Origin of the sequence: Catellatospora chokoriensis, assembly GCF_011297315.1 — a bacterium.
Lineage (GTDB): Bacteria > Actinomycetota > Actinomycetes > Mycobacteriales > Micromonosporaceae > Catellatospora > Catellatospora citrea.
In genome coordinates this window covers 57,091-112,778 of the sequence record NZ_JAAOTI010000027.1, presented here as the reverse complement: position 1 = coordinate 112,778, position 55,688 = coordinate 57,091, and the positions used below count along the sequence as shown (strand labels likewise).

Annotated in this window: 54 protein-coding genes (1 of these 54 running past the window's edge); 25 read left to right on the top strand and 29 right to left on the bottom strand. The window is 71.9% G+C overall.

The window, feature by feature from the left end:
* Window positions 1-44 precede the first annotated feature (44 nt).
* Window positions 45-731: an FKBP-type peptidyl-prolyl cis-trans isomerase gene (locus tag HAV39_RS32480; protein WP_239121077.1), complete on the top strand. Its 687-nt coding sequence runs from the start codon at window positions 45-47 to the stop codon at window positions 729-731.
* Window positions 732-958: 227 nt separating this feature from the next.
* Window positions 959-1,204: a hypothetical protein gene (locus HAV39_RS32475; protein WP_191842990.1), complete on the top strand. Its 246-nt coding sequence runs from the start codon at window positions 959-961 to the stop codon at window positions 1,202-1,204.
* A gap of 3 nt (window positions 1,205-1,207) precedes the next feature.
* On the opposite strand, the gene HAV39_RS32470 is transcribed toward HAV39_RS32475, so the two are convergent.
* The 3 genes from HAV39_RS32470 to HAV39_RS32460 form a co-directional block, all read right to left on the bottom strand.
* The gene (locus tag HAV39_RS32470; RefSeq protein WP_191842989.1) at window positions 1,208-1,999 is read right to left on the bottom strand and encodes a DUF1684 domain-containing protein; all 792 of its coding nucleotides are present in this window, start codon (window positions 1,997-1,999) and stop codon (window positions 1,208-1,210) included.
* 255 nt (window positions 2,000-2,254) lie between these two features.
* Window positions 2,255-2,668, bottom strand: coding sequence for a rhodanese-like domain-containing protein (locus HAV39_RS32465; protein ID WP_373311945.1), 414 nt, complete (start codon window positions 2,666-2,668; stop codon window positions 2,255-2,257).
* Window positions 2,665-3,138, bottom strand: a complete 474-nt coding sequence (locus tag HAV39_RS32460; RefSeq protein ID WP_191842987.1) for a cysteine dioxygenase — start codon at window positions 3,136-3,138, stop codon at window positions 2,665-2,667. The genes HAV39_RS32465 and HAV39_RS32460 overlap by 4 nt, the downstream gene beginning before the upstream one ends.
* 296 nt (window positions 3,139-3,434) lie before the next feature.
* Here HAV39_RS32460 and HAV39_RS32455 point away from each other — a divergent pair, with 296 nt between their 5' ends.
* Window positions 3,435-4,124 carry a hypothetical protein gene (locus HAV39_RS32455; protein WP_223124438.1) on the top strand — a complete coding sequence of 230 codons (690 nt, stop codon included), beginning with the start codon at window positions 3,435-3,437 and terminating at the stop codon, window positions 4,122-4,124.
* A 6-nt stretch (window positions 4,125-4,130) separates the two neighbouring features.
* Here HAV39_RS32455 and HAV39_RS32450 read toward each other — a convergent pair whose 3' ends face one another.
* Together HAV39_RS32450 and HAV39_RS32445 are read right to left on the bottom strand one after the other, a co-directional pair.
* Window positions 4,131-5,279, bottom strand: a complete 1,149-nt coding sequence (locus HAV39_RS32450; protein ID WP_191842986.1) for an acyl-CoA dehydrogenase family protein — start codon at window positions 5,277-5,279, stop codon at window positions 4,131-4,133.
* 79 nt (window positions 5,280-5,358) lie between these two features.
* Window positions 5,359-5,526 (bottom strand): hypothetical protein, encoded by a 168-nt coding sequence (locus tag HAV39_RS32445; protein ID WP_191842985.1) that lies wholly within the window; start codon window positions 5,524-5,526, stop codon window positions 5,359-5,361.
* 138 nt (window positions 5,527-5,664) lie between these two features.
* On the opposite strand from HAV39_RS32445, the gene HAV39_RS32440 reads away from it, so the two are divergent.
* A complete protein-coding gene (locus HAV39_RS32440; RefSeq protein ID WP_191842984.1) occupies window positions 5,665-6,561 on the top strand; it encodes a universal stress protein in 897 nt (298 codons plus the stop codon).
* A gap of 113 nt (window positions 6,562-6,674) precedes the next feature.
* Here HAV39_RS32440 and HAV39_RS32435 read toward each other — a convergent pair whose 3' ends face one another.
* The 4 genes from HAV39_RS32435 to HAV39_RS32420 all read right to left on the bottom strand — a co-directional run bounded on the left by HAV39_RS32435 (window position 6,675) and on the right by HAV39_RS32420 (window position 12,004).
* A complete protein-coding gene (locus tag HAV39_RS32435) occupies window positions 6,675-7,166 on the bottom strand; it encodes a DUF6328 family protein (protein ID WP_239120999.1) in 492 nt (163 codons plus the stop codon).
* Window positions 7,167-7,234: 68 nt separating this feature from the next.
* Window positions 7,235-8,152 carry a 5'-3' exonuclease gene (locus tag HAV39_RS32430; RefSeq protein ID WP_191842982.1) on the bottom strand — a complete coding sequence of 306 codons (918 nt, stop codon included), beginning with the start codon at window positions 8,150-8,152 and terminating at the stop codon, window positions 7,235-7,237.
* A 138-nt stretch (window positions 8,153-8,290) separates the two neighbouring features.
* Window positions 8,291-9,139 carry an MHYT domain-containing protein gene (locus HAV39_RS32425; RefSeq protein WP_191842981.1) on the bottom strand — a complete coding sequence of 283 codons (849 nt, stop codon included), beginning with the start codon at window positions 9,137-9,139 and terminating at the stop codon, window positions 8,291-8,293.
* 87 nt (window positions 9,140-9,226) lie between these two features.
* Window positions 9,227-12,004: a DEAD/DEAH box helicase gene (locus tag HAV39_RS32420; protein ID WP_191842980.1), complete on the bottom strand. Its 2,778-nt coding sequence runs from the start codon at window positions 12,002-12,004 to the stop codon at window positions 9,227-9,229.
* A 54-nt stretch (window positions 12,005-12,058) separates the two neighbouring features.
* Between HAV39_RS32420 and HAV39_RS32415 the strand changes: the two genes are divergently transcribed.
* The 3 genes from HAV39_RS32415 (at window position 12,059) to HAV39_RS32405 (ending at window position 15,772) form a co-directional block, all read left to right on the top strand.
* Window positions 12,059-12,805 (top strand): HAD family hydrolase, encoded by a 747-nt coding sequence (locus tag HAV39_RS32415; RefSeq protein WP_239121000.1) that lies wholly within the window; start codon window positions 12,059-12,061, stop codon window positions 12,803-12,805.
* A 115-nt stretch (window positions 12,806-12,920) separates the two neighbouring features.
* Window positions 12,921-14,531 (top strand): FAD-dependent oxidoreductase, encoded by a 1,611-nt coding sequence (locus HAV39_RS32410; protein ID WP_191842979.1) that lies wholly within the window; start codon window positions 12,921-12,923, stop codon window positions 14,529-14,531.
* A gap of 11 nt (window positions 14,532-14,542) precedes the next feature.
* On the top strand, window positions 14,543-15,772 hold the full coding sequence (locus HAV39_RS32405) for a cytochrome P450 (RefSeq protein ID WP_191842978.1): 1,230 nt from the start codon (window positions 14,543-14,545) through the stop codon (window positions 15,770-15,772).
* Window positions 15,773-15,846: 74 nt separating this feature from the next.
* Here the strand turns inward: HAV39_RS32405 and HAV39_RS32400 are convergent, their stop codons facing one another.
* The 6 genes from HAV39_RS32400 to HAV39_RS32375 form a co-directional block, all read right to left on the bottom strand.
* Window positions 15,847-16,746 carry a YegS/Rv2252/BmrU family lipid kinase gene (locus tag HAV39_RS32400; RefSeq protein ID WP_191842977.1) on the bottom strand — a complete coding sequence of 300 codons (900 nt, stop codon included), beginning with the start codon at window positions 16,744-16,746 and terminating at the stop codon, window positions 15,847-15,849.
* 36 nt (window positions 16,747-16,782) lie between these two features.
* Window positions 16,783-17,643, bottom strand: a complete 861-nt coding sequence (gene tatC / locus HAV39_RS32395) for a twin-arginine translocase subunit TatC (protein WP_373311907.1) — start codon at window positions 17,641-17,643, stop codon at window positions 16,783-16,785.
* Window positions 17,644-17,725: 82 nt separating this feature from the next.
* Window positions 17,726-17,995, bottom strand: a complete 270-nt coding sequence (gene tatA, locus HAV39_RS32390) for a Sec-independent protein translocase subunit TatA (RefSeq protein ID WP_120315579.1) — start codon at window positions 17,993-17,995, stop codon at window positions 17,726-17,728.
* Window positions 17,996-18,185: 190 nt separating this feature from the next.
* The gene (locus HAV39_RS32385; protein ID WP_191842975.1) at window positions 18,186-18,452 is read right to left on the bottom strand and encodes a hypothetical protein; all 267 of its coding nucleotides are present in this window, start codon (window positions 18,450-18,452) and stop codon (window positions 18,186-18,188) included.
* 53 nt (window positions 18,453-18,505) lie between these two features.
* Window positions 18,506-19,453 carry a helix-turn-helix transcriptional regulator gene (locus HAV39_RS32380; RefSeq protein ID WP_191842974.1) on the bottom strand — a complete coding sequence of 316 codons (948 nt, stop codon included), beginning with the start codon at window positions 19,451-19,453 and terminating at the stop codon, window positions 18,506-18,508.
* Window positions 19,454-19,564: 111 nt separating this feature from the next.
* A complete protein-coding gene (locus tag HAV39_RS32375; RefSeq protein ID WP_191842973.1) occupies window positions 19,565-20,563 on the bottom strand; it encodes a helix-turn-helix transcriptional regulator in 999 nt (332 codons plus the stop codon).
* Between the two features lie 415 nt (window positions 20,564-20,978).
* On the opposite strand from HAV39_RS32375, the gene HAV39_RS32370 reads away from it, so the two are divergent.
* Window positions 20,979-22,064 carry a DUF3866 family protein gene (locus tag HAV39_RS32370; RefSeq protein WP_191842972.1) on the top strand — a complete coding sequence of 362 codons (1,086 nt, stop codon included), beginning with the start codon at window positions 20,979-20,981 and terminating at the stop codon, window positions 22,062-22,064.
* Between the two features lie 96 nt (window positions 22,065-22,160).
* Here the strand turns inward: HAV39_RS32370 and HAV39_RS32365 are convergent, their stop codons facing one another.
* The 6 genes from HAV39_RS32365 to dop form a co-directional block, all read right to left on the bottom strand.
* The gene (locus HAV39_RS32365) at window positions 22,161-22,367 is read right to left on the bottom strand and encodes a hypothetical protein (protein ID WP_191842971.1); all 207 of its coding nucleotides are present in this window, start codon (window positions 22,365-22,367) and stop codon (window positions 22,161-22,163) included.
* Between the two features lie 324 nt (window positions 22,368-22,691).
* Window positions 22,692-24,050 (bottom strand): Pup--protein ligase, encoded by a 1,359-nt coding sequence (gene pafA, locus HAV39_RS32360; protein WP_120315584.1) that lies wholly within the window; start codon window positions 24,048-24,050, stop codon window positions 22,692-22,694.
* Window positions 24,051-24,357: 307 nt separating this feature from the next.
* Window positions 24,358-25,143 (bottom strand): proteasome subunit alpha, encoded by a 786-nt coding sequence (gene prcA / locus HAV39_RS32355; protein WP_191842970.1) that lies wholly within the window; start codon window positions 25,141-25,143, stop codon window positions 24,358-24,360.
* Window positions 25,144-25,186: 43 nt separating this feature from the next.
* Complete coding sequence (gene prcB, locus HAV39_RS32350) at window positions 25,187-26,029, bottom strand: proteasome subunit beta (protein ID WP_191842969.1); 843 nt, start codon at window positions 26,027-26,029, stop codon at window positions 25,187-25,189.
* Window positions 26,030-26,235: 206 nt separating this feature from the next.
* Window positions 26,236-26,448 (bottom strand): ubiquitin-like protein Pup, encoded by a 213-nt coding sequence (locus HAV39_RS32345; protein WP_191842968.1) that lies wholly within the window; start codon window positions 26,446-26,448, stop codon window positions 26,236-26,238.
* 61 nt (window positions 26,449-26,509) lie between these two features.
* A complete protein-coding gene (dop, locus tag HAV39_RS32340) occupies window positions 26,510-28,027 on the bottom strand; it encodes a depupylase/deamidase Dop (RefSeq protein WP_342355593.1) in 1,518 nt (505 codons plus the stop codon).
* Between the two features lie 185 nt (window positions 28,028-28,212).
* On the opposite strand from dop, the gene HAV39_RS32335 reads away from it, so the two are divergent.
* Window positions 28,213-29,169, top strand: a complete 957-nt coding sequence (locus HAV39_RS32335) for a glycosyltransferase family 2 protein (protein WP_191842967.1) — start codon at window positions 28,213-28,215, stop codon at window positions 29,167-29,169.
* A 66-nt stretch (window positions 29,170-29,235) separates the two neighbouring features.
* Here the strand turns inward: HAV39_RS32335 and arc are convergent, their stop codons facing one another.
* The gene (arc, locus tag HAV39_RS32330; protein WP_120315591.1) at window positions 29,236-31,002 is read right to left on the bottom strand and encodes a proteasome ATPase; all 1,767 of its coding nucleotides are present in this window, start codon (window positions 31,000-31,002) and stop codon (window positions 29,236-29,238) included.
* A gap of 194 nt (window positions 31,003-31,196) precedes the next feature.
* Between arc and HAV39_RS32325 the strand changes: the two genes are divergently transcribed.
* Window positions 31,197-31,481: a ferredoxin gene (locus HAV39_RS32325; RefSeq protein WP_191842966.1), complete on the top strand. Its 285-nt coding sequence runs from the start codon at window positions 31,197-31,199 to the stop codon at window positions 31,479-31,481.
* A gap of 139 nt (window positions 31,482-31,620) precedes the next feature.
* On the opposite strand, the gene HAV39_RS32320 is transcribed toward HAV39_RS32325, so the two are convergent.
* Genes HAV39_RS32320 through HAV39_RS32310 form a run of 3 tightly spaced genes read right to left on the bottom strand, consistent with a single transcriptional unit; the run spans window position 31,621 to window position 34,400 of the window.
* Window positions 31,621-32,202: a hypothetical protein gene (locus tag HAV39_RS32320; RefSeq protein WP_120315593.1), complete on the bottom strand. Its 582-nt coding sequence runs from the start codon at window positions 32,200-32,202 to the stop codon at window positions 31,621-31,623.
* A complete protein-coding gene (locus tag HAV39_RS32315) occupies window positions 32,193-33,215 on the bottom strand; it encodes a tRNA (adenine-N1)-methyltransferase (protein WP_191842965.1) in 1,023 nt (340 codons plus the stop codon). The genes HAV39_RS32320 and HAV39_RS32315 overlap by 10 nt, the downstream gene beginning before the upstream one ends.
* 24 nt (window positions 33,216-33,239) lie before the next feature.
* Window positions 33,240-34,400 carry a M50 family metallopeptidase gene (locus HAV39_RS32310; RefSeq protein WP_239121001.1) on the bottom strand — a complete coding sequence of 387 codons (1,161 nt, stop codon included), beginning with the start codon at window positions 34,398-34,400 and terminating at the stop codon, window positions 33,240-33,242.
* 78 nt (window positions 34,401-34,478) lie between these two features.
* Between HAV39_RS32310 and HAV39_RS32305 the strand changes: the two genes are divergently transcribed.
* The 10 genes from HAV39_RS32305 (at window position 34,479) to HAV39_RS32260 (ending at window position 47,985) form a co-directional block, all read left to right on the top strand.
* Window positions 34,479-35,363: a RecB family exonuclease gene (locus tag HAV39_RS32305; RefSeq protein WP_191842964.1), complete on the top strand. Its 885-nt coding sequence runs from the start codon at window positions 34,479-34,481 to the stop codon at window positions 35,361-35,363.
* Between the two features lie 22 nt (window positions 35,364-35,385).
* Window positions 35,386-36,687 (top strand): sensor histidine kinase, encoded by a 1,302-nt coding sequence (locus HAV39_RS32300; RefSeq protein ID WP_244958910.1) that lies wholly within the window; start codon window positions 35,386-35,388, stop codon window positions 36,685-36,687.
* A 10-nt stretch (window positions 36,688-36,697) separates the two neighbouring features.
* Window positions 36,698-37,372 (top strand): response regulator, encoded by a 675-nt coding sequence (locus HAV39_RS32295; protein WP_239121056.1) that lies wholly within the window; start codon window positions 36,698-36,700, stop codon window positions 37,370-37,372.
* Between the two features lie 74 nt (window positions 37,373-37,446).
* Complete coding sequence (locus HAV39_RS32290) at window positions 37,447-38,229, top strand: ABC transporter ATP-binding protein (protein ID WP_191842963.1); 783 nt, start codon at window positions 37,447-37,449, stop codon at window positions 38,227-38,229.
* Window positions 38,226-40,778, top strand: a complete 2,553-nt coding sequence (locus HAV39_RS32285) for an ABC transporter permease (RefSeq protein ID WP_191842962.1) — start codon at window positions 38,226-38,228, stop codon at window positions 40,776-40,778. Before HAV39_RS32290 ends, HAV39_RS32285 begins: the two co-directional genes overlap by 4 nt.
* A gap of 198 nt (window positions 40,779-40,976) precedes the next feature.
* Entirely contained in the window at window positions 40,977-41,765 is a 789-nt protein-coding gene (locus HAV39_RS32280; protein ID WP_191842961.1) for an ABC transporter ATP-binding protein, read from the top strand.
* A complete protein-coding gene (locus tag HAV39_RS32275; protein ID WP_191842960.1) occupies window positions 41,765-44,308 on the top strand; it encodes an ABC transporter permease in 2,544 nt (847 codons plus the stop codon). Before HAV39_RS32280 ends, HAV39_RS32275 begins: the two co-directional genes overlap by 1 nt.
* A gap of 168 nt (window positions 44,309-44,476) precedes the next feature.
* A complete protein-coding gene (locus HAV39_RS32270; RefSeq protein WP_239121057.1) occupies window positions 44,477-45,043 on the top strand; it encodes a helix-turn-helix domain-containing protein in 567 nt (188 codons plus the stop codon).
* On the top strand, window positions 45,040-46,335 hold the full coding sequence (locus HAV39_RS32265) for an MFS transporter (protein WP_191842958.1): 1,296 nt from the start codon (window positions 45,040-45,042) through the stop codon (window positions 46,333-46,335). Before HAV39_RS32270 ends, HAV39_RS32265 begins: the two co-directional genes overlap by 4 nt.
* A gap of 54 nt (window positions 46,336-46,389) precedes the next feature.
* Entirely contained in the window at window positions 46,390-47,985 is a 1,596-nt protein-coding gene (locus HAV39_RS32260) for an FAD-dependent monooxygenase (RefSeq protein WP_191842957.1), read from the top strand.
* 99 nt (window positions 47,986-48,084) lie between these two features.
* Here the strand turns inward: HAV39_RS32260 and HAV39_RS32255 are convergent, their stop codons facing one another.
* A complete protein-coding gene (locus HAV39_RS32255) occupies window positions 48,085-49,050 on the bottom strand; it encodes an ABC transporter ATP-binding protein (protein ID WP_191842956.1) in 966 nt (321 codons plus the stop codon).
* Between the two features lie 2 nt (window positions 49,051-49,052).
* Between HAV39_RS32255 and HAV39_RS32250 the strand changes: the two genes are divergently transcribed.
* A complete protein-coding gene (locus tag HAV39_RS32250) occupies window positions 49,053-49,766 on the top strand; it encodes an ABC transporter permease (RefSeq protein WP_191842955.1) in 714 nt (237 codons plus the stop codon).
* 67 nt (window positions 49,767-49,833) lie between these two features.
* Window positions 49,834-50,559, top strand: coding sequence for an ABC transporter permease (locus HAV39_RS32245; RefSeq protein ID WP_191842954.1), 726 nt, complete (start codon window positions 49,834-49,836; stop codon window positions 50,557-50,559).
* Window positions 50,560-50,568: 9 nt separating this feature from the next.
* Here HAV39_RS32245 and HAV39_RS32240 read toward each other — a convergent pair whose 3' ends face one another.
* Window positions 50,569-50,973: an HAD family hydrolase gene (locus HAV39_RS32240; protein ID WP_191842953.1), complete on the bottom strand. Its 405-nt coding sequence runs from the start codon at window positions 50,971-50,973 to the stop codon at window positions 50,569-50,571.
* 217 nt (window positions 50,974-51,190) lie between these two features.
* On the opposite strand from HAV39_RS32240, the gene HAV39_RS32235 reads away from it, so the two are divergent.
* Window positions 51,191-52,195: a glycine betaine ABC transporter substrate-binding protein gene (locus tag HAV39_RS32235; RefSeq protein WP_373311935.1), complete on the top strand. Its 1,005-nt coding sequence runs from the start codon at window positions 51,191-51,193 to the stop codon at window positions 52,193-52,195.
* 170 nt (window positions 52,196-52,365) lie between these two features.
* On the opposite strand, the gene HAV39_RS32230 is transcribed toward HAV39_RS32235, so the two are convergent.
* Complete coding sequence (locus HAV39_RS32230) at window positions 52,366-52,998, bottom strand: class I SAM-dependent methyltransferase (protein ID WP_191842951.1); 633 nt, start codon at window positions 52,996-52,998, stop codon at window positions 52,366-52,368.
* A gap of 93 nt (window positions 52,999-53,091) precedes the next feature.
* Window positions 53,092-53,721: an HAD family hydrolase gene (locus tag HAV39_RS32225; protein ID WP_191843004.1), complete on the bottom strand. Its 630-nt coding sequence runs from the start codon at window positions 53,719-53,721 to the stop codon at window positions 53,092-53,094.
* A gap of 235 nt (window positions 53,722-53,956) precedes the next feature.
* On the opposite strand from HAV39_RS32225, the gene HAV39_RS32220 reads away from it, so the two are divergent.
* Together HAV39_RS32220 and HAV39_RS32215 are read left to right on the top strand one after the other, a co-directional pair.
* Complete coding sequence (locus HAV39_RS32220; RefSeq protein ID WP_191842950.1) at window positions 53,957-55,381, top strand: WGR domain-containing protein; 1,425 nt, start codon at window positions 53,957-53,959, stop codon at window positions 55,379-55,381.
* A 166-nt stretch (window positions 55,382-55,547) separates the two neighbouring features.
* Window positions 55,548-55,688, top strand: partial view of a ribosomal maturation YjgA family protein gene (locus HAV39_RS32215; RefSeq protein WP_191842949.1) — the 5' portion only. The gene runs 252 nt beyond the window's last position; only the first 141 of its 393 coding nucleotides appear in the window; the start codon lies at window positions 55,548-55,550; the stop codon falls past the right edge of the window.

The window sequence follows — 55,688 nt, the reverse complement described above, 5'->3', positions numbered from 1 at the left end:
GTGCCACACAACAGACATGACGGTCGGCGGAGATTCGAGGATTCGTGAGCGGACAGGTGAAGGACCAGACGGAAGCCCGGCGGGCGACCAAGGCGGAGCGGCGGGAGGCCCGGGTCGCCGCGGCGCGGGCGGCCAAGCGCAAGAAGATCGTGTACGGCATGCTCGGCACGTTCTTCGGCACGATCCTGCTGATCGGCTTCGCCTTCGTGGTGTTCAAGGACGGCGGCGACAGCTCCACGGCCGCGCAGCCGGGCGCCTCGACCAGCGCCGGGGCGAGCCCGGCGGCGGACCCCAACGCCGCCGACCCGAACGCTCCCGCGCCCGACGCGAAGTTCCCGCCGCTGCCCCCGGGCGCCGACCCCGCGCTGGGCACCAAGCCGGTGGTCACCAAGGGTGAGGGCACCCCGAAGGAGCTGAAGGTCACCACCCTGATCCAGGGCAAGGGCGCCACGGTCAAGGCCGGCGACAACATCACGGTGAACTACGTCGGCGTCAAGTACCCCACCGGTGAGCAGTTCGACGCGTCCTGGGACAGCAAGCAGGCGTTCCCGGTGACCATCGGCGTCGGCCAGGTCATCCCCGGCTGGGACCAGGGTCTGGTCGGCGTGAAGGTCGGCAGCCGGGTGCAGCTCGACATCCCGGCCAACCTGGCGTATGGCGACGGCCCGGACTCCCGGCTGCCCGGCCCGCTGCGTTTCGTCGTCGACGTGCTCGGGATCAACCCCGCCTGATCCGCGTCCCTCGCGGTGCTCCGCCCCCGGCTGCCCGGCAGCCGGGGGCGGAGTCGTCCGCGCCCCCGGATGACGGGCGATGGCCCCGCAGCCGAATGGGCAAAATGCCTCAAATCAGCGCCCTTCGGGCTATGGTCGAGCAGCGGAACATGGCTCGTCCGGTGCGCCGCCACGCTCGCGGCCCGGCGGCCCGTCCACGTTCCGCGGGCGGCACGAAGGAGAGGGCGATGGCAACGAGCAAGATCAGCTGGATCACCGCCGGGCTGGTGTCCGCGGCGGCCGCGGGCGTCGGCGCCGTGCTGGCGTACCGGCGCCGCCGCAACCAGGCGACCGAGGACAGCTACACGGCGCTGGCCGGACTGAGCTCACACCAGAACGGCAAGCACAAGAAGGAACGGATCCCGCGCAAGCTCAAGAAGAGCCGCGCGCACGCCGAGGCGCTGGCCTCCGGGCACGGCGGCCAGCACTGGTGAGGCTCAGCGGGGCGTACGCTCCCCCGCCTCCACCGCGATCGCCAGCACGTTCTCCGGCGGCGGCAGCGGGCACGTGCCGTACTCGGTGAACGCGCAGGGCATGTTGACGGCGCGGTTGAAGTCGACGACCACCGCGCCGTCGACGCCCGGCTCGGCCACCGACAGCGAGCGGGCCCCGCCGTGCGTCGACACGCCGCTGGTCGCGTCGCGGAACAGCACGGACAGGCTGCCGTCACCGGCGTCCATGGCGGTCAGCGCCAGCGGCGCACCGTCGAGCTCGAAGCGCAGCACACCACGGGCGATCTGGTCATGGGTGAGTCCCGGGATCACCGCGCCGACGGTCACCGGGCGGGGCGTCTCGTAGGCCTCGAAGACCGCGTCCAGCGCCCAGCGCGCGTCGAGGGCGAACATCGGCACGCCGGTGAAGCCGGTCCGGGTGGGCGCCTGCGGGTCGCGCACGCGCAGGGCGTACGCCCCGCCGCGCTGGATGATCTCGACGAGCCGGTCGCCGTGTTCGAGCGTGATGCCCGCGCCGCCCTCGACCGGGCTGAGCACCAGCTCGCCTTCGACGGGTTCACCGGCATGACTGAGCCCGTCGGCGAGTGCGGCCAGCAGCAGCGCGCCGTCGTCGTGCACGCTCCAGCGCCCCGGCACACCGGGCAGCACGACCTCCTCGGCGGGCAGCCAGTGCAGCGCGGTGAGGCTCAGCCAGCCGTGCGGTTCACGCAGCTCCTGCTCACGGGCGGCACGCCAGGCGTCCCACTCCTCGGTCAGCGTCTGGGGGTCGACAACCATGTCAGGCCCTCCTCCTCGGCGACGGCGCTCCCGGCAGCCTGCCACGACGGCAGCGCTCCCGCAAGATCAGCACATGCGCCCAACGGGTTCCCCCGAGTGACCGGACCCACCTCAACCGAACCGGCCGACCGGACACGGCTCGCACTCACCTGCCGCAACCCACCTGCCGCAACTCGTAAAGAGTCGCGGGGTCGTCCCGGCCTCGTGGCCGCGAGTGCTCAAGAGTTGCGGCGGGTGGGGGTCGGGGCGGGTTGGTCAGGGGGTGATGGGCAGGCCCGCGGTCTGCCAGGCGGCGAAGCCGCCCGCGAGGTCGGTGGCCCGGTGCAGGCCGAGGTCCTGCAGCGCCGCCGCCGCCAGCGAGGACGTGTAGCCCTCCTGGCAGAAGACCACGACCGGCAGGTCGTAGCGCCCGGCCACCGGCAGCCGGGCGTCGCTGCGCGGGTCGAACCGCCATTCGAGGACGTTGCGCTCGACGATCAGCGCGCCGGGGATGCCGCCGTGCGCGGCACGCTGCGCGGCGGGCCGGATGTCCACCAGCAGCGCCCCGTCCCCCTGGGCAGCCGCGGCCTGCGCCGCGTCGAGGCGGGTCAGCCGCGAGCGGGCCTCGGCGAGGATCTCGTCGATGCCGCGCGAGCCGGCGGGCGCGATCGAATCGGTCTGCACGCTCACCACTGTGCCCCCGCCCGGTCGACGGCCGCCACCAGCAACCGTCCATGCTGGAACCGGTAGCGGGTCATGGTCGTCAGCTCGGGCCCGTACACGTGCACGCTGACGGCGGGCTCCGGACCGGCGTTGACGATCTGGTGCACATGGTGCTCGCCGAACTGGCGGGCCGCCCCCGCGCTCAGCACGCGGCCGGTGAGCGCGGCGGAGCCGTCGGGCCCGGTCACGGTGCGCTCGGTCAGCCTGCCTGCGACCACCACGAACGCGCCCGCGCTGCCGCCGTGGTCGTGCAGGTCGGTCTCCTGGCCGGGCAGCCAGGTCAGCAGCCACGCCTCGACACCGGAGCCGGCGAGCAGCCGGTGGTACCAGCGCTGCACCGGGTCGAACCGCGGCGCGACGGGCCAGTCGGCGGGGTTGTCGGCCAGGCGGCGGGCCGTGCTCAGATGGTCGGCCCGGACCCCGGTGGCGACGATCATTTCAGATCACCTGCTTTTCCTAGCGGCTTTGTAGGAATTACACCACCAGGTCGGGCCGGGCACAACAGGAAACGCCGATCCGGATCGTGGCGTGTGCCACGAACCGGACCGGCGTACGACGGAAAGGGGTTGCGAAGCGGGCAGGAGTGGGCCGACCGGATCGCCGCCGACCGCGCCGTGGCATACCGGATCAGTTTCGACCCACAGCGGCAGTGCTGGTATCTGCCCGCGTCCTGGCAGTACCCGCCCGCACCCACCATCGGCCTCGCGGTGCCCTGGCCTCGGGGTGTGTCGGCGTGGACGCCAACGACGACCACCTGGCCGCCTGGCACCTGGACGTGCACGGCAACCCGACCGGTGCGCCGCGCCGGTTCGGCTACCACCTGTCCGGCACCGCCGCCCACCGCGACGCGCAGGTCCGCCATGCCCTCACCCGGCTACTGCACTGGGCCAAAACCAGCGGCGTGAAAGCGATCGCGGTCGAAGACCTCGACTTCGCTACTGAGAAGACCCGCGAGAAGCACGGCCGTAGGAAGCGGTTCCGCCAGCTCATCTCGCGTTTCCCGACCGGCCGGCTGCGGGCCAGGCTCGTATCGATGGCCGACCAGACCGGCATCACCATCGTGGCCGTCGACGCCGCCTACACCTCCAAGTGGGGCGCCGAACACTGGCACAAGCCCCTCGACACCCCCACCAGGAAGATCACCCGGCACGACGCCGCGAGCATCGTGATCGCAAGACGCGCCCAGGGACGCAAGGCCCGGCGACGGACGTCACCGCCCCCACCCGACCGGAGCGATCGGGTGGGGCATCGGAGCGCCCAGGCCAGGCCAAGCGTCGCTGGGCGTGAGGGACCCCGCCGCCGCATTCCCGGACCGCGCACACGATGCCCGTCGCCGGACTGCGACCCGAACGCGGGCGACCAGTGTGCTCAACACCGTTCGGGGCACACGACTGAGCATGTGCAACTCATGCACAGTCAGTAGGAACGGTCAGTCCTTGGCGAGCGACCGGGCGATCACCATACGCTGGATCTGGTTGGTGCCCTCGACGATCTGCAGCACCTTGGCCTCGCGGAAGTAGCGCTCGACCGGGTGGTCGGCCACGTAGCCGGCCCCGCCGAGCACCTGCACCGCGTCGGTCGCGACCTGCATGGCCATGTCGGTGGCGAACAGCTTGGTCTTGGCCGCCTCGATCGAGTACGGCAGACCCGCGTCGCGCAGCCGGGCCGCGTGCAGCATCAGCGCCCGCGCCGCGGAGATCTGCGTGGCCGAGTCGGCCAGCATGAAGCCCAGGCCCTGCAGGTCGATGATCGGCTTGCCGAACTGCACCCGCTCCCGGGCGTAGTTGACGGCATAGTCCAGCGCACCCTGGGCCAGGCCGATCGCGCACGCGGCGATGCCCAGGCGGCCCGAGTCCAGCGCGCCCATCGCGATCCGGAAACCCTCGCCCTCGCCGCCGACGAGCCGCTCGGCGGGCACCACCGCGTCGTCGAACGCGATCTGGGCGACCGGCGACGAGCGCAGGCCCATGGTCTTCTCCCGGGTCTGCGGGTGCAGGCCGGGCGTGTCCGCCGGAGCCAGCAGGCAGGAGATGCCCTTCGGGCCGGGGCCGCCGGTGCGGCAGAAGACGTTGTAGAAGTCGGCCACGCCCGCGTGGGTGATCCACGCCTTGGTCCCGCTCACCCGGTAGGCGTCGCCGTCGCGCGTCGCCTTCGTGGTCAGGTTCGCCGCGTCGGACCCGCCGGCGGGCTCGGACAGGCAGTACGCGCCGAGCAGCTCGCCGCCGATCAGGTCGGGCAGCCAGCGCTCGCGCTGCGCCGCGGTGCCGTGGTGGGCCAGCGGGTAGCAGGCCAGGGTGTGCACGCTGACCGTCTCCGCGATGCCGACCCAGCGGCTGGCGAGGATCTCCAGCACCTGCAGGTAGACCTCGTACGGCTGCTCCGCACCGCCGTACTCGGCGGAGTAGGGCAGGCCGAGCAGGCCGGAGCGGCCCAGGGTGCGGATCAGCTCGCGGGGGAACTCCCCGCGCGCCTCGAAGTCGTCGGCGTGCGGCGCGAGCTCCTTGTCCGCGATCTCGCGGGTGAGTTCGAGCAGGTCGTGTGCTTCGGGGGTGGGAAGCAGTCGGGTAACGCTGGGCATGACGCCAGCTTAACGGTCGTTAGGTGAGTCTGCCCGGTCGGATCATGCCCACCCCACGCGGTGATCGCCAGCAGGCCACTCAGGTAACTGCGCGAGAGACCGCGAACAGCCGGAAGTCCTCCACCGGGGTGCGCCGCAGCTCCCCCCGCCACACCGCGGGCAGGACCCGCCACAGCGACACCAGGTATGCCGGTACACCGAACGCCAGCGCCGTGCCGGCGAACCACAACAACGCCAGTCTGCCCACGCGCGGCACGGTAGCCGTCCGGCACCGCCCTGTCAGCCCACCGCCGACCGCGAAAGGGCCTGCGCTCGGCACCGTTTCCGACCAGACCGGGCCGGGAAAGGACATAGTGGAGGTGAACGCAGCGCAGGGAGGCGGGCCATGAGTGTCGGGCTGACCGGGCCGATCGTGGTGGGCGTGGACGGTTCGCCGGCCGCCGCGACCGCGCTGCGCTGGGCGGCCGACGAGGCCGCGCTGCGCGAGCTGCCTCTGAAGATCGTCTACGTGAGCGAGGACCCCGGGCCGCGGCTCGGTGACGGCGTCGCGGAGGCGGCGCTGTCCTCGGCCGGCCACTCGGTGACCGAGCACGCGATGACCGCGGTCCGCGCGATGCGGCCGGACATCACGCTCACCAGCGAGGTGCTGCGCGACGACCCGGCGCACGGACTGATCAGGGAGTCGGAGTCCGCGGCCCTGGTGGTCGTCGGCAGCCGGGGGCACGGCGGCTTCCACGACCTGATGCTCGGCTCGACGAGCCTGCAGGTGTCGATGCACGCCCGGTCCGCGGTCGCCGTGGTGCGCCCGCCGGCCGCTCCGGAGCAGGCGGGCATCGGCGCGGTGGGCCGGATCGTGGTCGGCGTCGACGGCTCGCCGCAGTCGGGCGCCGCGCTGGCGTTCGCCTTCGACGAGGCCGGCCGGCGCGGCTGCGGTATCACCGCGGTGCACGCCTGGCTGGGACCGATCACGACCGGCGCGGCAGGCATGCCGTTCGTGTACGACGTCGACACGCTGCGCGAGCAGGAGGAGTCGGTGCTGGCCACGGCCGTGGCGGGCTGGCACGACCGCTACCCGCACGTCGAACTGGAGCGCATCACCATGGAGTCCTCCGCCGCGGCCGCGCTGACCGAGCAGTCCATGGGCGCCCAGCTGGTGGTGGTCGGCTGCCGGGGCCTGGGCGGGTTCACCGGCCTGCTGCTGGGCTCGGTCAGCCAGGCGCTGATCCACCATGCGGGGTGCCCGGTGGTGGTCGCGCACCTCCGGGGCGAGGCCGGAAAATAATCGGAGCAAGGGTTGACATGCCGGATATGCCGGTCTAACGTGAGAAGTGAAGCCCGACCGATCTCATAAGTGAGATAAGCCGGGCTTCCCGCATGTCCGGGGCAGGTCCGGGCTCAGTCGCCCGGCTGCGACGGTTTGGTGGCCAGCGGTAGCACATACCAGAGCAGGATGTAGATCAGGGCCATGCCGCCGCCCAGGAAGCCCGCCCAGCGCACCCCCGCCACCACGTCCACCACCAGGTAGATCGCCAGCACGATCGCGGTCATCTCGAAGAACAGGCCGAACTGCGCCAGCACGTGCGCGGTGCGCACGATCTGCGGCTTGCGCCCCTCCCGGAACGACAGCCGGTGGTAGCTGACCGGCGCGATGAGCAGGGCCGCGGCGAGCGCGCTGCAGACGAAAGTGACCACGTACAGCACCCGCTCGGTGCCGTTGATCTTCTCGAAGCCCACCGAGAACGGCAGCGTCAGCAGGAACGCGAACAGGATCTGCACGCCGGTCTGCGCGACCCGCAGCTCCTGCAGCAGCTCCGAGTAGTTGCGGTTCCAGCGCTCGTCGGGTTCCTCCCCCGACTCCTGCCGCCTGTCGCCGTCGATGTCCGTCACTGTGGTCCTCCGCATTGCCAGCCTATGCCCGGCAGGGCGGAGGTCATGCCGACTCCGGCGGGCGGGGTTTACCCGGCGTTCTCCGCCAGCGCGTCGACCAGCCGGCGGCACGGGCTCGCCAGGTTCCACCGCTCGGCCAGCGCCAGCAGCCGGTCCGGGTCGCGCGGCGCCGCGGGCAGGGTCAGGTCGTGCTCGGGCAGCTTCAGATCGGTGGCCACCCGCACCACCTTCGGCGCGACGGCCAGGTAGCCGGCGGCCGCCTCCAGCTTGGTGCGCAGACCCGGCGCGAAGTCGGCCGACGGGTCGGCCACCGCCGCGACGATCGCGTCCAGGCTGCCGTAGCGCTCGATCAGCCGGGCGGCGGTCTTCTCCCCCACGCCCGCCACGCCGGGCAGGCCGTCGCTCGGGTCGCCGCGCAGCGCCGCGAAGTCGGCGTAGCCGCCCGCCGGGACGCCGTACTTGGCCAGCACCGCGGCCTCGTCGCAGTCCTCCAGCTTGGCCACGCCGCGCCCGACGTAGAGCAGCCGCACCCCGCGCTCGTCGTCGACGAGCTGGAACAGGTCGCGGTCGCCGGAGACCACCTCGACCGGCGCGGCCTGGGTCGCGGCGAGCGTGCCGAGCACGTCGTCGGCCTCGTTGCCGTCCACTCCGTAGGCGACGATGCCGAACGCGTCGAGCACCTCCAGCAGCAGGTCGACCTGCGGCACCAGCTCGTCGGGCACCTCCTCGCCGCCCGCGGGGGCCACCCGGTGCGTCTTGTAGGTGCTGATCAGCGCCACCCGCCAGGCCGGCCGCCAGTCGTAGTCCAGCGCGCACACGAGCCGGCCGGGCCGGCGGCCCTTCACCAGCGTGGTGACCATGTCGAGGAAGCCGCGCACCGCGTTGACCGGGGTGCCGTCCGGGGCCATCGCCGCTTTGGCGGGCACACCGTGGAAGGCGCGGAAGTACAGGCTCGGCGCGTCGATGGCGAGCAGGGGTGCGGTCATGCCTGACAGCCTGCCACAAGGCCCGGACACCCACCGCGCACGCGGCCGCGGGACCGCCCCACCGGAAGACGGCGGCAGCCCGCCCGGGCCACCGCGGCGGCACGGACGGGCTGCGAGGTCAGCCGACGGGTCGGGCGGTCACTTGCCCCGCGGGGTGAACGCGGTGGGGCGGCGCACCGTGCCGCGCTGCGTGCCGATGGCGGCCTCCTCGCGGGCGGCCTGGACCCGGTCGAGGTATTCGCGGGCGGCCAGGTCCTCCGGGGTGGCGGCCGCGCCGATCGCGAAGACCAGGCCGCCGATCACCAGCAGCACCAGCACGCCGATCGGCACCAGCAGGTTCGCCGCGGACGCGCCGCCGACACCGCTGCCGAGCGTCGGCGCGGTCAACCGCACCGACATCGCGGCCATGCCGGTGTAGTGCATGCCGCACACCGCGACGCCCATGAGCAGCGCCGCGCCCGCGATGGCCAGCGGCTTGGACAGCACGACCGTGAACCACAGCGCCACGGTCGCGGCCACGACCGCGATCACCACCGATGCGGCGACCAGGCCGGTGTCGTAGGCCACGTCGCCGTCCAGCCGCATCGCGAACATGCCCAGATAGTGCATGCCGGCTACGCCGACACCCGTGAAGATGCCGCCGACCACGATCCGGCCGACGTTCGGCCGCCCGAAGCCCACGATCCACAGGCCGAGGCCGACGACCACGATCGCGACCAGCGCGCTCACCGCGGTGCGCGGGATGTCGTAGCGGATCTGCGCACCCGTCACGCTGAAGCCGAGCATGGCCATGAAGTGCATGGCCCAGATCGCCGTGCCGCCCAGCGCCCATGCGGCGAGCACGATCCACCAGAAACGCTGCTTGCCGGTGGTCGCGGTGCGCATGCGGGCCGTGCAGACCAGGCCCAGCGTCGAGCCGAGGATGGACAGCGCGTACGCCACACCGGGCGTGACGAGTCCGTGGGTGAAGTGATGCACGTCGGCCATGGCGGTCGACCCTTTCGGCTCGTCATACAGTGAGCGGATTTCGCTTTTTTGCATGATTCCGGAAGAGTGTTTGCCCTGGCAACTCGGTCAGACGACCGCAGTATACGCAAGTACCCCTCTATTGACCGCGTCCATCGCCGTCCGCGCGGTCTCACGCAGGGCCAACGGCGCGCCGGTCGCGTCGGCAATCTGACCGAGAAGATCAATGACCTGTCTCGCCCAGCGGACGAAGTCACCGGCCGGCATGTCGCCGTCCAGGCTGTGCCCACTGGCCAGCACCTTTGCCAGCGGCTCGCCCTTGGCCCAGCGGTACATCGGCCACACGAAGCCCAGATCCGGTTCCTTGGTCTGCGTCAGGCCGAGCCGCCGCTCGTCCACGCCCAGCTGGTAGAAGGTGCGCACGGTCGCGTCGACGGCCGAGGCCACCGGGCCGCGCGGCACCGACGCCTGCTCGTCGACGTCCCGGCGGGCCTCGTAGAGCACCACGGAGACGGCCGCGGCCAGCTCGTGCGGCTGCAGGCCCTCCCACACCCCGGTGCGCAGGCACTCGGCCACCAGCAGGTCGGCCTCGGTCCAGATCCGCGCCAGCATCCGGCCGGGCGCGGTCACCTCGCCGTCAGGACCCAGGTAGCCGCGCTCGGTGAGCAGCTCGCAGATGCGGTCGAAGACGCGTGCCAGTGACCCGGTGCGGTTGCTCACCTTGTCGCGCAGGTTCTCCGTGTCCCGGAACAGCCGCTGCCGGCGCTCGGCCCACCGGGCGTGGTCCTCGCGCTCCGGGCAGGCGTGGCACGGGTGCGCCCGCATCGCCTTGCGCAGCGCCAGCAGCTCCCGGTCCTCGTGACTGCCGTTGCCGCCGCGGCGGCGCCGCCCGGCACCCCGGGCCACCTCGAGGTTGCGCAGCGAGGAGGCCAGGTCGCGCCGCTCGGCCGGGGCGCGGTGGTTGAAGTGGCGCGGCACCCGCACCCGGCCCACCACCTCCACCGTCCCGGCGAACTCGCCGGCCGAGATGCGCCCCGCCCAGCGGTCCTCGGTCAGCACCACCGGACGCGGCTCACCGAACCCGCCCACGCCCGGGTCGAGCACGATGGCCAGGCCCGAGTGCTTACCGGACGGGATCTTGATCACGTCACCGACCTTGAGCTGCTCCAGCGACTCGACCGCCGCCGCGCGGCGCTCCTGCTGGCTGTTGCGGGTCAGCTGCTTCTCCCGGTCGGCGATGGCCACCCGCAGCGCGAAGTACTCGGCGAAGTCGCCGTGCTCGCAGGCCAGCTCGGTGTCGTACACCGCCAGCACCTCGTTGTTGCGCTGCACCTGCCGGGCCAGCCCGACCACCGAACGGTCCGCCTGGAACTGCGCGAACGACGACTCCAGCAGGTCGTGGGCACGCGCCGCGCCGACCGAGCCGACCAGGTTCACCGCCATGTTGTACGACGGCCGGAAGCTCGACCGCAGCGGATACGTCCGGGTCGAGGCCAGACCGGCCACGTGGCGCGGATCCACCTCCGGTCCCCAGACGACGACCGCGTGGCCCTCCACGTCGATGCCGCGCCGCCCTGCCCGGCCGGTGAGCTGCGTGTACTCCCCCGGCGTCAGGTCGACGTGGGCCTCGCCGTTGTACTTGACCAGCCGCTCCAGCACCACGCAGCGGGCCGGCATGTTGATGCCCAGCGCCAGCGTCTCCGTGGCGAACACCGCCTTGACCAGGCCGCGGACGAACAGCTCCTCGACGACCTCCTTGAACGCCGGCAGCATGCCCGCGTGGTGGGCCGCCAGGCCCCGCTCCAGCCCGTCCAGCCAGTCCCAGTAGCCCAGCGCGGCCAGGTCCTCGCCGGGGATGTTGGCGATGCGCCGCTCCACCACCTCGCGGATCTCGGCGCGCTCCTCGGGCGAGGTCAGCCGCAGGCCCGACTGCAGGCACTGCTGCACGGCCGCGTCGCAGCCCGCCCGGCTGAACACGAACAGGATCGCCGGCAGCAGCCCCTCGCCGTCGAGCTTGTCGACGATCTCGGGGCGGTTCGGGCCCGGCCCGCGCCGCCCCCGGCCGCCACGCCCGCGGCGCAGGTCCACCGCGTCCATCCGGCGGGCCATCTCCCGGGTCTGGCGCAGCAGCTCAGGGTGCACCTCGTGGGCGCGGGCCGCCTCGGAGTCGTGGAACAGGTCGTACATGCGCTTGCCGACGAGCATGTGCTGCCACAGCGGCACCGGCCGGTGCTCGCTCACCACGACCTCGGTCCGGCCGCGTACGGTGACCAGCCAGTCGGCGAACTCCTCGGCATTGGACACGGTCGCCGACAGCGACACCAGCGTGACCGAGGCGGGCAGGTGGATGATGACCTCCTCCCACACCGCGCCGCGGAACCGGTCGGCCAGGTAGTGCACCTCGTCCATGACCACGTACGACAGTCCGTCCAGCGCGGACGAGCCGACGTAGAGCATGTTGCGCAGCACCTCGGTCGTCATCACGACCACCGGCGCGTCGCCGTTGATGGAGTTGTCCCCGGTCAGCAGGCCGACCTTGTCCGCGCCGTAGCGCTGCACCAGGTCGTGGAACTTCTGGTTGGACAGTGCCTTGATGGGCGTCGTGTAGAAGCACTTGCGACCCTGCTGCAACGCCAGGTGGACGGCGAACTCGCCGACGACGGTCTTGCCCGCGCCGGTGGGCGCGCACACCAGCACGCCGCTGCCGCGCTCCAGCGCCGCGCACGCGGTCCGCTGGAACGGGTCCAGGGCGAAGCTGAGCCCGGCGGCGAACTCGTCGACCAGTGGGGAGGCGGCGGGGGTCTTACGGCCTTCGGAGGTGGTCGCTGGTCGGGCGGTTCCGGCGTCCGACCCGGTGCCGGGTCGCCGCTCGGCGGGGCTCGTCATACCGCAAAGGCTAGGCGAAAGAGGCCAGTCGGCGCAGGTCGGTATCCTGCTGACGTGCCCGAGTCCCCGCCGCAGCCGTATGCCCACCCGGCACGGATCGACGGTCACCGCGCCCTCGACGCCGTGCTCTTCGACTTCCACGGCACCCTGGCCATGACCGTCGACCCCGTGGCCTGGGTCAGCGCGGCGGCCGCCGACTGCGGCGTCACGCTGGACCGCGGCAAGGCCACGGTGCTCGCCGACCGGCTCGCCACGGCGGGCGCGCTGCCGGGCGTGGCGCCCCCGGTGCGGGTGCCGCCGCAGCTCGCCGAGGCGTGGGCCGACCGCGACCTCTACGAGCACGCCCACCGCCAGGCGTACACCGGGCTGGCCGCGACCGTGCCCAACGACGTCCCCGGGCTGCCCGACGCCCTCTACGCCCGGGTGCTGACGCCCGCCGGCTGGACGCCCTACCCCGATGTGATGAACACGCTGACGACACTGCGGGCCGCCGGGGTGCGCACCGCGCTGGTCAGCAACATCGGCTTCGACCTGCGCCCGCTGCTGGACGCCTGGGGGCTGACCGCGCTGTTCGACACGCTCGTGCTGTCCTACGAGGTGGGCTGCATCAAGCCCGATCCCAAGATCTTCCTGAGGGCCTGCGGCCTGCTGTCGGTCGACCCCGAGCGCGTCCTCATGATCGGCGACACCCCCGCCGACGCCGGCGCGGTCAACGCCGGCTGCGCCGCCCTGGTCGTGCCGGCCGCCTCCCCCGGCCGCCCCAACGGCCTCCACCGCGCCGTCTCCCTCGCCCTCCCCTAACCCCCGCCCCGCCCTGCCGGGCCGCCGGGCCGCCCCGCCCCGCGCGGCCGGTGGATCTCGCGGTGAATTGCCTGATTCGGGTCGGTTGAGGGCTTCAGGCGCGAAGAATGGTGCCATGCGTGTGGTGGTGGATCTGACCAAATGTCAGGGGTATGCGCAGTGCGCGTTTCTGGCTCCTGAGGCGTTCCGGATGGTCGGCGACGAGGCCCTCATGTTCGACCCGGCGCCGTCCGAAGATCAACGGGTGAAGGTGTTGCGGGCCGCGGCGGCCTGCCCGGTGCAGGCGCTCCAGGTCGACATGGCCGACCTGCCGCATCCGCCGCCCGAGGAGACGGTCGTGGCGGCCAAGGGCGACCGCCTGCGCCGGGACGGGCGCATCGTCGTCGTCGGGGCGTCCCTGGCCGGGCTGAAGGCCGCCGAGCAGCTGCGCGCCGAGGGCTTCACCGGGACGCTCACCGTGATCGGCGACGAGCCGGAGGAGCCCTACGACCGGCCGCCGCTGTCCAAGCAGGTGCAGACCGGCTTCGTCGCCTCGGCGGACACCACGCTCCCGCGGCGGCGCGACATCGACGCCGAATGGAAGCTCGGGGTCGCCGCCACCGGCCTGGACCTGGAGCGCAAGCGTGTCGTGCTGGCCGACGGGCAGGAGGTCGAGTTCGACCGGCTGCTCGTCACCACCGGGGTGCGCGCCCGGCCGTGGCCGGTGCCGGAGGAGGCCGCGCTGGACGGCGTGTTCACCATCCGCACCCGCGGCGACGCCGCCGGGCTGCGCGAGCGGCTGCTGGCGCACCCGAAGCGGGTGCTGGTCATCGGGTCCGGGTTCACCGGCTCCGAGATGGCGTCGGTCTGCATCGAGCTGGGCATCCCGGTCACCGTCGCCGAGGCCGGGCCGGGGCCGCTGTCGGGGGCGCTGGGCGGGGTCATGGGCCGGATCTCGGCGGGCATCATGCGCGAGCACGGCGTGGATCTGCGTACCCACACGAAGGTCAACTCGCTGCAGGGCGAGGACGGCAAGGTGCGCCGGGCGGTGCTGTCCGACGGCACCACGATCGAGGTGGACGTGGTCGTGGTCGCCCTGGGCGGCATCCGCAACGTGGAGTGGCTGGAGAGCTCCGGGCTCGCCGTGGGTGTATGGGGCCTGGCCTGCGACGCCGGCTGCCGCGCGTTCACCGCCGCGGGCCTGGTCACCGACGACGTCTTCGTCGCCGGGGACGTGGCCCGCCAGCCGCAGCCGATGTTCGGCTACCAGTTCCTGGCGATGGAGCACTGGGGCAACGCGGTCACCCAGGCCGAGGTCGCCGCGCACAACATGGTCAGCAGCGAGACCGACCGCTGGCCGCACCTGGAGATGCCCGCGTTCTGGTCGCTGCAGTTCGGCCACAACATCAAGTCGGTGGGCGTGCCGCCGATCGCCGACCAGATCGCGATCACGCAGGGGTCCGTGGAGAGCCGGCAGTTCGTCGCCGCGTACGGCTACAAGGGCCGGGTCGTCGGCGCGGTCAGCTGGAACCAGGGCAAGTGGCTGGACTTCTACCAGCAGCTGATCGAGCAGGCGGCGCCGTTCCCGCTGCCGTACGACATGACCAACCCGCCGCCGGACCGGGTGCCGGTGCCGGCGGAGTTCCCCGATCGGGTGCTGTACGGCCGCGACGCCACCGTCGTGGTCACCGGCCACGATCCGAGCGAGCGCCGCGCAGTCCTGGTCCGCCCGTCCCGGCGCCGCTGAGGAGACGTCAGGTGTCAGAGCCCAGCCTGTTCCAGGAGATCACCGACTTCGGCAACCGGGCCAACCCGTGGCCGCTGTACGAGAAGCTGCGCAGCCAGCCGGTGTGGCAGGAGGCCGACGGCAGCTTCGTGGTGAGCACGTTCCGGGAGATCTACTCGCTGCTGCACGACCCGCGCGTCAGTTCCGACCCGGCGAACCTGCTCCCGGAGTACGCCGACAAGGCCGGTCCGCTGGCCCAGGCGGGCAGCAGCCTGCCGCCCAGCTTCATCCGCACCGACCCGCCGCGCCACGACACGCTGCGCCGCATCGCGATGCGCCAGTTCGGCCCGCCGCACCGGCCGGACCGCATCGACAAGCTGACGCCCCTGCTGGAGGACGTCGTCACCCGGCTCATCGACGGTCTCGCCGACCGGCAGCAGTGCGACCTGGTCGACGACGTCGCGTACCCGTTTCCCGTCGCCGCGATCACGGGCCTGCTCGGGGTGCCGCCGGAGGACGAGCCGCGCTTCAGCCAGTGGGTCGGGCCGATCGTGGACTCCACCGGCAAGGACTCCCCCGAGGTGGCCCAGCAGCGCACCGACGCCTTCCAGCAGCTGGGCATGTACATGTTCCAGCTGGCGCAGAGCAAGCGGGCGAACCCGGGCGACGACATGCTGTCCGGCTTCGTCACCGACGACGGCCCGGACGGGCGGCTGGAGGGCGGTGACCTGTTCTCGGCGCTGATCCTGCTGCTCATCGCCGGCCACGAGACCACGGTGAACCTGATCGCCAACGGCTGGCTGACCCTGCTGCGCCACCCGGAGGCGCTGGCGCGGCTGCGCACCGAGCCGGACTACGCCATCCGGATGGTCGAGGAGCTGCTGCGCTATGAGGGCTCGGTGCACTTCCTGCCCAACCGCACCGCGGTCGCCGACATCGAGATCGCCGGCACGACGATCCGCAAGGGCCACCCGATCGTGCTGGTCCTGGCGTCGGGTAACCGGGACACCGACTGCATCCCGCACGCGGACCGGTTCGACCCGGACCGGCCCGACAACGTGCACCTGGCCTTCGGCAACGGCGTCCACTACTGCTTCGGCGCGCCGCTGGCCCGGCTGGAGGCCCAGCTCGCGCTGACCCAGCTGGCCAAGCGCCTGCAGAACCCGCGCCTGGTGGCCGACCCGCCGCCGTACCGCCCCAGCCCCGTGCTCCGGGGCCCGATCCACCTCCCGGTGGCCTACGACGGCGTCCTCCCCGCCTGACGCCGAAGGAAGGGCACCTTCACCTCGCTATGCGTCGTGGACGGTGCCCTTCCCGTCGCGCTGCGATAACGCGGTCAGCCGAGCAGGTGGACCGCCTGCGGGACGGCGGTGATGGTCACCGGCAGCGGGCCGATGCGCTCGCCGTCGGCGTAGCAGACGATGCCCTCGGCGGCGAGCGTGATCTCGCGGGCCCGAAGCGAGCGCACCTTCGGGTGAGTGATGTGGGTGCCCTGGTAGACGCGCGGTTTGATGCGGATCAGGGTGGCCCGGGAGACCGGCTCGGCCCAGACCATGTCGAGCAGCCCGTCGGTGGCGTCGGCGTCGGGGCAGATGCGCATGCCGCCGCCGTACGCCGCGGTGTTGCCGACGGCCAGCAGCACCGCGTCGAGCACGCTGGTCTGCCCGTCGACGGTCACCGTGTAGCGGCGGGGCCGCAGCCGGACCAGTTCCAGCAGCACCGCGAGGTCGTACCGGATCGGGCCGCGCGGCCAGCGCATGCGGTTGCCGCGCTCGTTGACGATGGCGTCGAACCCGGCCGCGAGCACCGCGCCGTACCAGCGCACCGTCCCGTCGAGGCAGGTGATGCGGGCCAGGTCCAGCGCCCGGGTGCGGCCCTCGCGCAGCGCGGCGGCGATGGCGTCCGCGGCGGCGTACAGGTCGGCGGGCAGCCCGGCGCTGGTGGCGAAGTCGTTGCCGGTGCCGGCGGGGATGACGCCCAGCGGCACCCCGGTGCCCGCGACGGCCTGCTGGGCCAGGTGCACGGTGCCGTCGCCGCCCATCGCGACCAGCGCGCCCGCCCCGGCGGCGACGGCGTCGCGGCAGGCCTGCTCGGCTTCGGCGGCGGTCGGCGCGTCGAGCACGCGAACCGGGCGGCCGGCCGCGCCGAGGCGTTCCAGCACCCCAGGCAGAGAACCCCGGTGCCGGCCTCTGCCGGCGCCGGGGTTCCTCAGCACCACGATCTCGTCCGCACTCATTCCCGCCACTCCTAGCCGCGGGACGAGCTGCCGCGATCAGGTCATGTCGTCGTAGCGTCGCTCGATCGGCTCCGCGGAGGCGACCGGCGCGACCGCTTCGATGCGCTCGCCGGGCGTGATGCTATCGGTGTCGTAGTCGTCGAGAGAAGACGTCTCGTCGTCCTCGAGACCCTCGTAGATCGACTTGCCGCGGTTGCGGCGCTTGTCGTTCAGCATCGACACACCGACGACGATGAAGTACAGCACCGCCATGGCCAGCGCGAGCGCGGTCATGCCGAACGGGTCCGGCGTGGGCGTCACGACGGCGGCGAACAGGAACATCAGGAAGATGGCCACCCGCCACCAGCCGAGCATCCGCTTGCCGGTGAGCACGCCGGCCACGTTGAGCATCAACAGGATCAGCGGGAACTCGAACCCGAAACCGAAGAGCAGCATCACTCCGGTGACGAAGTCGAAATACCCGGTCAGGTCGACGTTGATCTCGTAGCCGTCGGAGATCTGCAGGAAGAACACAAGACTCTTCGTGACGACGAAGAAGGCCAGGAACGCGCCCATCGCGAACAGCGGCACGGCGATGGCCGTGAACAGGTAGCTGTAGCGCTTCTCGTGCTTGTGCAGGCCCGGGGCGATGAACGCCCACAGCTGGTAGAGCCAGATCGGCGACGCGATGATCAGACCCGCGTACAGCCCGATCTTCAGCTGCAGCAGGAACGGGTCGACCGGCGACGTCGAGTTGAACTGGCAGATCGCATCGCCCTTGAAGTTGCAGTAGGGCGCGTTGATGAAGTCCTGGATGGGCTCGGCGAAGTACAGGCCGACCGCCAGACCCGCGAGGATGCCCAGCGAGGCCTTGAACAGCCGGCTGCGCAGCTCCCGGATGTGCTCGATGAGAGTCATCGAGCCGTCCGCAGCGCGCTCACGCTGGGACGGCCCGCGACGTGCCAGGGGGTTCTTCACGTCTTCAGCCCGGGGAGGGGATTCAGGACTGCTGGCGCTGGACCGGGTCCACGACCGGCTTGGCGGAGGCCTGGCCGTCGAGCGGCTGCTGCGCCGTCACCTGGGCGTCGGCCTTCTCAGCGGTCGCGTCCTTGCCGTCCTTGCCGTCCTCGGACAGGGCCTTGGTCTCGGCCTTGAAGATGCGCATCGAGCGACCGAGCGAACGGGCCGCGTCCGGCAGCTTCTTCGAGCCGAAGAGGATCACCAGCACCACGACCACGAGGATGAGGTGCCACGGCTTAAGGGCGCCCATGATTGCTCCAGTCAGAAAGATGAGGGGGTTGAACCAACTTGTTCCGGACTAATGGTACGCGGCCCGGCGGGGTGTGCCCGCAGGTGAAGTGTCGACCATCACCGGAAGCAGCGTCAACGCGATGCGGGAGGTGCTGCAGATTCCTGCAGCAACGCTTGTGACCAGCGACCGGCCACCGGATGAACCGGGATCAACCTCGTTTGATCTTCAGGGAGCCCGTGCTCTCCTTGATCAGATCGATCCGCTCCTGGGTCAGCTCCAGCCGGACGCGCAGCGAGTCGCCGTGCGCCTGCAGCCCCTCGGCGACCTTGACCAGCTCCTGCGCCCGAACGGCGACGAGCTGGAGCTCGGTCGCGGCCTCCTGGAGGCCCGCCAGGCGCCACAGCAGCACGCGCAGCACCAGCCCCAGGAACACCAGGCTCAGCAACACCACCGCCACCACGATCCACGCCACCACGACAGCAGCCTAACGCGTGCGCCGCGCGGCGCGGACCGCCGTGCCGCCGCGGGCTACGCGTACGCCGCGAGCGCCTGCACCGCGCTGTCGCGCACCGCGTCGGCCAGCTCCGCCGGAGCCACCACGACCACCTGCGGCCCGAGCCCGAGCACCAGCCGCCGTGCCCAGTCCATGTCGTTGACGCGCAGCGAGACCAGCCACTCCTCCGGCGTCACCTCGACCACCGACTCGCACGGGTAGTACTCGGTGATCCAGCGACCGCCCCGGCCCACCCGCAGGGTCACCGTCGGCGCGTCCGGGTCGGGCTGGAACACGCCCTCGGCGACGTCACCGGACTGCGCCTCCGCCGGCGGCGCAGCGCGCTCGTCCAGCTCGACCAGTGCGTCGATGCGGTCCACCCGGAACATGCGCACCGCGCCCGCCGAGCGGCACCAGGCCTCCAGGTACGAGCGCCCGGACACCGACAGCAGCCGCATCGGGTCCACGACCCGCTCGCTGGACACGTCCCGCGCCGCCGAGTAGTAGCTCAGCCGCAGCGCGTTGCCGCGCTCCAGCGCCGAGCGCAGGTCGGCCAGCCGGTCGTCGTTGCCGGGCAGCCGCACCGCGACCGGCGCGTCGATCTCGCCCGCGGCCTGCTCGATCTTCGTCAGGGCGCGGTGGATCGCGTCCCGGTCGGCCACGCCCGGCGTCTCGGCCAGCATGCGCAGCGCCACCACCAGCGCCGTCGCCTCGTCGGGCGTGAGCCGCAGCGGCCGGTCGATGCCCGCGTCGTAGGTGATGGTGACCCGGTCCCCGTCGAACGACATGTCGATCAGATCACCCGGGCCGTAGCCCGGCAGGCCGCACACCCACAGCAGTTCCAGGTCCTCGCGCAACTGCCGCTCGGACACGCCCAGGTCGGCGGCGGCCTCGACCAGCTCGATGCCCGGCCGGGCGAGCAGGTAGGGCACCAGGTTCAGCAACCGGGCCAGCCGGTCCGCGGACGTCTTGGCGCTGCTCATGCCGTCTCCTCGCTCCGCTCGTCGGCGGCGTCACGGAGCCTGCTGATTCGCTCGCGAAGCTCGCTCATGCCTTCTCCTCGCTGCGCCCGCAGATTCGCTCGCGAAGCCAGCTCATGAGGCCACCTCCGCCAGCTCGGCGGAGGTGCTCACGCCGGCGATCTCGCGCAGCCGCGCGATGGTCGCCTCGCGCACCTCGGCCGGCTCCAGCACCGTCACGTCCGCGCCGTAGCCGACCAGCCAGGCGGCGAAGCCGTCCGCGTCGGCGTAGCGCAGCTCCAGCACGTCGCCCTCGGGGGTGGCGGTGCAGTTCGCCGCCCACCGGCGCACACCCGCGGCGCGGCCGGGCCGCACCAGCACGCGCGTGGTGCGGTTGCGCTCCACCGGCCCGGACCAGCGAGCCACATAGCTGATGAGGTCGAGGTCGGCCGGCGGCTCGAAGGCGCGCTCCTCGCCGACCTGGCGCACCGGGCCGACGATGCGCGACAGCCGGAAGCAGCGCGGGGCGTCGCGGACGGTGTCGTGGCCGACGACATACCAGCGGCCGCGCCAGCAGACCACACCCCACGGCTGCAGGTACCGGGTGGTCGGCGCGTCGTCCTCGGGCACCCGGTAGGGGAAGGTCACCTCACGGCGGGCCCGGGCCGCCCCGGTCAGCGGCTCGAACGCGGCGTCGACGGCGAGCACCGGCTCGACGCCCAGGGTCGCGTGCGGGTCCACGTCGACCCCGCCGGCGCGCAGCTTGGCCAGACCCGAGGTGGCGGCGGCGGCCAGCCCGGCGTGACGCCACAGCCGGGCCGCGACGCCGACCGCGGCGGCCTCGTCGGGCGCCAGCGGGATCGCCGGCAGCGCGTAGTCGCGCCGGGCGATGCGGTAACCGGGCTCGGTGTCGAAGACACTGGCGGTGCCGGTCTCCAGCGGCACGCCGAGCGCGCGCAGCTCGGCCTTGTCCCGCTCGAACTTGCGCTGGAACGCCTCGTGCTCACGGGCGTCGTCGGCGTTGTGCTCGTATCCGGGCACGGTGGCGGCGATCTGCGCGGCGGTCAGGAAGCGCCGCGTGGACAGCAGACAGATCACAAGGTTGACCAGGCGTTCGGTTCGACTGCGCGACACGTCCGCCACGCTAGCAGCGTGAGCGCTCGGAGCGGTAACCGGCAAGGGCCTGTTCCCCCACCCGCGCACCGGTTGTCCGACACCTGCTCACGCCCTGTCCGCCACCCCACCACACCCCGTCACGACCCCTCGCCCCGGGCGGACCGCCCACCGCCCGCCCGCCATGATCGTCCGACTTGCCGGGCACATGTGCGTATCTTGAGCGCCCATTCCCCCACCTGCCAGGCAAGTCGAGCGATCATGGCGGGGCGGACCAGGCTGGACCGAGGGCCGGGATGAGGCCGGGACTCGGCCAGGACGCGGCCGGGCCGGGAGGCCCGGTCGGGACTAGGGGCACGGCCAGGGCGCGCGTCGGTGGGCGGGCCGCTGGGGCGTCGTGGGCGGGGGTCGGTGGGCGGGCCGATAGGGTCGGGGCGTGATTCGGTGGCGGACAGGCACGGTGGAGCGGCTCGGCCGCAGTTGGCACGGCGCACAGGAACTCACCGTCGCCCTCGTCGCCCGCACCCCCGACGACCCCGCGACGGTACGCGCGCTCGCCTACCCCGACCTGGTCGGCCGGCCCGAGGTCGGCGACGAGGTGCTGCTGAACACGAACGCCCTGGCCCTCGGCCTCGGCACCGGCGGCTACGCCATGGTCGTCGCGCTGCCCGGACGCCTGCCCGAGGACACCCCCGTGCCGGGTCACATCGTCAAGGCCCGCTACAGCCCGCTGCAGACCATCCGGGTGGCCGCCGACGAGGAGGCCTCCCCGCACCGCACGGTGCTCGCCGCCGCGCAGGACCTCGGCGGCATGCCGGTCGTCGTGGCCGACCTGCACTCGGCGCTGCCCGCGATCCTGGCCGGCATCCACGCCGACGCGCCGACCGCCCGGGTGGCATACCTGCTCACCGACGGCGGCGCACTGGCCGCCGGCTTCTCCCGCACCCTCGACGCGCTGCGCGACCGGCTGGTCGGCACCGTGTCGACCGGGCAGGCCTGGGGCGGCGACCTGGAGGCCGTCAACGTGCACACCGGGCTGCTCGCCGCCCGGCACGTGCTCCGCGCCGACATCACCATCCTCAGCCAGGGCCCCGGCAACCTCGGGACGGGTACGACCTGGGGATTCTCCGGCGTCGCCGCCGGCGAGGCGGTCAACGCCGCAGCCGTGCTCGGCGGACGGCCCGTCGGCGCGCTGCGCATCTCCGACGCCGACCCGCGCCCCCGCCACCGCGGCGTGTCCCACCACAGCCTGACCGCTTTCGGCCGGGTCGCCCTGGCCCCCGCGGACCTGGTGGTCCCCGCCGAGCTGCCCGCGGCGCTCGCCGCCGACGTCGCCCGCGCGCTGGAGCCGCTGGCCGGCCGCCACCGCATCGTCACCGTCGCCGTCGCGGGCCTCGACGAGGCGCTGCGCGCCGCACCCGTCAAACTGTCGACCATGGGCCGCGACCTGGACGGCGACCACGCCTACTTCCTGGCCTGCGCAGCCGCCGGCCGCCACGCCGCCACCCTCGCCACTTCCTGAAGGAAGGGCACCTTCTTATCGCCAGGCGTAGTGGAAGGGCACCCTCCCATCCACAGAAGGTGGATGAGCTGCGGATTCAGTGAGGCGAGGCCGGGTCTACTTGAAGACGACCAGCGCGACCCAGCCGGCGACGAACAGGCCGAGCAGCACGGCCAGCACCCAGGTCGGCACCTTGTACTCGCCGCGCCGGTTGGCGGAGATCTCGTTGTAGATCTTGTCTTGGCGGCGCTGGACCCAGTTGGACCGCACCTCCTCGCCGGTGCGCTCGACCGGTTCGGTCCGCGGATCGTGGTGCTCGCTCATAGTGCAGCGAGCTTAGCCAGCTCCACCCCGCCCCGACCACCGGCCGCCCTCCTGCACCACACCGCCCCACGCCCACGGGACGCCATGCCACGCTGCGCCGGGCCGCCGCCCGCGCAGCTCCACCCCTCGGCCGGGCCGCCGCTCCGCCGTGCATGATCACTGTTTCGTGCCGGATTCCGGGCTTCGACCCGACGATCTGACACCAAACGGCGATCATCGCCGAGCCGCGAGGCGGCCGACGGGAGGAGCGTGACGAAGACGGGAGGAGCGTGACGAAGGGCACCTGCTACATCGCGGAGCGATGAGAAGGTGCCCTTCTTCAGGTCACATGCTGGCGATGAGGCGTTCGACCCGCTCGTCGTGGGCGCGGAAGGGATCCTTGCACAGGACGGTGCGCTGGGCCTGGTCGTTGAGCTTCAGGTGAACCCAGTCGACGGTGAAGTCGCGGCGCTTCTCCTGGGCGTGCCGGATGAACTCGCCCCGCAGCCGTGCCCGGGTCGTCTGCGGCGGCGTCTCCTTCGCCTCGAACGTGCGCAGGTCGGTCACCACCCGGTCGACCTTGCCGCGCTTCTCCAGCAGCGGGTACAGCCCCCGGCCGCGGCGCAGGTCGTGGTACGCCAGATCCATCTGCGCCACCCGCGGGCTCGACAGCGGCAGATCGTGCTTGCGCTGGTACGCCTCGATGACGCGCAGCTTGGTCACCCAGTCGATCTCCCGGCCCACGTCGCCCAGGTTGCCCGACTCCACCGCGGTGAGCACCCGGCCCCACAGGTCGATCACCCGCTGCGCGGCCGGGTCACCCGAGCGCCGCGCCACGAACTCGGTCGCCTTCTCGTGGTAGATCCGCTGGATCTCCAGCGCGCTGGCCTCCTTGCCGCTGGCCAGCCGCACCTTGCGGCGCCCGGTGATGTCGTGCGACACCTCCCGGATGGCCCGGATCGGGTTCTCCAGGGCCAGGTCGGGCATGGCCACCCCGGTCTCGATCATCCGGAGCACCAGGTCCGCGCTGCCCACCTTCAGCAGCGTGGTGACCTCGTTCATGTTCGAGTCGCCGACGATCACGTGCAGCCGCCGGTAACGCTCGGCGTCGGCGTGCGGCTCGTCCCGGGTGTTGATGATCGGGCGGGACCGGGTGGTCGCCGAGGAGACGCCCTCCCAGATGTGCTCGGCCCGCTGCGACAGGCAGTAGACCGCCCCTCGCGGGGTCTGCAGCACCTTGCCCGCGCCGCAGATCAGCTGCCGCGTCACCAGGAACGGGATCAGCACGTCCGCCAGCCGGCCGAACTCCCCGTGCCGTGACACCAGGTAGTTCTCGTGGCAGCCGTACGAGTTGCCCGCCGAGTCGGTGTTGTTCTTGAAGAGGTAGATCTCCCCCGCGATGCCCTCGTCGTGCAGCCGCTTCTCGGCGTCGACGAGCAGACCCTCCAGGATCCGCTCACCCGCCCGGTCGTGCGCCACCAGATCGACCACCGAATCGCACTCGGGGGTCGCGTACTCGGGGTGGGAACCGACGTCGAGGTAGAGGCGTGCGCCGTTGCGCAGGAAGACATTGCTGGACCGTCCCCATGAGACGACCCGACGGAAGAGGTAGCGCGCCACCTCGTCGGGCGACAGCCTGCGCTGTCCCCGATAGGTGCAGGTGACGCCGTACTCGGTCTCGAGTCCGAAGATTCGTCGGTCCATACACAGACACTAGCCGCCAGAACGCCCAAGGTCACTCTCGTACGGTCTGACGCCGCCGGTGTAATCGCGACGGATCCCCGCCGATCGCCGCAACCGCAGGTCGCGCACGGGTGATCACGGAACGTGACGTCAACTTCCGTGTCAAGAACTCGGGTCACCGGCGATTCGCGGACTCCGCTGTCACCGTCACCGGCGCACCCGGCGGCCACACCGCCGCGGACCGCCATCGCAGCGGCCCGCACCCGCCAACGGCTGACGCCCGTGCCAAGGGGCACGGGCGTCAGCTCTTCCGATCGTCGGACCGCGGCTACTGCGCCGCGGGCGGCTCCGTCTTGGGCGGCTCGGCCTTCGGCGCCTCCGCCTTGGGCGCATCCGCCTTCGCCGTTTCCGCCTTAGCCGGGTTCACCAGAGCGGTCAGCGCCGCGCCCGCCACGCGCCGGAACTTGCGACCCGGCCGGGCCCGCTCCAGCACCGCGACCTCGAGCTGCTCCGGGGCCAGCGTGCGGGCCGCGCCGCCCTCGCCGCCGACGCTGCTCAGCGCCTTGACCGCCAGCTTCAGCGCGTCGCCGAGAGTGTGCGACTCGCTGTGCTCGGCACGCAGAATGTTGCCGATCGCCTCGGCCTGCCCGCCCATCGCCATGAACCCCGGCTCGTCCTGCACCGAGCCGTCATAGGTCAGCCGGTACAGCTCGTCGTGCTCCGGCGCGGTCCCCACCTCGGCGACGCAGATCTCCACCTCGTACGGCTTGCCCTGCTCGCTGAAGATCGAGCCCAGGGTCTGCGCGTACGCGCTGGCCAGCGCCCGCCCGGTGACGTCCCGGCGGTCGTAGGAGTAACCCCGCAGGTCGGCCATGCGCACGCCGGCGTTGCGGAGGTTCTCGAACTCGTTGTAGCGGCCCACGGCCGCGAACCCGATCTTGTCGTAGATCTCGCTCACCTTGTGCAGCGTGGTGGAGAGGTTCTCCGCCACGAACAGCACACCACCGGCGTACGTCAGCACGACCACGCTGCGACCGCGCGCGATGCCCTTGCGGGCGTACTCCGAGCGGTCCCGCATGATCTGCTCAGGCGAGGCGTAGAACTGCATGGCCACGGCGTGTCTTCTCCTTATGGAGTTTCGGGAGAGCGGATGAGGGTCAGGCGCCCGGCTGCAGAGCCCGCGCCGCGATGACGTTCTCGGCCATGGCCGCCGTCTCCTCGTCGGTCAGGCGCTGCGTGCCCTCTGCGGTCGCGGTCATCACCACGGGGAAGATCTTGCGGATGACGTCGGGGCCACCGGTGGCGGTGTCGTCGTCGGCCGCGTCGAACAGCGCCTCCACCGCGAGCTGCGCCGCCTCGGCGATGCCCAGCCCCTGCTTGTAGCGCTTCTTCAGCGACGACTTCGCGAACAGCGAACCAGAACCGATCGCGTCGTAACCGCCGTGCTCCTCGTACAGGCCGCCGGCGATGTCGAAGCTGAAGATGCGCCCCACCTTGCCGGGCGTCTTCGCGTCGAGGTCGAACCCGGCGAACAGCGGGATCACGGCCAGCCCCTGCATGGCCGCGCCGAGGTTCTGCCGGATCATCGTGGCCAGCCGGTTGGCCTTGCCGTCGAGCGAGAGCATCGCGCCCTCGATCTTCTCGTAGTGCTGCAGCTCCACCTGGAACAGCCGCATCAGCTCGATGCCGACACCGGCCGTGCCCGCGATGCCGATCAGCGAGTACGGGTCGGCGGGGTGCACCTTCTCGATGTCGCGGCTCGCGATGAGGTTGCCCATGGTGGCGCGCCGGTCACCGGCCATCACCACGCCCTCGTTCGTGCTGATCGCGACGATCGTGGTGGCGTGCGGGGCCAGGTCGGCGTTCATGCCCGCGGGCAGAGTCCGTCGGCCGGGCAGCAGCTCCGGCGCGACCTGGGTCAGGAAGTCCGTGAAAGACGACGTTCCCGGCGTGGTGAAACTAGCTGGTAGACGCCCGGGTGAACCAAGACCCGCTGACACGCTGTCTCCTTCAGATACTCGATCGCCCTGGCTGGTGGTCCAAGTTGTCCTGCGCGGATGGCTCAGGATGACACGTACGTTACCGAATCGGCCGTCATGGTCAACGTGCTCGAGTGTCGGGTGCGCCGCACGCCAGGCGGATGTCCGGTCAGGCCCGACAGAGCAACGGACACGCCATAGGCCTGTCCGTTTTACCCCGCTTTAGCTCACTGACCGCCCTTTTGCACGTATCCGCGGATGAACTCCTCGGCGTTCTCCTCGAGGACGGCGTCGATCTCGTCGAGGATGTCGTCGACGTCCTCGCCGATCTTCTCGACGCGCTCGGCAACCTCGGGGTTCACCTCGGGCGCGACCGACTCGGCCTCCTGCTCGCCCTTCGAGCGGCCCGACTGTGACTGTCCACCGTCCTGCGTGGCCATCTGCGCCTCCCTGACGTCGCCTGTGGGCCTTAAACGTAGCGCGCGGGACCGACTAAAGCGATCACCCGGCGGTGATCACTTCAAGAAGATCCTTTGCGCTGGGGCAACGGTCGAAGAGCGCGCCGACGTGTTTCTTCGTGCCGCGCTCCGGCTCCATCATGGGCACCCTGACCAGGGCCTCCCGGCCCACGTCGAAGATGACCGAGTCCCAGCTCGCGGCGACCACTTCGGACGCGTACTTGGCCAGGCAGCGACCGCGGAAGTACGCCCGCGTGTCGTCCGGCGGCTCGGTCATCGCGGTGCGGGTCGACTCGGGGTCCAGCAGCGTCTTCATCGCGCCGCGGGCCACCAGGCGGTGGTAGAGGCCCTTCTCCGGGCGCACGTCGCTGTACTGCAGGTCGACCAGCTGGAGCTTGGACGACGCCCAGCCCAGGTTCTCCCGCTCGCGGTAGCCCTCCAGCAGGCGCAGCTTGGCCACCCAGTCCAGCTCGTCGGCGAGCTGCATCGGGTCGTCGCCGAGCCGGCTAAGCACGCTCTCCCAGCGGTCGAGCACGTCGCGGGTCTGGGCGTCGGTGTCGGCGCCGGTGCGCGCCTCGACGAAGGCGTGGGCCCGCTCGAAGAAGGCCCACTGCAGGTCGAGCGCGGTGAGCCGGCGGCCGTCGCGCAGCCGCATGGTGTGCTTGAGGGTCGGGTCGTGGCTGACCGCGCGCAGCTCGGCGACGGGGTCGGCGATGCCGAGGTCGGCGGTGAGCGCCTTCTCCTCGATCATGGTGAGGATGAGCGCGGTGGTGCCGACCTTGAGGTAGGTCGAGATCTCCGACAGGTTCGCGTCACCGATGATCACGTGCAGGCGGCGGTACTTGTCCGCGTCGGCGTGCGGCTCGTCGCGGGTGTTGATGATGGGCCGCTTCAGCGTGGTCTCCAGGCCCACCTCGACCTCGAAGAAGTCGGCGCGCTGGGTGATCTGGAACCCGGCCTGGCTGCCGTCCTGGCCGATGCCGACCCGGCCGGCGCCGCAGAAGATCTGCCGCGTCACGAAGAACGGGGTCAGGTAGGTGACGATGTCCGCGAAGGGGGTCTGCCGGCGCATGAGGTAGTTCTCGTGCGCACCGTACGAGGCGCCCTTGTTGTCGGTGTTGTTCTTGTAGAGGTGGATCGGGTGGCTGCCCGGGATGGTCGCGGCGCGGCGCGCGCCCTCGGCCATGACCTGCTCGCCGGCCTTGTCCCAGCGCACCACGTCGAGCGGGTTGGTCACCTCGGGGGTGGAGTACTCCGGGTGGGCGTGGTCGACGTAGAGCCGGGCGCCGTTGGTCAGGATGACGTTGGCCAGGCCCAGGTCCTCGTCGGCGAGCGCCTCCGCCGGGTCGTACGCCGCGCCGGTGTAGCTGAAGCCCCGGGCGTCGCGCAGCGGCGACTCCTCCTCGTAGTCCCAGCGGGCCCGGCCGCCGCGGGCGAGTTCGGGGCGGGCCCCGTAGGCGTTCACGACCTGGGACGAGGTCACCATCGGGTTGGCCCCGGGCTGTCCCGGTACGGAGATTCCGTACTCGACCTCGGTACCCATGATCCGCCGCACGCTCATGCAACGAAGCCTCTCACACCCTGACCGGTGAGACGAGGAGAGCATCCGTGTTCGGGCCAGCCTGGGAGGTTCAGCGCCTTTCGTACACCCGCATGCCACCCGCGATCGTGACCGTCCCGCAGGCGTCGGGCGACCGGGATAGCATCCCCGTTCTGGACCCGGCGCTGCGATGAAGGACCGTGCGAATGACCCCTCCGGTGCTGTCTGTGGTGATCCCCATGTACAACGAGCAGGAGGTGCTGCCCCTGCTCATCGCGCGGCTGCGCCCGCTGCTGGACGGGGCCGGGCTGGACTACGAGGTGGTGGCGGTCGACGACGGCAGCTCGGACGCGACCGCGCCCATGCTGCTGCTGGCCTGCCGGGAGTGGCCGCGGCTGCGGGTGGTGCGCCTGCGGCGCAACAGCGGCCACCAGGCGGCGCTGACCGCGGGCCTGCACCGGGCGCGCGGCGAGTACGTGGCGAGCATCGACGCCGACCTGCAGGACCCGCCGGAGAAGATCCTGGACATGCTGGCGCTGGCGCGGGCCGAGTCGCTGGACATCGTGTACGGCGTGCGCGACGACCGGACCACGGACACGGCCTTCAAGCGGCACACCGCGCAGGTCTACTACCTGCTGATGCGCCGGCTGGTGGGCAAGAAGGTGCCGGCCGACGCGGGCGACTTCCGGTTGCTGAGCCGGGCGGCGGTGGAGGCGCTGCGGGCGATGCCGGAGCGCCAGCCGGTGTACCGGCTGCTGGTGCCGTGGCTGGGCTTCCCGAGCGGCGAGGTGACGTACCGGCGCGACGTGCGGGCGGCCGGGAGCACGAAGTATCCGCTGAGCAAGATGATCAAGCTGGCGGTCGACAGCGTCACGAACTTCTCCGCCGCGCCGCTGCGCCTGGCGACGTGGTCGGGGGTGCTGAGCTTCTTCGCGTGTTTCGTGCTCGGCTGCTACAGCGTGGTGCGGTTCGCGATGGGTGAGACGGTCAGCGGCTGGACGTCGCTGTTCACCGCGATCCTGTTCCTGGGCGGGGTGCAGCTGCTGTGTCTGGGGCTGCTGGGCGAGTACATGGGCCGGCTGTACACGGAGATCAAGGGGCGGCCGACGTACATCGTCGGGTACGACTCGGCGGAGGCCGCCGAGCAGGTCGCCGCGCGCTGACCGCGGCCCACGGACGGCGACGGCGCCCGCCCCCGGAAGGGACGGGCGCCGTCCTTGCGCCTGCGGTCAGAGGTACTGACCGGTGTTGCTGGCGGTCTCGATGGACCGGCCCGACTCGGTGCCCTTGCCGCCGGAGACCAGCGTTCGGATGTACACGATCCGCTCGCCCTTCTTGCCGGAGATACGTGCCCAGTCGTCGGGGTTGGTGGTGTTCGGGAGGTCCTCGTTCTCGCGGAACTCGTCCAGGCAGGCGTCCAGCAGGTGCTGGAGGCGCAGGCCCTTCTTGCCGGAGGACAGGAACTCCTTGATCGCCATCTTCTTGCCGCGGTCCACGATGTTCTGGATCATGGCGCCGGAGTTGAAGTCCTTGAAGTACAGGACCTCCTTGTCACCGTTGGCGTAGGTGACCTCCAGGAAGCGGTTCTCCTCGGTCTCCGAGTACATCCGCAGCACCACCGAGTTGATCATCGCGTGCACGCACGCCTCGGCGGAACCACCGTGCTCGGCCAGGTCGTCCGGGGACAACGGCAGGCCGGTCAGGATGTACTTGCTGAAGATGTCCTTGGCCGCTTCGGCGTCCGGACGCTCGATCTTGATCTTGACGTCGAGCCGGCCCGGACGCAGGATCGCCGGGTCGATCATGTCCTCGCGGTTCGAGGCGCCGATGATGATGACGTTCTCCAGGCCCTCGACACCGTCGATCTCGCTGAGCAGCTGGGGAACGATGGTGTTCTCCACGTCGGAGGAGACACCCGAGCCGCGGGTACGGAAGATCGAGTCCATCTCGTCGAAGAACACGATCACCGGCGTGCCTTCCGAGGCCTTCTCCCGGGCCCGCTGGAAGATCAGCCGGATGTGCCGCTCGGTCTCGCCGACGTACTTGTTGAGCAGCTCCGGACCCTTGATGTTGAGGAAGTAGCTGGTCTTCTTCTCCTCGCCGCGCCGCTCGGCGATCTTCTTGGCCAGGGAGTTCGCGACCGCCTTGGCGATCAGCGTCTTGCCGCAGCCGGGAGGACCGTAGAGCAGCACGCCCTTCGGCGGGCGCAGCTGGTGCTCGCGGAACAGGTCCGCGTGCAGGAAGGGCAGCTCCACGGCGTCGCGGATCTGCTCGATCTGGGACACCAGGCCACCGATGTCGTGGTAGTCGACGTCCGGCACCTCCTCCAGAACCAGGTCCTCGACCTCGCTCTTGGGGATGCGCTCATAGGCGTACGCGGACCGGGGTTCGATCATGAGGGAGTCGCCGGACCGCAGCAGCCCGCCGATCAGGCCCTCCGCGAGGAAGACGATCCGCTCCTCGTCGGCGTGCGAGACGACCAGTGCCCGGTCGCCCCCGTCGAGGATCTCCTTCAGCGTCACCACCTCGCCGGCCCGCTCGAAACCGAGCGCGTCGACGATGTTGAGGGCGTCGTTGAGGAGCACCTCCTGTCCCCGTTGCAGCGCATCGACGTCAAGCGACGGCGACACTGCCACCCTCAGCTTGCGCCCGCCCGTGAAGACGTCCACCGTGCCGTCCTCGTGCCGCGAGAGGAAGACGCCGTACCCGCTGGGCGGTTGCGCCAGCCGGTCGATCTCCTCCTTGAGCGTCACGATCTGGGCGCGCGCCTCCTTGAGCGTGGCCACCAACCGCTCGTTGTTCTCCGTGAGCCGCGACAGCTGGGCCTGGGTCGCGGCGAGCCGCTCCTCCAGTTGCCTCACATGCCGCGGGCTCTCACTCAACTTGCGCCGCAACAGGGCGAGCTCCTCTTGCAGGAACGCGACCTGAGTGGAGAGATCGTTGGCTTCCTTCTCCCACCGCGCGGCGCGCGCATCCGCGTCGTCGCTCTTTGCCACGTCCCACCTCCCCGGGGGTGTCCTCCCGCCGGTCCTACCTCGTTCGGCCGACGTTTAGGGTGCTCCTAACACTAGCGGCTGATCGCCTCAGTTGAACCCTCCCGACACCCCCGTACCCAGAACTCGATCGAGAATCTGCCCTGTCGGCCGACCTCCCACGGATCCGCTCGGAGCGGGGCGCTAGGGTCGGGTACGTGAGTGAGCTGAGGGTGCGAGTGGATCAGGACCTCTGCACGGGCGACGGCCTGTGCGTGCAGTACGCCCCCGAGGTGTTCGAGTTCGACGTCGACGGCCTCGCGTACGTGAAGGGCGACGACGGGGAACTGCTGCTCAGCCCGGGTGCGACCGTCGAGATTCCGGCCCACCTGCGCCTGGAGGTCATCGATGCCGCCCAGGAGTGCCCCGGTGAGTGCATCCACATCCAGCGCACCCATGACGGGGAACCCCTGTCCGAGGAAGAACGCGCAGCCCTGCGCTGACCTTCCCGCATCCCACCATCCGGACACCCGGACCCCCGCCGGCGACCGACGATGTCCGTGATCGGCGTTTTGTGTCAGAAAGCGCGGTCTGACCGCACTTCCTGACACGAGCCGGCGATCTCCGCCGCCACCGCGGCCGTCAGAGCATGGGTCGGCCGGCGAGGGATGCCACGAGCTGGGCGAACTCCTCCAGCCGGGCGATCTGGCCGGAGCCGCCGTCCTCCAGGGTCTTGCCGAAGCGGAGCGCGTCCTGGCGGACCACGTGCTGCGGGTCGTCCAGCGGGTGGCCGTTGCTGGACTCGTCCAGCGAGCTGAGCAGCAGGTACACGTCGACGCTGTCGACGCGCAGGTGGTTGCCGGCGGTGCGGCTGAGCCGCCGGCGGCAGCCCACCTCGGTGATCACCGACAGCGGGACCACCCGCAGCGACGAGATCATCGAGCCGGCGGGGCCGTCCCCGGGGGCCGTGTCCTCGCCGTGCCACAGCAGCAGCCGGGAGCCGTCGCAGACGACGACCTCCTGCCACACGCCGTTGAACTCGTTGACGAATCGCTCCAGCGTGAACCCGAGCACCTGGGTGCCGCGCAGGACGCCCTCCAGGGCGTCCAGCGCGACCTCCGGGTCACGCAGGTAGGCCCGGGCCGCGCTGTCCAGGTCCGGGTACGGCGACCAGTCGGGGAACACGGCCGGGGGCACGTTCACGGGTGTCTCTCCTACTCCCATACCTCGTCGGCGACAGCGCCGGCGTCGGGTGTCTCAGCGGGGGCGGCAGCCTTCTTGCGCAGCTCGTACGCCTCGCGGCCCTTGCTCGGCTTGCGCCGCCGCGGCGGCGCGGTGACCCCGGGGGCCAGCTTGCGGGCGCGCACCAGGAACGCGGTGTGCGCGATCATGCGGTGGTCGGGCCGCACGGCCAGGCCGTCGGCGTGCCAGTCGCGCACCAGCGACTCCCAGGCCAGCGGCTCGGTGAAGCCGCGCTCGCGCAGCGCCTCGACCAGCTCGGACAGCTGCGGCGTGGTGGCCACGTAGCCGATGAACACGCCGCCCGGCAGTAGGGCGCGCTCGACCATGTCGAGGGCCTCCCACGGGGTGAGCATGTCCAGGATGATCCGGTCGAACCCGGTCTCGGCGTTGTCGGCGACGTCGCCCACGTGCAGGTGCCAGGACGGCTGCAGCGGGTCAGCGGGCTTGCCGTCGGCCGCCCAGGTGCTGCCGAACCAGTTCTGCACGTTCTTGCGGGCCACCGCGGCGAAGTCGTCGCGCAGCTCGTAGGACCACAGCTGCCCCTCGGGCCCCACCGCGCGCAGCAGTGAGCAGGACAGCGCGCCCGAACCCACGCCCGCCTCCAGCACCTTGGCGCCGGGGAAGATGTCGCCCATGGCCACGATCTGGGCCGCGTCCTTGGGGTAGATCACCTGCGCGCCGCGCGGCATGGACAGCACGTAGTCGGCCAGCAGCGGGCGCAGTGCCAGGTAGGCCGTGTTGCCCGACGAGTGCACGACGCTGCCGTCGGGCAGGCCGATGAGGTCGTCGTGGGCGAGGATGCCGCGGTGGGTGTGGAAGGCCTTCCCGGGCTCCAGCACGATGGTGTGCATGCGGTTCTTCGGGTCGGTCAGCTGCACCCGGTCGCCGGCGACGAAGTTGCCGCGTCGCGCGGGCTGAACATGGGGAGTCGCTTGGGGCGCCGCGAGAGCGGCGGCGCCCCGGGACGAGCCATGTTCATTCGTCGGTTCGGTCATGATCGGTCAGGTTCCTGTCTCACGTCAGTTTGCGGCTTTGAGCGCCGCGGGGTCGAGCACCTGCACCACGTCCATGACGGTGAGCACGCCCACCACATTCTCCCCGTCGACCACGAGGTAAGGAGTGGCCGGGTCCCCCCGCAAGAGCTTGATCACGTCAGCGCCGCGGGCGCCCGAGGGGATGGTGGCCACCCCGTCGATGCCCCGGGCCAGCGTCTCCACCGTGATCCAGGGCCGGCGCTGCTCCGGCACGGCGGCCGCGGCCTCCGGCACGACCAGGGCGATCAGCCGCCCGTCCGAGTCGGCCACGCCCAGCACCGGGGCCGCGTGCCCGGCCTCGGTCGCGCGCCGGGTCGCCTCGGCCAGCGAGGTGCCGGTCGGCACCGTGAACAGGGGCCGGGCCAGGCGCACCGGATCGACGAGGGGGTAGCGCGAGCGCACCCGGGCGGTCATCACCGCGCCGGCCGCGCCCTGCCAGATGCTGAACGCGACGAACAGGCCGAACAGCACCCCGACCAGCTGGTACCAGCCGGTGAAGTAGAGCCACACCGAGATCAGCACGGTGGCCACCGCGACGACCCGACCCGACCAGCCCGCGACCAGCAGGCCCGCGTCCCGGTCGCCCTTGATGCCCCAGACCACGGCGCGCAGCGCGCGGCCGCCGTCCAGCGGCCAGCCGGGCAGCGCGTTGTAGATCGCGACGATGATGTTGCACAGCGCGAGCTGGAAGGCGATCTGGTCGGCGATGGTGCCGTCGGGCAGCAGCAGCGCGGCGATCACCGAGCCGATGCCGAGCAGCGCGGACACGGCGGGACCGGCCAGCGCGGTGGCCAGCTCGACGCCGGGTCGCGGGGAGTCGTGGTCGAACTCGGTGTAGCCGCCGAGCAGGTCCAGGGTGATGCCCTTGACGCCGATGCCGTAGTGGCGGGCGGTCAGCGCGTGGCCGAGTTCGTGTAACAACACCGACAGCAGCAGGCAGGCGACGAAGCCGAGGCCCGCCAGGTAGCGCGCCGCGCCGTCGAGGTGCAGGACGTCGCCGAGCCGGTCGCCGTACCAGACGGTGATCAGCACCGACATGATCACCCAGGAGACGCTCAGACGCAGCGGAAACCCGAAGATGCGGCCGACCTGGAAGCCGGATTTCCGCTCGCCACGCGAAGCGGACTTGGATGTCGAATCGGTCACAGCGTCGTCTCCATCGTGACCATGCTATGTCGTGCGGCGAGCTCGGCCCCGTCGTACCGCTCGCCTAACCTGTGGGTCATGACCGAGCAGGCACGTCTCCCCCTCCCCTCGCTGTCGCCGTCCCGTGCGGCCGACTTCAAGACCTGTCCCCTGCTCTACCGGTTCCGCAGCATCGACCGCATTCCCGAGCAGCCGACCCCCGAGCAGGTGCGCGGCACGCTGGTGCACGCGGTGCTGGAGAAGCTGTTCGACTCCCCCGCGGCGCTGCGCACCCGTCCGCTGGCCGACGAGATGGTCACGCCCCAGTGGGAGCGCCTGGTCGAGGAGCAGCCCGAGCTGGCCTCCCTGTTCGACGCCGAGGAGTCGATGAGCCGCGAGGAGTTCCTGTCCTCGGCCACCGACCTGCTCGGCGGCTACTTCGCCGTGGAGGACCCGCGGCGGCTCGAGCCCGCCGAGCGCGAGCAGCTCATCGAGGCCGTGCTCGGCGCCGAGGGCGAGCAGCAGCTGCTGATCCGCGGTTACATCGACCGGCTGGACGTGTCGCCCGACGGCGCGATCCGGGTGGTGGACTACAAGACCGGCGGCGCCCCGCGCGAGGCGTTCGAGGCGCGGGCGCTGTTCCAGCTGAAGTTCTACGCGCTGGTGCTGTGGCGCACCAGGGGCGTGGTGCCGCGGGTGCTGCGGCTGCTCTACCTCAAGGACGCCGAGGTGTGCGACTACACCCCCGACGCCGAGGAGCTGACCCGGTTCGAGAAGACGCTGTTCGCGCTGTGGAAGGCGATCGAGACGGCGACCGCCGCGCAGGACTTCCGGCCCAAGCCCAGCAAGCTGTGCGCGTGGTGCAGCCACCAGCAGCGCTGCCCGGAGTTCGGGGGCACCATGCCGCCGTTCCCGCAGCAGGTGACGGTGCAGACGGTGGACAGCCGGCAGGCCCGGCTGGCCGCGGCCCAGCCCGAGGCGTGACCCGACCGGGTAGCCTGCCCGCGTGCCCCTGACTCCCCTGACCCAGCGCCTGAGCTGGTGGAAGCCCGATTGGTGGACGCCGCTGCGCACGGACGCGGCGCTGGCCGCCGGGCTGCTGGGGGTCCAGGTGCTGCTGGCGTACGCGCAGCCGGGCTGGCGGATGAAGACCGACCTGCTCACGATGCTGTGGAGCGCGGTCACCCTGCTGCCGGTGGTGATCCGCCGCAGCCACCTGTGGCTCGCCATCGGCGCGACCGCGGCGTTCACCGCGGTCGGCCTGCTGTGGCCGGACTCGCTGCTGGGCGGGCAGGGCGTCGCGTTGTGGGTGCTGGCCTACACGGCCGCGGCACACCAGCGCTGGTGGCGGGCCCTGCTCGGCACCGCGGCGCTGTGGCTGGTCAACGACCTGATCTGGGTCTGGGCATACCAGCACGACTTCATGGTCGCCGCCGACGGCACCAAGCTGATCTCGCTGTCCGCGGGCATCGTCATCAACCTCGTGGTGATGGTGATCACCTTCCTGATCGGGCGCACCGTGCGGGCGCGCCGGGAGGCGTCGGCGGCGCTGGCCGAACGGGCCCTGGCCGCCGAGGGCAGCCGGCAGGCGCACGCCGAGCAGGCCGTCGCCGAGGAACGCCGGCGGATCGCCCGGGAGCTGCACGACGTCGTCGCCCACCACGTCAGCGTGATCGGCGTGATGTCCACCGGCGCGCGGCGCATGCTGCACCGCGACCCGGCCGCCGCCGACGAGGCGCTGGCCACCATCGAGCAGACCAGCCGCACCACGCTGCGCGAGCTGCGCCGGCTGCTGTTCGTGCTGCGCTCCGAGGGCGCCCGGGACGACGACGCCGACCGCAGCCCGCAGCCGGGCCTGTCCGCGCTGCGCACGCTGGTCGAGCAGGTCTGCGAGGCGGGCCTGTCCACCTCGCTGCGGGTGGACGGCGAGCTGGGCGAGGTCGACCCGGGCGTGGCGCTGACGGCGTACCGGATCGTGCAGGAGGCGCTGACCAACGCGCTCAAGCACGCCGGGCCGGCGCGGGCGCAGGTGCGGCTGACGGTCGACGGCCGGCTGCTGACCATCGAGGTGTTCGACACCGGCCGCGGACCGTACGCGCGTACCCTGTCCGCGGACGGGATCACGATCGGCGCGGTCACCGGCCACGGCCTGCTCGGCATGCGCGAGCGCGTCGCGGTGTACGGCGGCACCCTGCGCACCGGGCCCCGGCCCGGCGGCGGGTTCCGGGTGCACGCGCGGATCCCCATCGAACAGGCAGGGGCGGCCGGCGCGGCGGCCCCCGAGGCGGAAGCGGAGGTCGCAGGGTGACAGTGGTGGCGTGGTGAAGCCGATCCGGGTGCTGCTCGCCGACGACCAGCCCTTGCTGCGCAGCGGTTTCCGCATGGTGCTGGGCGCCGAGCCGGATCTGGACATCGTCGGCGAGGCCGCCGACGGCGCGGAGGCCGTGGACCTGGCCCGGCGGCTGCTGCCCGACGTCGTGCTGATGGACGTGCGCATGCCGCGCCGGGACGGGGTGGCCGCCACCCGGGACATCACCGCGGCGAAGCTGCCGGTGCACGTGCTCATCCTGACCACGTTCGACCTGGACGACTACGTGGTCGGCGCGCTGCGCGCCGGGGCCAGCGGCTTCCTGGCCAAGGACGTGCCGGCCGACGAGCTGGTAACCGCGATCCGCACCGTCGCCGCGGGCGAGGCGGTGGTCGCGCCGCGCATACTGCGCCGGCTGCTGGACCGCTTCGCCGGGCTGCTGCCCGACCCGGACGCGACCGTGCCGCACTCGCTGAGCACGCTGACCGAGCGCGAGCGCGAGGTGCTGGTGCACGTGGCCCGCGGACTGTCCAATGCGGAGATCGCGCGGGCGCTGACGGTGAGCGAGACCACGGTCAAGACGCACGTCGGTCACATGCTCACCAAGCTGGGATTACGTGACCGGGTGCAGGCCGTGGTGCTGGCCTACGAGACCGGCCTGGTACGACCCGGCTCTACTACCTGAGGAGGAGCCCGCCGTCCCGAAGACCGTCCCGAGGTCTGAGGGAGGGGTGGACAGGCGCTGACAGCCTGTGGGGCATGACTTCTCCGGTAATCGACACACCCGCCGCGGGCGCCGGCGCCGCGGCCCGCGCGGCAGATCTTTGGAAGGTGTACGGCTCGGGCGAGGCACAGGTGATCGCCCTGCGCGGAGTGAGCGTCGAGCTCGAACGCGGCCGGTTCACGGCCATCATGGGCCCCTCCGGCAGCGGCAAGTCCACCCTGATGCACTGCATGGCGGGCCTCGACTCGGCCACCCGCGGCCAGCTCGCGATCGGCGACACGGCGCTGAACGGGCTGGGCGACGCGGGCCTGACCCGGCTGCGCCGGGAGAAGGTGGGCTTCATCTTCCAGCAGTTCAACCTGCTGCCGACGCTGACCGCCGAGGAGAACATCCTGCTCCCGCTGGCCATCGCCGGGCGCAAGGCGGACCCGCAGTGGTTCCGGACCGTCATCGACACGGTCGGCCTGGGCGACCGGCTCGGCCACCGCCCGAACCAGCTCTCCGGCGGCCAGCAGCAGCGCGTCGCCTGCGCCCGCGCGCTGGTGGCGCAGCCCGAGGTCATCTTCGCCGACGAGCCGACCGGCAACCTGGACAGCCGCTCCGGCGCGGAGATCCTGGGCTTCCTGCGCCGCAGCGTCACCGAGCACGGGCAGACCATCGTCATGGTCACCCACGACGCGAACGCCGCCAGCTACGCCGACCGGGTCATCTTCCTGGCCGACGGGCAGATCGTCGACGAGCTGACCGAGCCGACCGCGGACGCGGTGCTGGACCGGATCAAGCGCCTGGACGTCGTGTCCACGGGAGCCTCGGAATGATCAAGGCCAGCCTCCGCGGCCTGCTGCAGCGCAAACTGCGCCTGTCGCTGGCCGTCTTCGCCATCGTGCTGTCGGTGGCGTTCCTGGCCGGCAGCCTGGTGCTGTCGGACACCCTGAACGCGCGGTTCACGGCCCTGTTCAGCACCATCAACCAGAACGTCTCGGTGGTGGTGCAGGCCAAGGACCCGCAGGCGGTCAAGCCGGCCCGGCTGACCGACGCGCAGCTGCGCACCCTGTCCGAGGTCGACGGCGTCAGGCTCGTCTCGCCGGACGTCAGCGCCCAGGGCGTGATCCCGTTCCGGGCCACCGACGGCGAGCCGGTCAGCGCCGACGCGGCACTCGGCTTCGGCGTGGACGGCAAGGACGACCCGCTCGGCCTGGTCGAGCTGCGCGAGGGCCGCTGGCCCACCGCCGAGGGCGAGGTCGCGATCACCGCGCACACCGCCGAACTGGCCAAGGTCAAGCGCGGCGAGCAGCTGAAGGTGTACCTGCCGGTGCTCAACGAGCCGCGCACGTTCACCGTGGTCGGCGTCGCCGGCTACTCCGGCGGCCGGGACAGCCTCGCCGGCGAGGTCGTGGTCATGTTCCAGCAGGCGTTCGCGCAGCAGACGTTCTACGGCGCGACCGGCGTGTACGGCGGCGCGTCCTTCGCCGCCGAGGACGGCGTCAGCGACGACGCGCTCAAGCAGCGGATCGCGGAGCAGCTGCCGGACGGGTTCAAGGCGCTGACCGGGCAGGAGAGCAGCGAGGAGCAGTCGGCGCAGGTCGGCGTGCTGTTCGACGTGTTCAAGTACATCCTGATCGGGTTCGCGGTGGTCGCGGGCGTGGTCGGCATCTTCCTGATCTTCAACACCTTCAACATCATCGTCGCGCAGCGCACCCGCGAGCTGGCGCTGCTGCGTGCGCTGGGCGCCGGTTGGGGCCAGGTCGCCGGCTCGGTGCTGCTGGAGGCGCTGGTGGTCAGCCTGGTCGGCGCGACCGTGGGCCTGGCGGCCGGCATCGGGCTCGCCGCGGCGGGCGAGGCGGCGATCACCAGTGAGGTGGCGCTGCCCAGTGCCGGGCTGGTCGTCGCGCCGCTCACGGTGATCCTGGCGTACCTGCTGGGTGTCGTGGTGACGCTGGTGGCCGCGTTCGTGCCCGCGGTGCGGGCCTCGTCGGTGCCGCCGGTCGCCGCGATGCGCGACGTGGTGCGCCCCGACAAGTCGCTCAAGGCACTGTCCATCGTCGGCGCGGCCTTCGCGCTACCGGGCATCGGCCTGGTGCTGCTGGGCGCGTTCGCGGACCTGGGCGGCACCGCGTTCCTGATCCTGCTGGCCGGCGCGGTGCTGGTGTTCATCGGGGCGCTGCTGCTGTCACCGCTGCTGGCCCGCCCGCTCGTGCGGGGGCTCGGCGCGCTGGTCGGCCGGGGCTCCGCGGGCAACCTGGGGGTGCGCAACGCGGCGCGCAACCCGCGCCGCACCGCCGTCACCGCGGCCGCGATCATCATCGGCGTCACCGTGATCGGCATGACCGCGACCGTGGTCCAGTCCTTCAAGACGAGCCTCACGGACATCATGGGCGACAACATCGGCGTGGAGGTGATGATCCAGGCGAACGTCACCGCCGCGCCCGACGGCCGGCAGGGCTTCAACCCGAAGGCGCTGGCGCAGGTGCGCGCCATCCCGGGCGTGAAGGAGGCGGCGGCCTGGCACTTCGACGCGCTCGGGGTGAGCGTCGCGGGGCAGCCGCAGGCGTTCGGCATCTTCGCCACCGACGTCGGCCAGGCCTCGCGCATGTTCCCGTTCGACGCGACCGACGGCCAGATCCGCACGCTGGCCGCGCAGGAGCTGGTGCTCGACGACAACATCGCCGAGACGCTCAAGCTCAAGGCGGGCGACCGGACCCCGGTGGTGATCGGCGGGGTGACCCGCGACTACACCGTGGTCGGCGTGTACAAGGCGACGCCGATCATCCAGGGCATCCTGGTCGGCGAGCCCGCGGTCGCGGACTTCCCCGGGCCGCTGGCGTTCCAGGGCTTCGTCTCGCTGAACGACGGCGTCGACGCGGCCCCGGTGGTCGCGCAGATCGAGACGATCATGAAGGACTACCCGGGCGTGCAGGTCGGCGACCGGCAGTCCTACGTCGACCAGGCCACGGCCAGCTACGACTTCCTGCTGATCGCGGTGCAGATCCTGCTGCTGGTGGCGCTGGTCATCGCACTGCTGGGCATCCTGAACACGCTGGTGCTCAGCATCGTCGAGCGCACCCGCGAGCTGGGCCTGGTCCGCGCGGTCGGGCTCAGCCGGGGCGGCCTGGTCTGGATGGTCACCGTCGAATCGGTGCTGATCACCGTGTTCGGCGTCTTCCTCGGGTTGGCTCTCGGGGTCGGTCTAGGGGCCGCTTTCACCAAGGCGCTGATGACATTGGAGTTCGCGACGGTGATCGCGATCCCGTGGCTGGAACTGGTGCAGTACCTCCTGGCCGCGGTCGTGGCCGGGGTGCTGGCGGCGGTCATCCCCGCGCGGATGGCGGCCCGCCTCAACGTGCTGGACGCCATCTCCTACGAGTGAGTGCCTGCCCGGGTCAGGGTCGCCCCTGACCCGGGCGTGGGGGCCTTCCCCGCGTACGGAAGCCCGGGGCGGCTCACCCCGCGGGCCGAGGTCCGCGGCCGTTTCCCCGCCGACGATGAGTACACCGGCCGGTCGCGTGCCCCGCCTTGGCAACGCGGCCGGCCGGTCCATGTCGCCGACCGGCCGAGGGAAGAACTCATGACAACAGCAGCCCCGCCCCTGACCCGCCAGCGCGCGGAGACCTCCGCCGCCCGCGCGTCCGGAGTCTGGAAGGTGTACGGCTCGGGCGAGGCCCAGGTGGTGGCCCTGCGCGGGGTCGACGTCGAGCTCGAACGCGGCCGCTTCACCGCCATCATGGGCCCGTCGGGCTCCGGCAAGTCCACCCTCATGCACTGCCTCGCGGGCCTGGACTCGGTCAGCCGCGGCCAGGTCTTCGTCGGCGACACCGGGGTCACCGGCCTGTCCGACGCGGGCCTGGCCCGGCTGCGCCGCGAGAAGATCGGCTTCATCTTCCAGCAGTTCAACCTGCTGCCGACGCTGACCGCGCAGGAGAACATCCTGCTCCCGCTGGCCATCGCCGGGCGCAAGCCGGACCAGGACTGGTTCAAGACGGTCATCGACACCGTCGGCCTGGGCGACCGCCTCGGCCACCGCCCCAACCAGCTCTCCGGCGGCCAGCAGCAGCGCGTCGCCTGCGCCCGCGCACTCGTCTCCCGGCCGGAGGTCGTCTTCGCCGACGAACCCACCGGCAACCTGGACAGCCGCTCCGGCGCCGAGGTGCTGGGCTTCCTGCGCCGCAGCGTCACCGAGTACGGCCAGACCATCGTCATGGTCACCCACGACGCCGTGGCCGCCTCGTACGCCGACCGGGTCATCTTCCTCGCCGACGGGCAGATCGTCGCCGAGCTGACCGGGCCGACTCCGGAGCGCGTGCTGGACACCCTGAAGAGCCTGGACCGCCCCGCGCCGCCGGAGACCGAGCTCTGATGCTGCGCGCCACCCTGAAGAGCCTGCTCGCCCGCAAGCTGCGCCTGGTCCTGTCGGGCCTGGCCGTGCTGCTGGGCGTGATGTTCGTGTCCGGCTCGTTCGTGCTGACCGACGCGCTGGGCCGCTCGTTCGACAACATGTTCTCCTCGGCCATGGCCGAGACCGACGTGCTGGTCAGCGCCCGCCCGGCCATCGACGTGTCCGAGCTGGAGGGCGAGCCGGTGCCCGGCATGCTCGCCGCCGCCGACCGCGACGCGGTGGCCGGGGTGCCCGGCGTCGCGCAGGTCGTCGGCGAGGTGCAGGCCGACGGCGCGCGCCTGATCGGCGCGGACGGCAAGGTCGTCGCCTCGTTCGGCCCGCCGCGCTTCGGCGCGAACTGGACCGGCGAGACCGGCGGCCTGGAGCTGCGCGAGGGCCGCGGCCCGGCCGCCGCCGACGAGATCGCGATCAACGTGACCCTGGCCGAGCTGAGCAAGCTCAAGGTCGGCGACCGGGTCGGCGTGCTGACCACCCAGCCCAAGAAGCTGTTCACGCTGGTCGGTGTCTTCGGCTACGAGGGCGGGCTGCCCGGCCGCGGGCCGGTGCACGAGGTCCGGTTCACCGAGCCGGTCGCCCAGGAGCTGATGCTGGGCGCGCCTGGCGCGTACACCAGCCTGAGCGTGACCGCCGCACCCGGCACCGACCCCGCCGCCCTGCGCGACGCGATCAAGTCGCGGCTCGGCGACAAGTACGTGGTGCAGACCGGCCAGGAGGCCGCCGCGGCCATCGCCGGCGAGTTCAAGACGATCCTGTCGCTGTTCAACAACATCCTGCTCGGCTTCGCCGGGGTGGCGCTGTTCGTCGGCACCTTCCTCATCCTCAACACGTTCTCGATCATCGTGGCGCAGCGGACCAGGGAACTGGCGCTCAGCCGGGCGCTGGGCGCGAGCCGCCGCCAGGTCATCGGCTCGGTCATGGTCGAAGCGCTGGCCATCGGCCTGCTCGCCTCGGTGCTGGGCCTGGCCGCGGGCGTCGGCGTCGGCGCGCTGCTGGCGAAGTTCGCCGCCGACTTCAGCAGCATCGTGCTGGCCTCGATCAGCCTGCCGCTGGCCGCGGTGATCAGCGCGTTCGCCGTCGGCATCGGCGTCACGGTGATCGCCGCCCTGCTGCCCGCGGTGCGCGCCTCCCGGGTGCCCCCGGTCGCCGCGTTGCAGGAGGTCTCCACCCCGGACCGCCCGCTGACCAGGCTGACGGTCAGCGGCTCCGTGATCGGCGCGCTGGGCGCGGGCGCGATCGCGTTCGGGCTCGCCACCAGCGGCGACGCGGTGATGTGGCTGCTGCTGGGCGGGGTGCTCGCCACCTTCATCGGGGTGTCGCTGCTCAGCCCGGTGCTCGCCCGCCCGGTGGTGTCGGTGCTGGGCAGGCTGTTCTCGTGGTCGGTGCCGGGACGGCTGGGCCGGCTCAACTCCGGCCGCAACCCGCGCCGCACCGCGATCACCGCGGCCGCGCTGATGGTCGGCGTGGCTCTGATCACCGGCGTGAACACCACGATCTCCTCGGCCGACCGCAGCCTGCGCGGCGACGCCGAGACCGGTTTCCAGGCCGACCTGATCATCTCGGGTCAGGAGTCGCCGGGGGTGCTGCCGACCTTCGACGAGGCGCTGCTGCCCCAAATGCGGGCGGTGCCCGGCATCGGCACGGTCACCGCCGAGTACAACGACCAGGCCCTGATCAACGAGGAGCCGAGCTGGGCGGCCGCGGTGACCGACCTGCCCGCCGTCGTGCGGGACCTGTCCCTGGTGACCGTCGCGGGCTCGCTGGCCCAGCCGGGGGCGGGTGAGGTCGTCGTCGACGACCAGAGCGCGACCCGGGCCGGGTTGACGGTCGGCAGCACGGTCACCGTGAAGCTGCCCAAGGCTGAGCCGGCGTCTTACCGGATCAGCGGCGTCTACCAGCGGGTGCCGTTCTACGGCGGCTACATCTTCGGCACCGGCGTGGTGCCCGGGATGCGCTTCCCGCAGCCGTCGTTCGCGTACGTCAGCCTCGCCGACGGCGCGGACGCCGCAGCGGCCCGCACCGGCCTGGAGGCGCTGCTCGTCGACAGCCCGGAGATGCTGGTCGAGGACAAGCAGCAGTATCTGGACCGGGAGCTGGGCGAGGGCGCGCAGCTGCTCCTCATGATCCAGATCCTGCTGGGCCTGGCCATCGTCATCGCGGTGCTGGGCGTCATCAACACCCTGGCGCTGTCGGTGCTGGAGCGCACCCGCGAGCTGGGCCTGCTGCGGGCCATCGGGCTGAGCCGGGCCGCGACCATGCGCATGATCACCGTCGAGGCCGTGGTGATCACGGTGTTCGGCGTGCTGCTCGGCGTGGCCGTCGGCGTCGGACTCGGCGCGGCCGTGGTCCAGGGCCTGGCCGACGAGGGTCTGAAGACCCTCGCCGTCCCGTGGAACGCCATCGGCCTCTACCTCGCCGCCGGCGTGGCCCTCGGCGTCCTGGCCGCCGTCCTGCCCGCGATCCGCGCCGCCCGCATCAACGTCCTCACCGCCATCGCCCACGAGTAACCCGGCCGAAGAAGGGCACCTTCTTTAACGCTCCGCGTTAAAGAAGGTGCCCTTCTTCACGCGTCACCCGCGCTGACCAGGACGTTCTCTTTGCTTCGGGGCGATGCCGGAGGCGGCACCGTCCGCCAAGGATTGCCAAGGAGTCTTTGCAAAGATATGTTGGTGGTCATGGCAGCCGAACGCATCACCCTCGATCCGCGCACGCTGCGCGGGCTCGCCCACCCCCTGCGCGTGCGCCTGCTGGGCCTGCTGCGCGAGCGGGGACCCTCCACCGCCACCCTGCTGGCCGCCCAGCTCGGCCAGTCCAGCGCCGCCACCAGCTACCACCTGCGCCAGCTGGCCCTCTACGGGTTCGTGATCGACGAGCCGGCCCGCGGCAACAACCGCGAGCGCTGGTGGCGGGCCGCGCACCGCGGCACCACCGTGGACCACGTGGAGCCGGAGTCGTTCGGCGACTTCGAGGCCTACCTGCGCGCCGTCGCCGCCCAGTACGCCGCCCGCGTCGACCGCGCCCTCGACGAGTACGCCACCCGCCCGCCGCAATGGCAGCGCGTCGGCACCATCAGCGACTGGACGGGCCAGCTCACCCCCGACGAGACCAAGGAGCTGCAGGCCGACCTGTTCGCGGTCTTCGAGCGCTACCGGCGCTTCGACCTCGACGCCGAGACGCCCGAGGGCACCGCCCGCGTCCATGTGCAGTTCCAGGTGCTGCCGTTCCCCGAGGAGTCGGCATGAGAGGGCTGGCCGGCCTGCTGATCGCGGGCACCGTGTCGAAGGTCGGCAGCGTGCTGACGTTCCTGGCCGTCCCGTGGCTGGTGCTGGTCACCACGGGCAGCCCGGCCCGGATGGGCCTGGCCGCGGCGGCCGAGCTGCTGCCGTACGTCCTGATCGGACCGCTCGGCGCGCCCCTCGTCGACCGGATCGGCCCGCGCCGGGTGTCCATCGTCGCCGACCTGGCCAGCGCCGCCGTGATGGCAGCCGTGGCGTTCGGGCAGCGCGGCGGGTTCGGGGTGCTGCTGGTGCTGCTCGTGCTCGCCGGGGCGCTGCGCGGGCTCGGCGACTGCGCCAAGCGGGTGCTGCTGCCCTCGACCATCGCCGCGTCCGGGGTGGACATGACCCGCGCCACCACCGTGTACGACGGCGTGAACCGGCTCGCCGGGCTGCTCGGCGCGGCCCTGGGCGGGGTGCTGATCGCCGCGCTGGGCGCACCGCGCACGGTGCTGCTGGACGGCGTCTCGTTCGCGGTGTGCGCGCTGCTGGTGGCCGCGCTGGTGCCCGCCCGCACCACGGCCGCCGCCGCCGACGCCCCGCCGCCGGAGCCGTACCTGACCGCGCTGCGCGGCGGCGTCGACTTCATCCGTGGCGACCGGCTGATGCTGGGCATCCTGGCCATGCTGTTCGTGACCAACCTGGCCGACCAGGCCAACGCCGCCGTGTTCGTGCCGGTCTGGATCGACGAGGTGCTCGGCTCGCCGGAGGCGCTGGGCTGGGTGAGCGCGGCGTTCGGGCTCGGTGCGGTGCTGGGCAACCTGGTCTTCACCGCGCTCGCGCCGCGCGCACCCCGCTACGCGGTGTTCACCGTCGGGTTCCTGGTCGGCGGCTCGCCCCGGCTGGCCGTGATGGCACTGTCCGACGACCTGACGCCGGTGCTGGTCGCGGCCTTCGCCTCCGGGCTGGCGATGGCCGCGGTCAACCCGATCCTCGCCGCGACCATGTTCGAGCGGGTGCCCGCGCACCTGCAGGCCCGGGTGCTGAGCCTGTCCAACGCGATCGGTTTCGCGGGCATCCCGCTGGGCGGTCTGCTTGGCGGCTGGGCCGTGGAGCACATCGGACTGACTCCGGCCCTGCTGGTCTTCGGCGCGTGCTACCTGGGCGCGACACTGCTGCCGGTGGTCTCGCCCGGCCTGTGGCGACAGCTGGACCGCCGCCCGGCGGACGCACCCGTGCCCCACCCACGCGATACGCGACCTGACGGCTCGGTGGCCTCCGCGCGCGCCGCCGCGACGGCGTCTGTCAACTCACGTTGACACCCCGGATCGGTGTCAACTACGGTTGACAACAACGATCGAGGGAGGCTCACGATGAACGCCGATGTGGTGATCTCCGGGGGCGGCCCCACCGGGCTGCTGCTCGCCGCCGAGCTGCGCCTGGGCGGGGCGCGGGTGGTGGTGCTGGAACGCCGCGCCGAGCCCGACCCGGTGCCGCGCGCCAACGGCCTGGTCGGCCAGGTGGTGACCGTGCTGTACCGGCGCGGGCTCTACCGCGCCCTGGCCCGCCACGACCGCGGGCCCCGGGCACTGGTCCAGCGCTGGTTCACCGGGTCGCTCGGCGACCGCCCCCGCCCCGTGCGCGGCTTCTCGCACGCCGGATTCCGGCTCGACCTGCGCCGCCTGCGCGACGCCAACCCGCTGCACGTGCTCGCGGTGCCGCAGCGCCGGATGGAGCAGGTCTTCGAACGGCACGCCCGCGGCCTCGGCGCGGACGTCCGGCGTGGACACACGTTCGCCGGGCTCGCCCAGGACGGCGACGGCGTGACGGTCGAGGTCGACGGCCCGGACGGGCGCTACCGGCTGCGAGCGGCGTACCTGGTCGGCTGCGACGGGTCGCACAGCGCCGTGCGCAAGGTGGCCGGGATCGGCTTCCCCGGCGAGACCAGCCGCGAGGTGGTCATCCGGATGGCGCACGTGGTGCTGCCCCGCGCCGCGCTCACCCCCGCCGGCGCGCTGCGCGCCGCCGACGGCGCGGTGTACCGGCCCTACCAGCTGCACCGTACGGCGCACGGGGCGTTCTCGTTCGCCTCGTTCATTCCCGGTGTGCACGTGCTGAGCACCCACGAGTGGGATGCGCAGGCACCCGGCGAGCAGGTGCCGATGTCGGTCGCCGAGGCCCGGACCAGCCTGTCCCGGGTGGTCGGCGTGGACGTCCCGGTCGCGGAGCCGCCCACCGACGGCCGGCCGTGGATCCTGCGCCGGCTCACCGACCGCAACAACCGGCTGGCCGACCCGTACCGCGTGGGCCGGGTGTTCGTCGTCGGCGACGCCGCGCACGTGTTCGCGGGTTTCGGCGGCTCCAATCTCAACCTCGGCCTGCAGGACGCGGTCAACCTGGCCTGGAAGCTGGCCCTGGTGGCCCGTGGCCTGGCCCCCGACGCGCTGCTCGACACCTACCAGTCGGAGCGGATGCCGCAGGCCCGGCAAGCCCTGGACCGCACCCGGGAGCAGGCCGAGCTGATGGCCCCCGGCGACGAGGTGACCGCCCGGCGCGAGCGGTACGCGGCGCGCCTGCGTGAACCCGGGTTCCTGCGCGAGGTCGCCGACGCCGTCGCGGGCCTGGATCTGCCGTACCCGATGGGCCAGGGTCCTGCCCCGCTCGGCCGGATGGCGCCCGACCTGCGGCTGGCGCACGACGGGCGCCGCATCCGGCTCGCGTCGCTGCAGCACGGCGCGCGACCGCTCCTGCTCGACCTCACCGGCGGCCCGGCGCTGGCCGCCGCGGCGGCCCCGTGGGCGGACCGCGTCGACCTGGTCCGCGCGACGTCCCGCGACCCCGGCGCTCCCCCTGCCCTGCTGATCCGCCCCGACGGCTACGTCGCCTGGACGGGCCCCGCCCCGAACGACCCCACCGGCCTCCCGGACGCCCTCACCACCTGGTTCGGCCCGCCCGCCACCACGCCATGATCGCGCGACTTGCCTGGCACCTGTGGGAATCTTGAGCCCACTTTCCCACAGGTGCCAGGCAAGTCCGATGACCTTGGCCGCCGGCGACCTGATGGAGCGTCAGCGGCGGAGGACGGCGTAGACGTCCTCGGGGGTCAGGATGCCGAGGACGTCGGCGCCGTCGCGGACCACGACCCAGCCGGTGTCGCCCTCCAGCAGCGCGGCGAGCGCGTCGCGCAGCGAACCGTCCACCGGCACCGAGGGCGCCCCGTCCGTGGCGTCGGGCATCGGGCGCAGGCCATCGCGCGGGATCGGGGTCACCGCCAGCAGCTTGATGCCGCGGTCCGCGCCGACGAACTCGGCCACGAACGTGTTCGCCGGCTTGGCCAGCAGCTCGGCCGGGGGCGCGAACTGCTCCAGCTTGCCGCCCTCGGACAGCACCGCGATCCGGTCGCCGAGGCGCACCGCCTCGTCGACGTCGTGCGTGACGAAGACGATGGTCTTGCGGACCGTCTGCTGCAGGCGCAGGAACTCGTCCTGCAGCCGCCCGCGCACGATCGGGTCGACGGCCGAGAACGGCTCGTCCATCAGCAGCACCACCGGGTCGGCGGCCAGCGCCCGGGCCACCCCGACGCGCTGGCGCTGCCCGCCGGACAGCTCGTGCGGGTAGCGGTCGGCGTAGCGGGCCGGGTCGAGGCCGACCAGGTCCATCAGCTCCGCGGTGCGCTCGGCGATCTGCCCCTTGGGCCAGCCGAGCAGCTTGGGCACGGTGCCGATGTTGTCGCGCACGGTCTGGTGCGGGAACAGGCCCACGTTCTGGATGACGTAGCCGATGCGCCGCCGCAGCGCGATCGGGTCGACCGCGGTGATCTCGTCGTCGCCGAGCCACATCCGCCCGCCCGACGGCTCGATCAGCCGGTTGACCATCCGCAGGATGGTGGACTTGCCGCAGCCCGACGGCCCGACCAGCACGGTCAGCTCGCCGGCGGGCAGCTCCAGGCTCAGCTCGCGGACCGCGACCGTGCCGCCGTCGTACTGCTTACGTACGCCGTCCAACCTGATCGACACCGCAGCGGTACGGTTCACCTATGCCCTCCAAGCTCAACGACGCCGTGCTCGGCCTCGGCGCACCGGGCGACGATCCGCGCAACCCCTGGTTCTCCTGGAGCTACGTCAGCCAGAACACCGACACCCTGCTCGCCGCGCTGCGCGAACACCTCTTCCTGACCATAGTCGCCGTGACACTGGCGACGGTGATCGCGATCCCGCTGGCGATCCTGGCCTACCGCGTCGGCTCGCTGGCCGGGCCGATCCTCGGGTTCACCGGTGTGCTCTACACCATCCCCTCATTGGCGCTGTTCGCGTTCCTCGCCCCGTTCACCGGCATCGTCGAGCCGACCACGGTGCTGATCGGACTGACGATGTACGCGCTGCTGACCATCGTGCGCAATACGCTGACCGCGCTGCGGCAGGTGCCCGCCGACGTGCTCGACAGCGCCCGCGGCATGGGCTACGGCAAGCGGGCCATGCTGTGGCGCATCGAGCTGCCGCTCGCGCTGCCGGGCATCATGACCGGTCTGCGTATCGCCACCGTGTCGACGGTCGCGCTGGTCACGGTCGGCGAGCTCGCCGGCTGGGGCGGCCTCGGCGAGCTGATCATCGGCGGCTTCAACAGCAACTACTACCGCCCGCAGATCATGACGGCAACGCTGCTGTGCGTGGCCCTCGCCCTGGTCCTCGACCTGGTCCTGCTCGCCGTGGGCCGCATCGTGATGCCCTGGACCCGCCGGAGGGCAGCATGAGCGAGCGCCAGCGAGCAAATCATGGGCCTGACGCCCATGCCGCCGACGAGCGCAGCGAGGAGATGGCATGAGCGTCATCGGCGATGCGATCGTCTGGCTCAACGATCCGCTGAACTGGACCAACCCCGACGGCATCTTCGCGCGTACGGCCGAGCACCTGTGGATCTCCGCGGCGGCGGTGGCGCTGGGCTGCGCGGTCGCCTGGCCGCTGGGCGTGTTGATGGGGCACGTCGGCCGCGGCGGTCCCGCGGTGGTGACCGTGACCAACCTGAGCCGCGCCGTGCCCACGGTGGCGCTGCTCACCATCTTCCCGCTCACCGCGATCGGCTTCGGCCCGAAGGCGATCATCCTGGCACTGTCCCTGTTCGCGATCCCGCCGCTGCTGGCCAACGCCTACCTGGGCCTGCGCGAGGTCGATCCGGAGGTGCGCGACGCGGGCCGGGGCATGGGCCTGTCCGGCTGGCAACTGCTGCGCAAGGTGGAGCTGCCGCTGGCGGTGCCGTACCTCGCCAACGGGTTCCGCATCGCCGCGGTGCAGGTGGTGGCGACGGCGACCCTGGCCGCTTACGTCAACGGCGGCGGCCTGGGCATGATCATCAGTCGGGGCTTCGGGCTGGGCCTCGCCTCGGGCGGCGGCCAGGTGCTGGCCGGCGGCCTGCTGGTGGCGCTGCTCTGCCTGGCCGTGGAGGGCGTGCTCGCCCTCGCCGAGAGGGCACTGCTGCCCAAGTCGCTGCGCCGCGTCAGGCACCGCCCCCCGGCGTCGGTCGCCGACGCGCTGCCCGCCGGGTCCTGAGCGGCCGCTTCAGAGCAGGCCGCGAGCGCGCAGCAGGTCGAACAGCTGCGCGTTGTCGCGGAACAGCACGCTGTCGATGCCGGCGGCCGTGCCGCCCGCGACGTAGACCGGCTTGTCGTCGACGAACAGGCATTCCTGCGGCGTGCGCCCGATCTCGGCGAGGGCACGCTCGAAGAACGCCCGCTCCGGCTTCAGAAAACCTATCTCGTACGACACCAGCACCCCGCTGATGCCCGGCCGCCCGCCCAGCAGCTCGCGGATCACGGCCGCGCGCCGCGGGTGCTGGTTGGTGACCAGGTACACACCGCCGACCGCGAGCCGGGGCAGCACCGCCAGCAGCTCCTCGTTGGGGTCGAGGCTGCCCGCGGGCACCAGCAGCACGCCGTCCACGTCGAGCAGCAGCGTCGTCACCACGCGATCAGCCTAGGCCCGCACCGGCGGCGTCCCACATGACGTCGATCACCTCGCGGTTTGCGCGACAAGCTGCTGACCTGGGGATGTGAACGGTTTGCGAACGGTCCGGCGCGGGTAGACGAGCGCGGTTCACAAATTCATCGCAAGGATGTCTCAGCTACGCGGTAAGAAAGACCTTTGCACATCATCTCGCAGTGCATACGACGGAAGGCTGAATATGGCAACGCACACCCGGAGGGCGTCCGTCCTCCTGCTGGCCGGTGTCACCGCGGCGGCGTTCGCGCTGACCGGCTGCGGGCAGGCCGGTTCCTCGGGCACGGAGGCCCCGGCCACCGCCTCGGGCGCGGGCTGCGCGCCGGTCGCCGGCGACCAGCTGGTGGTCCTCGACGACGACAAGCACCTGCAGAACACCGACAACATCGTCGCGGTCGCCAACGCCAAGCGGGCCACCCCGGCGCTGCTGGCAGCGGTCGACAAGGTCGGGGCGGCGCTGGACACCCCGAAGCTGATCGCGCTCAACAAGGCCGTCGAGGTCGAGCGCAAGACCTCCGAGGTCGCGGCGCAGGAGTTCGCGGCGCAAGCGGGCCTGACCACCGGCCTGTCCGGCGGGGCCGGCCCGGTCGTGGTCGGCGCGGCGAACTTCCCGGAGAGCAAGACCCTCGCCGAGCTGTACAAGATCGCGCTGAACGCGGCGGGCTTCCAGGCCACCGTGCAGGTCTCCGGCAACCGCGAGCTCTACGAGCCCGCCCTGGAGCGCGGCGAGCTGACGGTGTTCCCGGAGTACGCCGCGACCCTCACCGAGTTCCTGAACCAGAAGCAGAACGGCAAGGACGCCGCGGCCAAGGCCAGCGGTGACCTCAACGCCACCGTGGCGGCCCTGAAGGAGCTGGCCACCAAGGCCGGGCTGACCGTGGGCACCCCGTCGGCCGCCGCGGACCAGAACGCGTACGCGGTGACCAAGGCGTTCGCCGACCAGCACCAGGTCAAGACGCTGTCGGACTTCGCCGCCAAGTGCTCCGGCAAGGCCACCGTGCTGGCCGGTCCGCCGGAGTGCCCGCAGCGCGCGTTCTGCCAGCCGGGCCTGGAGAAGACCTACGGCATCGAGTTCGGCTCGTTCCAGCAGGCCGACGCCGGCGGCCCGCAGAGCAAGACCGCGGTGACCACCGGCAAGGCCACCCTCGGCATGGTCTTCTCGTCCGACGGCAGCCTCGCCACCAACTGACCCACCACACCACCAGCGGCTGCGGTCCGGTCCCCTGGACCGGACCGCAGCCACCCTGCCGTGTTGATCATGAACTTATGGCGCGGCTCGACGGCGCGTCAAGGCCACGACTTCATGATCACCTTGGCGGACCGCCGGACGGCCTCAGGCCGAGGCGGGGTTCGCGGACATCAGATGAACCGGAACAGGCGGCCGCCCGACCCGAGCGGGCGGGGTGCGGCGGTGAGGCGGTGCACGCCGACGGAGAACAGCACACCGGCCGGGGCATGGAAGGCCGTCTCGGTGAAGCCCGCCTCGGCGAACCACGCCCGGATCGACGGGGTCAGGTCGGGTGCGCGCCGGGTCCGCGTCCAGATCACGGTCGCGCCGGGTGCGCACAGCCGTGGCAGCGCGGCGACGGTCCGCCGGACGTCGGCGTCGCCGATGTTGCCGAAGACCCCCGCGAACAGCACCAGATCGGCCGGAACGGCGTCGGCATAGGACTCCGGTAGTCCGGCGTCGGCGCACTTCGTCGCGACGGCCACGCCCAGGCGGTCGGCCTCCGCCCGCGCCGCCGCGGTGTTGCGGGGGTCGTACTCGATCAGCGTCGCGCGCACCCGCGACGCGTCGGGCCGCCGTGCCAGCACCCCGAGCAGGTCGCGCCCCTGACCCGCACATGCGCTGACCGCGGTCAGCACCGGCTCCGGGCGCTCGTCCAACCACTCGTCGACGTGCTCCTGCACGAGCCGCAACCGGCGCGCCAGCGGCGAACCGGGATCGCCGTACGGCAGGTGCCAGTCGTGCCAGTCAGTCGCCGAACCCATGCCGGCAGGCTGCCACATCCCGGCCCCCGACACGCCAGCCGATCATGAAGTTGTGCCGTCGACACGCCGTCGAGCCGTGCCACAAGTTCATGATCAACGCGAAGAGAGGGTGGCGAGGGTGACGCCGGCGAGGGTGGTCAGCAGGGTCAGGCCGGTCATCGGCTTGAGGGAGACCGCGTTGGGGACGCCGATCACGCGGGTGCCGGCGGCGAGCGCGCTGGCCACGCCCGTGGGCGAGTCCTCGATCACCAGGCAGTCGGCGGGCTCGACGTCCAGCAGCTTCGCCGCGCGCAGGTACGGGTCCGGGTGCGGTTTGGTGAACGCGACCTCGTCGCCGCAGACCACCGCGTCGAAGTTGTGCCTGCCGAGCTCGTCGAGGGCCACCTCGACGGCTCTCCGGCTGGTGGAGGTGACCAGGGCCGTGGGCAGTCCCGCGGCCCGGACCTCGTGCAGCAGCTCCCGGGCGCCCGGGCGCCACACCAGGTCGGTGGCGAACAGCCCCACCACCCGGTCGTAGATCCAGGCCGCGCTGACGGCCGCGTCCCGCCAGGGCTGGCCGATGCCCTCGTGGAACAGCACCATGGACTCGTCGACGGAGCGCCCGACCATGTTCAGCCGGACCTCGACCGAGACCTCCGCGCCGTACTCGCGGGCCAGTTCCTCGATGGCGAGGTCCCACAGCGGCTCGCTGTCGAACAGGGTTCCGTCCATGTCGAAGAGCACTGCCGCCGGAGTCATGGCACGATCATCCCCGGCCACGGCCGGGAGCGCCGCCGACCGTGGCTGACATCACGCCCCACGGCCGCCGCGGACCAGCCAGGACCCGCTGCGGCCCGCGCGGGCACGAGCGTGGCTGGGGCGGCCGGCCGATCTTGGTTTGCCGCGCGGCGGGGTGTCGGGGGCGGCGGATACGGTGTGGCCGAAGCGCTCCCCTCCCGCGAGAGAAGGCCCCTTCCCCATGCCCGCTGAGACCACCTACCTCGAACTGTCCGAAGCCGACGGCGGCTCGCACAAGTTCTACGAGGTCGTCGTCGACGACACCGAGCTGACCATCCGCTACGGCCGCATCGGTGACGCCGGGGCCACGACGAAGAGCACGTTCGCCGACAACGCCAAGGCCCGTGCGGCCGCGGCGAAGAAGATCGGCGAGAAGGTCCGCAAGGGGTATGCCCCCGCGGTGCAGGGCGCGCGGGGCAAGCGCTCCGTGTCGCGGCGCGCCATCGTCAGCACCCGGTCGACCGCGAAGACCGCGCCGGTGCTGTGGCGCTACCGCTCGGGCACGTCCGCGTTCGGCGTCTTCGTCGACAGCAAGGTCTGCATGGTCGGCAACGAGGCCGGCGTGATCACCACGCTGTCGCACAGCGCCGAGGTCGTGCAGCAGTTCAAGCTGCCCGACGGGGTCAAGTGCATCGTCGCCGACGACGCCTGGCTCTACGCCGGCTGCGACGACGGCAACGTCTACGACCTGTCCGGCAAGGTGCCGCGGGTGGCCTACCGGATCGCGCCCGACATCGACATCTACTGGCTCGACATCCACGACGGCGTGCTGGGCGTGTCCGACGCGGGCGGCGGCGTGGCCGCGATCGACCACGAGGACGAGTTCCTGTGGCGGCGCAAGAGCACCGGTTCGTCGGGCTGGATGGTCCGCTGCGACGCCGACGCCGTGCACCACGGCCACTCCGGCGGCGTGACCAGCTACGACTGGCGCACCGGCGAGCAGCTGTGGACCCGGAGCACCGGCGCGGTGCTGTTCGGCTGGCAGGAGCAGCACACGCTGTACGCGGGCACGTCCACCCGCAAGGTCGTCGAGCTGGGCAAGGACGGCGCACCCCGCCGGGAGTACCAGTGCGACGCCGCCGTGTTCTCCTGCGCGACCAGCCCCGACGGCGCCTACGTCTTCGCCGGGGACAACAGCTCGTCGGTGTACTGCTTCGACAGCTCCGGCACCCGGCTGTGGAAGCTCGGCACCGGCTGCGGCTCGGCCTACTCGATGCAGTACCACGACGAGCGGCTCTACATCGTGACCACGGACGGCTCGCTGGCGTGCATCGACGCCACCGAGTCGGCGATCCGCGCGGCCGAGTCCGGCACCGTGCCCGAGATCGTCGACGTCAAGGCCTCGCACGTGGAGGCCGTCGCCGCGTCGAGCACGGTCGAGGTCGTCACCGCCGAGGCGGGCGGCGACGGCATCGTGCTGGAGTGCTTCGAGGAGGGCGGCCGGCTGCGGGTGCGGGTGGTGTCCGAGGGCTACCAGCAGTCGTGGCAGGTGCAGTTCCCCAAGGGCATCCGCGAGGCCGGCGCGCGATACGTCGTCTCCGAGGTGCGCCAGGCCAGCCGGGGCGGCTTCTACCGCGCCTTCGGCGAGATCCGCCGCCTGGCGTAGCCCGGTCAGTCTCCCGCCGCCGCTTCCGGGTGCCACCGGAACGCGGCGGCGGGCACCACGGCTCCCGCGCGGGGGCGCGAGCAGGGCCGGCGCAGCGGTCGTGGCACCACCGAACCTTCACGAGTTCACCACCGGCGGGGCCGGGCGGGCTCCGTACCATCGGCGGATGCTCCGCACCGACTGGTCCCGCCGCCTGGCCGCGCTCGCCGCGGCCGTCGCCGTCCTGGCGATCGCCCTGCTCATCCGGGCCCTCGCGGACGGGCCACTGGAACAGCACTCCGGCACCGCGCTCTACGCTTCGCTGATC

What these genes read in the sequence shown, in the direction of transcription:
- HAV39_RS32475 (WP_191842990.1), top strand. Translation starts at nt 959, where the DNA reads ATGGCAACGAGCAAGATCAGCTGGATCACCGCCGGGCTGGTGTCCGCG.
- HAV39_RS32470 (WP_191842989.1), bottom strand. Translation starts at nt 1,999, where the DNA reads ATGGTTGTCGACCCCCAGACGCTGACCGAGGAGTGGGACGCCTGGCGT.
- HAV39_RS32460 (WP_191842987.1), bottom strand. Translation starts at nt 3,138, where the DNA reads ATGATCGTCGCCACCGGGGTCCGGGCCGACCATCTGAGCACGGCCCGC.
- HAV39_RS32450 (WP_191842986.1), bottom strand. Translation starts at nt 5,279, where the DNA reads ATGCCCAGCGTTACCCGACTGCTTCCCACCCCCGAAGCACACGACCTG.
- HAV39_RS32440 (WP_191842984.1), top strand. Translation starts at nt 5,665, where the DNA reads ATGAGTGTCGGGCTGACCGGGCCGATCGTGGTGGGCGTGGACGGTTCG.
- HAV39_RS32430 (WP_191842982.1), bottom strand. Translation starts at nt 8,152, where the DNA reads ATGACCGCACCCCTGCTCGCCATCGACGCGCCGAGCCTGTACTTCCGC.
- HAV39_RS32425 (WP_191842981.1), bottom strand. Translation starts at nt 9,139, where the DNA reads ATGGCCGACGTGCATCACTTCACCCACGGACTCGTCACGCCCGGTGTG.
- HAV39_RS32420 (WP_191842980.1), bottom strand. Translation starts at nt 12,004, where the DNA reads ATGACGAGCCCCGCCGAGCGGCGACCCGGCACCGGGTCGGACGCCGGA.
- HAV39_RS32410 (WP_191842979.1), top strand. Translation starts at nt 12,921, where the DNA reads ATGCGTGTGGTGGTGGATCTGACCAAATGTCAGGGGTATGCGCAGTGC.
- HAV39_RS32400 (WP_191842977.1), bottom strand. Translation starts at nt 16,746, where the DNA reads ATGAGTGCGGACGAGATCGTGGTGCTGAGGAACCCCGGCGCCGGCAGA.
- tatC (WP_373311907.1), bottom strand. Translation starts at nt 17,643, where the DNA reads ATGACTCTCATCGAGCACATCCGGGAGCTGCGCAGCCGGCTGTTCAAG.
- tatA (WP_120315579.1), bottom strand. Translation starts at nt 17,995, where the DNA reads ATGGGCGCCCTTAAGCCGTGGCACCTCATCCTCGTGGTCGTGGTGCTG.
- HAV39_RS32380 (WP_191842974.1), bottom strand. Translation starts at nt 19,453, where the DNA reads ATGAGCAGCGCCAAGACGTCCGCGGACCGGCTGGCCCGGTTGCTGAAC.
- HAV39_RS32365 (WP_191842971.1), bottom strand. Translation starts at nt 22,367, where the DNA reads ATGAGCGAGCACCACGATCCGCGGACCGAACCGGTCGAGCGCACCGGC.
- pafA (WP_120315584.1), bottom strand. Translation starts at nt 24,050, where the DNA reads ATGGACCGACGAATCTTCGGACTCGAGACCGAGTACGGCGTCACCTGC.
- HAV39_RS32345 (WP_191842968.1), bottom strand. Translation starts at nt 26,448, where the DNA reads ATGGCCACGCAGGACGGTGGACAGTCACAGTCGGGCCGCTCGAAGGGC.
- dop (WP_342355593.1), bottom strand. Translation starts at nt 28,027, where the DNA reads ATGAGCGTGCGGCGGATCATGGGTACCGAGGTCGAGTACGGAATCTCC.
- HAV39_RS32335 (WP_191842967.1), top strand. Translation starts at nt 28,213, where the DNA reads ATGACCCCTCCGGTGCTGTCTGTGGTGATCCCCATGTACAACGAGCAG.
- HAV39_RS32320 (WP_120315593.1), bottom strand. Translation starts at nt 32,202, where the DNA reads ATGGGAGTAGGAGAGACACCCGTGAACGTGCCCCCGGCCGTGTTCCCC.
- HAV39_RS32315 (WP_191842965.1), bottom strand. Translation starts at nt 33,215, where the DNA reads ATGACCGAACCGACGAATGAACATGGCTCGTCCCGGGGCGCCGCCGCT.
- HAV39_RS32305 (WP_191842964.1), top strand. Translation starts at nt 34,479, where the DNA reads ATGACCGAGCAGGCACGTCTCCCCCTCCCCTCGCTGTCGCCGTCCCGT.
- HAV39_RS32290 (WP_191842963.1), top strand. Translation starts at nt 37,447, where the DNA reads ATGACTTCTCCGGTAATCGACACACCCGCCGCGGGCGCCGGCGCCGCG.
- HAV39_RS32285 (WP_191842962.1), top strand. Translation starts at nt 38,226, where the DNA reads ATGATCAAGGCCAGCCTCCGCGGCCTGCTGCAGCGCAAACTGCGCCTG.
- HAV39_RS32280 (WP_191842961.1), top strand. Translation starts at nt 40,977, where the DNA reads ATGACAACAGCAGCCCCGCCCCTGACCCGCCAGCGCGCGGAGACCTCC.
- HAV39_RS32275 (WP_191842960.1), top strand. Translation starts at nt 41,765, where the DNA reads ATGCTGCGCGCCACCCTGAAGAGCCTGCTCGCCCGCAAGCTGCGCCTG.
- HAV39_RS32270 (WP_239121057.1), top strand. Translation starts at nt 44,477, where the DNA reads ATGGCAGCCGAACGCATCACCCTCGATCCGCGCACGCTGCGCGGGCTC.
- HAV39_RS32265 (WP_191842958.1), top strand. Translation starts at nt 45,040, where the DNA reads ATGAGAGGGCTGGCCGGCCTGCTGATCGCGGGCACCGTGTCGAAGGTC.
- HAV39_RS32260 (WP_191842957.1), top strand. Translation starts at nt 46,390, where the DNA reads ATGAACGCCGATGTGGTGATCTCCGGGGGCGGCCCCACCGGGCTGCTG.
- HAV39_RS32250 (WP_191842955.1), top strand. Translation starts at nt 49,053, where the DNA reads ATGCCCTCCAAGCTCAACGACGCCGTGCTCGGCCTCGGCGCACCGGGC.
- HAV39_RS32245 (WP_191842954.1), top strand. Translation starts at nt 49,834, where the DNA reads ATGAGCGTCATCGGCGATGCGATCGTCTGGCTCAACGATCCGCTGAAC.
- HAV39_RS32235 (WP_373311935.1), top strand. Translation starts at nt 51,191, where the DNA reads ATGGCAACGCACACCCGGAGGGCGTCCGTCCTCCTGCTGGCCGGTGTC.
- HAV39_RS32230 (WP_191842951.1), bottom strand. Translation starts at nt 52,998, where the DNA reads ATGGGTTCGGCGACTGACTGGCACGACTGGCACCTGCCGTACGGCGAT.
- HAV39_RS32220 (WP_191842950.1), top strand. Translation starts at nt 53,957, where the DNA reads ATGCCCGCTGAGACCACCTACCTCGAACTGTCCGAAGCCGACGGCGGC.